Below are 57671 nucleotides of genomic sequence, written 5' to 3'. Positions count from 1 at the left end.
AAAGAACCTTAAAGCAACAATAATTTATTCCAAGCAATAAAAGTTTATCTTTTCTTCTTCTGGATAAACTTTTATTGTTGTTGTTTCGGCCATTACCTCTCCATCAATCTGAAAATCAGCCCCATCAGGATTACTAATCTCTGCTTTATCCGTAGACCATATTTTCACCATATCAGAGTCTGCCAAGGTTCCTTTAAACAACTCAATGGATAAGCGCAGAATATCTTCAAAGCCCTCGGGATTAAGCGCTACAATTTCAAAAACACCATCATCTACTTTCCCTTGTGGGTTGATCAAAGCACCTGTACCATATTTATCTCCATTGGCAATAACCAGCATTTTGGCATCAACTTCCAGCACCTTCTCATTAAATTTTATGATAAAATGGTAAGGCTTTAATTCAACAAACTGAGCCAATGAACTTCTAAAATAAGCCATCATTCCCCTTGCCCCTTCATATCTTGATCGCTTTATCAACCCAGCATTGAAACCAAAATCACTAAGATGAACAAACACCTCTCCATTGATCCTCCACAAGTCAACAGCCCTAGTATCTCCTTTCATTACAGCATGACAAGCATCTGAAATACTATGAATGCCCAAACAGGTCGCCATACCATTGGCCGACCCTAAGGGAACAATACCAAAAGGCAGATAAAAACCAATGACTGCCTCCACCACCATTTTAACGGTACCATCTCCGCCTCCAACCAAGAGTCCATCCCATTTCCCTTTGGACAAGACTTCCCGAATCCTTTTGGAATCACTCTCCTTACCTGTGGTTTCCAAAATTTCTAAATCAATACCATGAAGCTGTTGAGACAAAAACTCTATCACTTCCCCCCTATCATCTCCCTCGCCCGAAATAGGATTTAGGACAAATAAATAACGTCTGCTCATATACTATGAAGATATAAATAATTTTTCCTTGGCATGCTGCATGGCTTCTTGAGTCGACTTGACAAACACCAATTCGGGAGCATGTTCATGTCGGCTGATATCATGAATAAGTCCTTCACGACGAATATGCTCTTCATCACTTACTTCACGAATATAAACTGACTTTATCCTCCCTGGATATGCCTTAATAATTTCCGCGTACAATTCAGGATCATGTTGACCACTATCACCTATCAGGAAAAACTTCATCCCAGAATACAGGTCAAGCAACATCTCAATCTTCTCCAGTTTATGGGCATGATCCCCCCCTCCAGAGCGCCAAATATTCCTGAGATTTAGATGCAAATCCTGAAGTAATATGGGGCCTGTGGGAATATGTCTATAGGACAAAAAATCCTTGATCAAATCAAATAAATTCCAATCACTACTAGAAACATAAAACACCGGATACTTCCCATGCTGGGTCAATGCCTTGTAAAACTCACTAACTCCCGGAAAAGGGCGACGAGTATAGGCATTTTTTGAAACAGAAAGCCAAAGCTTTTTTCCAATATCCGTAGCATGGGAAATCAATATGGTATCATCAATATCTGAAATCACCCCTAACGGATGATCTTTTAGATACTGACGAACCTCTATATAAGAGTGCTTCTTTTCTGGCACAAGCCCCTCTTCCTCTACCAAACTAAATCCTACCTTATGCTTTTCAATAGAAAAATGATCTGGGCATTCAAATTCACATGAAACAATCCCCTCCTCATCACTCAACACCTCTTTATGTTGCCCCATAAAACTCACCAATACCTTGGCATCTGGCACACTACTTCCCGCATATCTTCTCAGTGCCGCCAAAATATTTTGCAAACTACTCTTCCTGGCCGAGGGCTTACTTTGTTTATAGGCCTCCAATACCCTGGCTTTAACGAAAATCCTGTCTTCATTCCCAAAAGCATATAGCGGTTCTATTTTAATCTCTTCCAATTTCCCCATTGCCTTTTTCACCTTTGAAAAAGTATAGCGGAAAGGAAATGTTAGAATTCTTAAAACCATTCCATTTTCATTTAAGCCAAAAGATTAAAAACAATATAAAAGATAAAGCAAAAATCCGCCCAGAAAAGATGGGCTTTCTAAATTTACCCTTTATTTTTATTTCTCACACCTTAAAAACAATAGTTTGGATTGAAAAACCAACTAAAAACATACTATATCCCACTGAGAAAAAGTGTATTCTGGCCTCCCTTTATTCTGATATCCCTGGCAGTCTCTTGTAGTTGGCTGGCAAGTGATTTCTTTGAAGATTCGATGAATAGCATCAATCAATTTATTCTTGACCACTTTTCTATAATCTTTTCTTACACAGCCTTTGCCATGGTCATCACCTGCTGCTTAATACTGTGTTCTCCATTGGCTAAAATCAAAATCGGCGGTAAAGACGCCAAACCAAAATTCAACAGGTTAAGCTGGTTTTCCATTATTCTTTGTACCACGGTCGCTGTTGGAATATTGTTCTGGGGAAGTGCAGAACCTCTCTTCCACTATTTGTACCCACCCGAATTTAAAGACATACCCAATAACTCCAGCATCGCCGCCAACTTCTCTATGGGCGCCGTTTTTTTGCATTGGGGCTTTACACCCTATGCCATCTACTGCATTCCCGCCTTGGGCATTGCCTTGGCTGTTTATAATGCTGAACAAAAGTTCAGTCTTAGTAGCCCACTGGCACCCTTATTAGGAAAAAATAAATTAAACCAATTCTCCAGCCCCATAGATACGATATGCTTGTTTGCTTTGGTTGCTGGCATGTCTGCTTCCTTAGGGGCAGGAATTCTGAGCATATCAGGAGGCATTCAAAACCAATGGCCCAATTGGGACAAAGCTTTTATCCGGCCTACAGTTACCTTACTCATCATCAGCACTTTTATCCTTTCCGCCTCATCAGGCATTAACCGAGGTATAAAACGCCTCAGTCAAATCAATTTTTATATCTTCATCATCTTCAGCCTTTTCATCCTCACCACTGGACCTAGTCAAAGTATTTTCCATTATGCTATAGAGGGCGCTTCCCATTTTCTTACTGATTTTATTCCCATAAGCCTTCAGTTTGGCAATATCAAACACAGCCCATGGCTTCAATCCTGGACAATCTTTAATTGGGCAAACTGGATGGCATGGGCACCTATCACCGCCCTGTTTTTAGGGAAAATAGCCTATGGCAGAACAGTAAGGGAATTCATACTTTTTAATTGGATTTTACCCGCTATATTCTGTTTGATTTGGATGTCCATATTAGGAGGAAGCACTTTATTTTATGCAGAAAACACCCCTTTAACATTCAAAAATCTCCTCGAAAACAATGGCCCAGAATCTATCATCTACCAAGTATTCGCTGAAATGGGAAACCTGGAGCTATTAACTCCTGCATTTACCTTGGCCATGTTTATCAGCTATGTCACTGCTGCCGACTCCAACACCGAGGCCATGGCATCACTTAGTATGAAAAACTATTCGATAGAAAGGTTCGATTCAGATACTAATCTAAAAGTCACTTGGGGAACCCTGGTAGGATTATTGGCTTGGGTGATGATTACCTTTGCGGGCATCGAAGGTGTCAAAATACTTTCCAGCTTAGGAGGACTACCGGCTCTTTTTTTACTGATAGGCATAACCATCAGCATGCTTCTACTGATTTGGAAGCCAAGCAAATACCTTAAGAAATAAAAACTTCTTACCTAGATTTGGGATCATATTTAAGCTTTCCTGCGGCATATAAATACAATACCTTAGAATAGCGCAACATAATCGGCAACAGCAATAAATTCGCCCCGGCCACTGAAGCGATATAAACCCAAACATCAGGATCTCCAAAAACAAAATTCAAAATAATCATCACATTAATCACCAAAGCTACTGAAAGAGCATAACTCACATACATAGCTCCATAATAAAAATCAGGCTCAGGCTCCAATACTGCCCCACAATTCGGACAATTATGATTTACTGCTGATAACCTCTTGAAACTAACAATAGATACTGGAAATATATTACCTTTTCGACACTTAGGGCATTTCCCTGCTAATATAGCTGCTCCTGCACTTTTCATGAATAATTATTTTTTGCCTGTACAAAGATAACACAAAAAGCGACCAAATAGCACAAGCCCCACTTAAAACAGAAATATTCCAAGAAACAAAATGTTTTTAAAACAAACATTAAATAGTTTACAAAACAAACATTTATATTTGTAAATAATTGCAGGCAAACCCTTTCAGCCATGTTTTTTAATTGCCATTCTCATTTTAGTTTCAAATACGGCACCATGTCCGTAAAACAATTGGTCGACCAAGCGAAGTCTAAAGGAACCAAAACATTGGCCCTCACGGATATCAATTGCACCGCAGGGATTTATTCATTTATAAAAGCAGCCACTGATGCAGGTATCCAACCGATAGTAGGTATTGATTTCAGAAATGGCATCAAACAACAATACATCGCCCTGGCCAAAAACCACCATGGCTTCTATGAAATGAACCTGCACCTCTCTTCATACAAAAGAAAAAAAACACCCTTTCCAGACAGCGCCCCCAAATGGCATAATGTAAACACCATCTACCCCTACCCTTGCACCTTACAAGGCCTTGATAAAAATGAATACCTTGGAATTCATCCTAGCCAAATCAAACAAGCACTCCAGTCCCCTTGGGCCAAACATAAGGATAAATGGGTCCTCCTTCAGCCTGTATCTTTCAACTCACAATGCTCATTCAACATCCACAGACTTTTGCGCTGTATAGAACTCAACACTTTACTCAGCAAGCTCCCTCAAGATGAACAAGGACATATTTCTGATCAATTTTACAGTATCGGAGATCTTGCTGATCGGTGTGATGAACAGTATTGGCTGCTCAAAAACACCCAAAAGCTATTGCAATCCTGTCACTTTCATCAAGATTACCAAGCCGTAAAAAACAAGCAATATATTTTCGGAAATGAAGAAAAAGACTTTCAAGTATTAAAGGAAGAAAGTTACAAAGGCGCTAAGCTTCGTTATGGACAAAACCTTGCCCAAGGCCAGATAGACCGAATTGAAAAAGAACTAAACATCATCAAAAAAAAAGAATTCGTTTCCTATTTCCTGATCAACCATGACATTGTCTCCTATGCCAGAAAACGGGGATTTTACTATGTGGGCCGGGGGAGTGGTGCAAACAGTATTGTAGCCTATTGCCTGTTTATCACCGATGTGGACCCCATTGAACTGGACCTCTATTTTGAAAGATTTATCAACCTGCACAGGACCTCGCCACCAGATTTTGATATTGATTTTTCTTGGAAGGACCGGGACGAAATCATTCAATATATTTTCGAAAAACACAATTCAGAAAAACAAGAATATGTAAGCCTATTGGCTACCCATAACACCTTCCAGATCAATTCAGCCATTCGTGAGCTGGGAAAAGTTTTCGGTTTGCCCAAAACAGATATAGAGTCCTTGATCAATTATATGGCAAAACCAGGAAACTACACCCCTGACCGTATTGGCCAATTGGTATTAAAATACAGTCAGTTAATCCATGGCATGCCCAACCACTTAAGCATTCATGCAGGAGGAATACTTATATCTCAGCACCCCATCCATTATTATACTGCGACAGACCTCCCTCCTAAAGGCTTTCCCATCACCCATTTTGACATGCACATTGCAGAGGAAATAGGCTTTGCAAAATTTGATATCCTAAGCCAAAGAGGACTGGGGCATATCAGGGACAGCCTGGATATCATTCAAGAAAATCAAGGCATCAAGGTAGATATCCATCAAGTAACTGCCTTCAAACAAGATGAAAAAATCAAAAACTTGCTACGAAAGGGAGCTACTATAGGTGCTTTTTATGTGGAATCACCGGCCATGCGCATGCTTCTGGCCAAACTAGAAGTAGATGAATACCTTGGACTGGTCGCTGCCAGCTCTATTATTCGACCCGGTGTCGCCCGATCAGGAATGATGCGGGAATATATACTGAGACACCGAAGTCCAAGCCTGAGAGAATCCCGAGCCCACCCCATCCTCTACGAACTCATGCCAGAGACCTATGGTATCATGGTCTACCAAGAAGATGTCATTAAAGTAGCCCACCATTATGCAGGACTTTCTTTTGATGAGGCAGATGTACTCCGAAGAGGAATGAGCGGAAAATTCAGATCAAAAGAAGAATTCCAGCGAGTAAAGGAAAGTTTTTTCAAAAAATCACTTGAAAAAGGACGTGATTACACCATTACCGGTGAGGTTTGGCACCAAGTAGAAAGCTTTGCAGGATATTCCTTTGCCAAAGGACATTCAGCTTCCTTTGCCGTAGAAAGCTACCAAAGCCTTTACCTAAAGGCCCATTTCCCTAAAGAATTTATGGTAGGTGTCATCAATAACTTTGGAGGATTTTATAAGACTGAATTTTATATACGTGAATTAATGGCCACAGGTGCAGATGTACAACTTCCTCATATCAATGAAAGTGATCAACTTACCTGTATCAAAGGAAACACTGTCTTTTTAGGCTTTATCCATTTGAAGTACCTCCAAAAAGAAGTCAGCCGCAACATCTTGGGAAATCGAAAACTGGAGGGGGATTTTATAGATTTAAAGGATTTTATTACCAGAGTCCCTATCAGTCTTGAGCAACTGCTTATTTTAATACGAATAGGTGCTTTTCGATTTGTCCCAAAAACCAAACAAGCCTTGCTTTGGGAAGCACACTTTTTACTCAATAAGCAAAAAAACAACACTCCCCATCAGCACTTGTTCAGACAAGTTGGGTTCAAGGAAATAAAGATTCCAAAATTGGAGACCAATGATACTAGACAGGATATTCTCGATCAGTTGGAAATTCTTGAATTCCCCTTGGAAGACCCTTTTGCTCTGCTCAAAGAAGACCACCCTCCAGGCATAAAGGCCAGGAACATTGCCTCCTATTCAGGAAAACAAGTGCAGGTGCTCGGTTATCTGGTTGCCATAAAATATACCCGGACGGTCAAAGGAGACATCATGAATTTCGGAACATTTTTGGATAGAGATGGGCACTGGATAGACACAGTTCATTTTCCGCCAATTGTAAAAAAATTTCCTTTAACGGGTAGAGGCATTTACCTACTTAAAGGCAAAGTCACGGAAGAATTTAACTTTCACACCCTCGAGGTCAGTGCTTGCAACCGGCTTCCTTATTGGAATGCTTCAGAGGGAAAATAAGGGAGGTCTTTCAAACCTCCCTATCACTTACTTTTAAAGCCTCTTGATTAGTCACCGGATTGGCATACATGGCCAAAAAATTCTTTATTGCCACTTCATCATTTTGGTCTACCCCTTTTTTGAACCGCTCTTCAAAAGCCAGTTTTTCCTCAACAGTATATTCATCTTTATATTGCTCACTATCATGCAGAAGATCATGAGCAATATAATTGGTTGGCCAAAGCTTAAAGTTTGAGATAATTTCGTGGTCTATCACATTACATAAAGCTTGAAACTGTTTGTTGGCAGATTCTACTTCTGTCATAATTTGATCAATCTCCTTATCCAAGGGCTCTCCTACATGGATATGGATGCGCTTCTTTTGACCAATAATACCGTTTAGCACAGTAACAAAATCCTCATTCTTTTCTTTCACATATACCTCCGCCCTGGATTTCGCCATTAACTCAGGCATTTTCAATAGATCAGTAGGATCATATTCATAGGAAATCGATACCGGAACAATATGGAGCTTTTTAAAATAACTCATCTCCGATTCTTCGCCCCGCGCCATAGAAATCATCTTCAATACTCCCTTATGGGTGGCATCATTACCATCCTTGGTCCTACCCTCACGCTGGGCAATCCACACAGAACGGTTTTCATGCGTTAACAATTCCTGAATATACTCTGACATTAGTTTAGAACTTTCCAGCAATTCCCGAGCAGGCAAGCCTCTTTGCACCATAAAATTCCTGGTAAGTCTTGAAAGAGCCATTAAAAAAGGCTTTTTCACTAAATTATCACCAATAGCCGATGAAGTCATCATCAACCCATTATTGTACAGGGTATAATTCAATAATGAAGTATCCAGGATAATATCCCTGTGATTCGATATAAATAAATAGGCAGTATGTTGATCCAACTGTTCAAAACCACTATAACTGAGCCCTTCAGAACTTTTTTTCAATACCATTTTAATGGCAGGATAAATAAAGTTAATCTGAAAGTCCCTAATCGAATGGGTCTTGCTTAACTGGCTTTTCCACTCTGACTCTTCCATTCCTGGAAAGGTAAATTCCATGATGGCTTTCATCATGGGATCATCCACCACGCTTAAAATAGCCTGGTTGACTTCAGTATCATAATAAGGTCTTATATGATCAAATCTCGACATAAACGCTTTCTTTGCAAACCGCAAATTACAAAAAAAATGGCGTTGATATGCCATTTACTACGCTAAGTTTGGATTATCATTGATCCACTTTAAAGCTAAGGACAAAAAAAAGGCTGTCTTGAAGACAGCCTTTTTTTATTTTTTATTTCTAAAATTCTTATCGTAAAGATCTATACTCTCTTTGATAATTCTCATGGCATCTTCCTTACCAAGGAAATCCTCCACTTTTACCTCCTTGTTTTCCAACTTCTTATAATCTTCGAAGAAACGATGTGTTTCTTTCATCAAGTATGGGGGAAGCTCATCAATATCATTGATATAATTCACTGACTGGTCATCTGCAGCTACGGCAATGATCTTATCATCGGCCTCGCCACCATCTACCATCCTCATTACTCCAATCACCTTTGCCTTAACTAAGGTCATGGATGGAATATCGATCTGAGAAATGATCAAGATGTCCAATGGATCATGATCCTCACAAAAGGTCTGTGGAATAAAGCCATAGTTGGCAGGATAATGAACCGCTGAAAACAGCACCCTATCCAGCATCAACATCCCTGTCTTTTTTTCCAATTCGTACTTTCCTTTACTTCCTTTCGGGATTTCAATGACGCCCATTACGTATTCCGGAGCTTCTTCTCCTATTTGAACATCATGCCATGGATTAATCATATTAAAAACTTTTTTTACATTCATAATGACTGAAACGGCCGGCAAATTACTGCCATTTGGCTTGTTAACAAAGTAAAAAAAAAGAATTTGACACATTTTTTTCACCCACCCTGTTATTATGGCCTATGTTTTGCCGTTTAGTAGGTGTAACCATTTTTATATATCATGAAAAAAGTACTTATAATATTCACCCTTTTACTGACGGGGTTCTCAGCCAGCAAGGCACAATCCGCAAGTAATTCCAACACTATTCAGGTTAGTGGAAAAAGTGAAATCAGCATCAAGCCCGATCAGGCAATCATTTCTATCAACTTGGAAAAAATAGCCATGTCAGCATCTGAAGCTGCCGCTGCCTTAAATAAACAAACCAAAGGAATAGAAAAACTGATCAATTCAAGTAAAATTACTGACTTAGAGTTTTCAACCAATCAATACAGAATAAGACAAAACAGAATTTATCGCCAAGGAAGTTCAAAGGACAGTGGTTATGTAGCCTCTCAAAACATCAAAATCATAGTCAAATCCCCAGAAGAGGACCTAGTCTCCCTAGTGGAAAAACTGAACAAAAGCGAAGAAATCATGTTCCATGTCTCTTTCGTGGTATCTGAAGAAATGCAGAAAAAGTACGAAAAAGACCTCCTTACCTCTGCGCTTGAAGATGCACGAGAAAAAGCTGAATTAATTGCCGCCACAATGGACCTAAAAAACATAAAGGTTTTCAAAATCGACTACAGTAGTCAGCAAAATTTTTCTCCAAGACCAGTACAAATGGAATACATGAAGGCTCAAATAAGAGGGACAGATGCAGCCCCACCTACATTCTCTCCCGAAGAGCAAAAACTCAACGACCAGGTATTGGTTATCTTTAACTTTACTGAATAAAATAAAAATGCTCCCAAATAAGTACCTAACTTTTTGGGGGCGCTTCATAAGGCCAGCTCCTTTTTCTATTTCATTATCATAAAGAGGGGATGGTAATCTTAAAAGAAGTACCTCCACCAACTGCAGAATGCAAGGCTATGTCTCCCTCCAGCTGTTCTACTGATTCCTTTACCATATATAAACCTATACCTGCCCCCACATTTTTCTGTGTAGCCCTGTGAAACAATTCAAACACCTCGTTTTGATATTTTTCATCTATACCGATGCCATTATCAGAAACCTCTATAATTGCCTTGCCCCCCCGAACTTGGACATCCACCTTGATAAATTTATCCGGATTCCCCTCCTGCTGAAACTTAAAAGCATTACTGAAAAGGTTATTGAATATCACCCGTAGCTTTGCCTCATCAGAATCAAAATTCTCTTCTTGATGAATATTGACTTCTAGCTGAATATCGCTGAGGTCCCATTTATTATTATAAGCTTCATACTGTTGTTCCAGCAACTCATTAAAATCAATGGAAGTGATTACATTGTCGATTTTAGTAGAACGATAAAAATCGAGCATTTTATAGATAAAATCATCCAGCTTAAAAGTTGCCGAATCGATCATTTCAAAATACTCCAATATTCGATTATCTGTACATTCCATCTTTGCCAATTTGGAAACTCCTGAAATACTCATCAGAGGCCCTCTAAGCTCATGAGAAAGACTGTAGACAAATTGGTTCATCTCGGAATGCATTTTCTCCAATCGCTGATTTTTTTCCTTGAGTTCCTTCCTTGTAAAATAAATATCAGCAGCTGTTTTAATAGCATTTTTAATTTGCTCAATATTCCATGGCTTGTCGATAAACCTATATACCTCACCCTTATTGATGGCATCAATGACACTGGCAATATCTGAATATCCAGTCAGCAAAATACGGATTGGATCTGGCTTTATTTCAACCAATTTCTCAAAAAATTCCACTCCTGTCATCCCGGGCATTCTCTGGTCTGCAATAACCACATGAATATCATTTTCACGAGCCTTCTTCAAACCTTCCTCAGCATTTATGGCCGTAAAAATTTTAAAATCCTTTCGGAGGCTGGCCTTGAACGAGTGTAGATTATTATCCTCGTCGTCTAAATATAAAACATGGATTTTACTGCTCATTTTTAGGTGTCTTTTGATATACAGGTAACTTAATTACAAATTTGCTTCCTTTTCCGGGCTCGGTAATTACGTCTAATGTACCTTTATGATTTTCGATAATCTTATACACAATTGATAAGCCCAAACCAGTTCCCTTCCCTACAGCCTTTGTCGTAAAAAAGGGTTCAAAAATTCTTTCTCGGACATGTTCTGGCATGCCAGGACCATTGTCTCCTATCTCCAATATGACATTCCCATTTTGGGATATTGTTTTTATTAAAATCTCAGGAGCAGGGTTTTCACTCCCTTGCTCACCTAAAGCTTGTATAGCGTTGCTAATAATATTCATGAACACTTGGTTGATCTTGCCAGCCAAACATTCTACCATTGGTATATTCCCATACTCCTTTCTAATTTCAATCTTACCCATGGTACTGTTTAGTAGCACCAAAGTACTATTGATCCCATCATGTAGATCTACTTTTTTAACATCTTGTTCGTCCACCCTAGAAAACAACCTTAGTCCCTTGACAATTTCGACGGTTCTCTTTGCTCCGTCTTCCATGCCCTTTAACAATAAACCAATCTCTTCTATCAAATAATCGAACTCAAGATCTTCCTCCAGTTCTTGAAGATCCTCAAGGGATTCCTTTGAAAACTCAGACTTGCCTTTCTCTCTATAAGCATCTACAATCTCTATAATATCCTTTATATCCCTTTTCAAAGGGGACACATTGGAACTGACAAAATTGATCGGATTATTGATCTCATGCGCAATTCCAGCAGTCAACTGCCCAAGAGAAGCCATCTTTTCCTGATTGACCAATTGGGTTTGGGTATTTTGAAGATTGTTTAGCGTTTTTTCCAATTCCTCCGTCCTCAATTTAACTTTTTCCTCCAAAATAACATTCTGTTCCTTGATCAACCTTTCATTTTCCTTCAGCGCATGGAATGTTTTTTGTTGCTCCTGCTCCTTTTCCTTTTTTAAAATATTTATCCTGTTCGCCAATGCCAGCGAAAGTAATATGGCCTCCAATGCAGTACCTATCAACATGGGGAAACTAGCTAATTCAGGAAAAACAGCTATCCCCAAATTCTTCAATACGAAAAGGACTACTCCAATCAAGAAAAATGACCAAGCTATCAAAAAGTAAATTGCCGGTCTGTAACCTTTTTTTGCAGTCAGCACACCTGACCAAAAAAAGAAAATGGCCACTAACATACCAGCCAAATCCGTTAACCTATAACTGATCTCAATGAAAGAAAATAGTCTAGATACCAATACAATCAAATAAATCCCTCCTATCAACAGCAAAACCTTATCAAGAACTGGTATTATTCTAGGAGTCTTTAAAAAGATCCGAATAAACATAACTGCAAAAAGCCCTGACATACCGGAAAAGAGGACAATGCTACTTTCATAGAGCGCATAATTTGACTTAAAAATCACCAAAGAAGAGTATCCTGCCAAAGAAAGCTGTGCCAAAGTAATAAACAAGGTATATAAACAATAAACCAGATAAACCTTGTCACTGACGGAGAAGTACAAAATCAGGTTGTATAAAAATAAAGCGAGCATAATCCCAATATAGATATTGAACAATATGCTCCTATTGGCATTATAGCTTGCAAAATCCCGCTTCTTATAAGTTGAGATATCAACAACCAATGGTTCATGTGAATATATTTTAAAAATAAAATCCCCTGATCCCAACCTATCAACCTCAAACGCAGGAGAAAAATTGCTTTCAATCAAGCTAAATTCACCGATCATGCTAGTCCCCTTCTTTCCTAAAGAAACATAATCACCATTTTCACTTTTTTGAAATAGCTCTATAAAGCGAATAGATGGAGTCTTCGCTTCCAAAACCAAAGGGTCCTCCGGTGACAAGCTCCCCCTGTTCAACTGAACCTTTACAAAAATTGTATCCTTTATGATCCCTAAATCTACGCCCCCCTGTATTTTCAATTCTTCTTTAACTGTATAGTCTGCAAAACTTTCGCCCTTTTGTTCCAGCAAGCTGAGTTTTTCAATGCTCATTTTTGAGTTTGCATCATGCTGCTCCGATCCTGAACAAGATCCAAATAGGAATACTAAGGCCGATAAACAAAATAATACGATAAACTTACTGGTTGCAGACAGTATTCTTAACAGCTTCATCTTATCAAACTAAATTTTTAAATCATAAATTATAGTAAACTCCCCTTTCTCACTACTCTCATTTGCTGAATGACAAGGATTTTCACGAAGAAAATTAATTTTTTCTCTTTCTTCACACAATGCATTTGGTAATTCATGGAGATCTTTAATATCCAAAATCGTTGCTATCAGCCCCTCTTTAGGATACAAAAAAGTACCCTTGTCTCCCAAATCTTCTATCACCTTAAAGCCTAAAGTCTGGCACCTTGCCACTGTAAAAGGGGAACAAAACCCCATTAAACACTTTAAACCAAGTAGAGAAGCTACCGCTACACCTGCTCTGATTAAAAATATGCTACCAATCCCATACCCAGCTATCTCTCTTGAATTCCATACACCACAAAGTTCTGCTACTTCCAAGTCCTCAAATTCGGACATATGTTCAATTATCCTTGTATCCTTTTCTCTGATCGCTGGTTCCAAGGGCAATTGAAATTTATCACATTTAATCTGTACTCTTCCCCCACCAAAAACCTGCGAACCATCTTCTGATTCAACTACCAATAGGTATACATTAGGATTTTCTACCCAAGACCTGTCCGCAGAAGTCACCTTAGTGACACCATAGGATTCCAATACAGAGAAATGTCCGTCAATATACTTGTCTGTTGTTGTAGTATCGCTTATGGCTCTGATTGCTTTTATCCTAACCTTCATCTAAACCACCTATTACCTCTTCCAAATCAACATAAAACCTTTTCGAAGGGACTTTTTGGTTCAGCAAGATCATTCGAGCATAATGAGCTCCCATTGCTCCTCCCATAATTACAGAGGAAGCCAATTGAGGCCATGTCGTTATTGTTTTACCTATCTGTTCCATACTCATCTTTAGCCTTTCGGACAACTGGTCAAAATCCAAAATTGACATTAAAATTTCTTTATACCTCTCTTGTAAAATTTCTGCCAATTCATTTTCTTCGCCAAATTCCTCAAGAAATCCATGGAAAATGGGTCTTTGGGGTTCATCGTCAAATCGCTCAATATCCATTAGCCCCCGATCACTTGTATCCATGATTACAGGTATTTTTAGGGATTTGGCTTTTATCCTACTCTTTATTTTTACTGGAAGACTATCACACTCCTCAACCAATAAATCTAGGCCTCCGTTGCTTTCAAAAAACTCATTTATATTGTCATCAGTAATCCCCTCCTCATAAATAACCACTTTCAAAAAAGGATCAATCTCTGCTATTTCCCTGGAAACCATCCAGGCCTTTTTCACACCAAGGTGATAAACTCCAGTCCTGATCCTATTCATATTGCTTAATTCCAGCGTGTCAAAATCAGCTATCCTCAATTCTCCAAAGGACCTTTCCATTGCCAAACTAAGAGCTACACTTTGTCCTACAGATAGACCAATCACCCCAATTTTTTTGGTTGATAATAGCTCTTGCTCTTCTTTGGTGATTTTGTACTGGTTCCTGGATGTCCTCACTTGAACAAAATCTTCCTTTGAAAGGAGACGGACCAGCTGTCTTCTCCAATGATAATAAACCCAGCAACCATACTTATCCCTGGGTTGATTAGCAAAAAATTCTTTAACCATTGGAGCCAACTCATCATCACTTAAACCATCCTGCGGATGGTTTATCTTGATCAATTCAGCCATCTGACCATCCAAATGGTCGATTTTCTCTACCACTGGATCATTTTTCAACTCCTCTAACAGCTTAACTTCTTCCTCATTGTTAGGCTCTGCGGGCAATATTATCGCCTCCCAATTTGGATTTGATCCTTTTATAAAATTCAATTTCATTTATACCTTGGTGATATTTCTTATGTCAAACGCAAGTAAAGTTATATTATTGACATTGTAATTAAATGAAAAAAGAAAAAAATCACTCGAAAAAAAACCGAAAATTCTAAATAGATTTACTTAAATTGAGTATGGATGACAGTTTTAGACATATATTTGTACTAGATTAAAAAATATTTGTTCCAATTCAAACTAAATGCCGCATATCTCACCAAGGTAAGCATTGAATTCAAAGATTAGCACATGAGTGAATCGACAAAAGAAAAAATACGAATTCTTTATGTAGATGATGAAGAAAACAACCTTCAAGCATTTAAAGCTACTTTTAGACGTGAGTACAAAGTCCACCTTGCAATTTCTGCTGAGGAAGGAAGAGAAATTTTAAAATCTAAGGAAATCGACCTCATCATTACAGACCAAAGGATGCCGGAAGAAACGGGTGTGGAATTCCTGGAATCCATTATACCTCTTTACCCCGACCCGATTAGGATTTTATTAACTGGTTATACCGATATCCAAGCTGTAATCGATGCAATCAACAAAGGGCAAGTGTACCATTACCTCACCAAACCTTGGGAAGAGGATTATATGAAAACAGTGATCAAAAACGCTTACGAGGTTTTTTCCCTTCGAAAGGAAAACAAAAAACTTACTGATGACCTCATCAAAGCCAACGAGCAATTGGAATTCCTATTACGTCAAAAGTTGCTATCCTAATACCGCGCTGCCAATAACAATTGAAGCTCCTTATGATTCATTTGGAACTTTCTCCCTAAATGAGCATTTGTTAGGCTTCCCCTATAAGTATAAACCCCCTTCATAAACCACTTATAATTAAAAATCATTTCCTCAGCACCGCCCAAATCTGCCATTTGCAAAAGTATTGGCGTAAAAATATTACTCAGAGAAACTGAAGCAGTCCTGGAAACCCTTGAAGCAATATTGGGCACACAATAATGAATAATATCGTATAAACTATAGGCTGGTTTTTCATGGGAAGTCATTCTGGAAGTCTCTATACAGCCTCCCTGATCAATACTTACATCGATCAACACACTTCCAGGCATCATCGCTGCAACCATCTCTTCTGAAACGACTACCTTTGACCGTCCTTTTTCAGCCCTTAAGGCACCAATCACCACATCGGCTTCCTTAAGCGCTTCACCCAAAGTAAAATTATCTATTGTTGAAGTATATACCTGTTGCCCAAGAAGCTGCTTGATTCGCCTAAGCTTATATAGATGATTATCAAAAATCTTGATACTTGCGCCTAGTCCAAGCCCAGTCCTTGCAGCATACTCCGCAACAGTTCCTGCACCTATAATAACCACTTGTGTCGGAGGAACTCCTGTGATCCCCCCAAGAATCAAGCCTTTCCCTCCTTTTTTCTCACTGCTCAAATATTCGGCGGCAATAAGCATTACCGTGCTTCCTGCAATCTCACTCATTGCTCGTACCACAGGCATCCCTCCTACCTTGTCCTCTAAATTCTCAAATGAAACAGCAGTAATCTTTTTCCTGTTGAGTGAATGAATATACTCGGCCTTTTGCTTCCCTAATTGCAATGCAGAAATCAAGCAGCTACCAGGGGTCATATATGCTATTTCTTCCAATGAAGGTGGTTCTACTTTCAGCACTACTTCCGCTTCAAATGCTTCTTTGGAAGAATAAACGACCTTAGCTCCTGCGTCGGCATACTCCTTATCGGAAAACTTGGAAGCACGACCAGCCCCTGACTCCACGATCACCCGCTGGTTATTGTTAACCAGCAATGCTACTGCTTCTGGAGTAAGCACCATCCTTTTTTCATGCGCCTCGTTTTCCTTCGGCAATCCTATCAAAATCGAATGATCAGAGCTTTTGACCCTGGCCAAGGCTTCTTTGGGATATATTCCTGCCTCTTTGCTTATCTCTGCCATTTTAGCTCCCATCCTGTATCTTTTTTATACTAATTTCCCTTGTTTCTTCTCCAGTGACTTCAATAGAAATCAAATAAAATTCCTCTGGGAGGTAATCCGGAATTTTTTCGGCCCACTCCAACCAACAATATCGACCACTATAGAAATACTCGTCAACTCCTATCTCCAGCACCTCTTCCTGTTCCTCTACCCTATAGAAATCAAAGTGATAAAAAACTTCTCCCTGCTCATTCTCATATTCATTGACTATGGAAAAAGATGGGCTGCTAACTAGATCTCCCACACCAAATGCCTTGGCAATGGCTTTAATCAAGGTAGTTTTTCCAGCCCCCATATTCCCCATAAACACCCAAATGGACAAATCTTCACATGTTTCAATGATCCGTTTGGCTACTTCGGGCAGTTGGCTTTTATCTTCACATTTAATCTTTTTCAATGTTTCCTTAATACTGCTTTGGTGAAAGGTGCATAATTGGTACAATTACCTCCTCCAAAGAAACCCCTCCATGTTGGAATGTATCTTTGTAGTAATTTACATAATAATTGTAATTGTTCGGATATGCAAAGAAATAATCTTCTACCGCAAAAACATAGCTCGTGGAAACATTAAATCTCGGCAATTTGGCTTCCTCAGGCCTGCTGATCTCAAAAACCTTTCCGGATTCGAAATTCAGGTTTTTCCCTTGTTTGTACCTTAAGTTAGTAGTTACCTTTCTGTCACCTATAATTTTATATGGTCTGTTCACCCTTTTCGTCCCATGATCAGTGGTCACGATCACATCACAGCCGGCTTCACTGACCTTCTTAAATAATTCGAATAGTGAACTATGCAGGAACCAGCTTTCTGTGATAGACCTATAAGCTGACTCATCAGGAGCAAGCTCCCTGATCATTTTCATATCCGTTCTGGCATGTGACATCATATCCACAAAATTATAAACCAAAACATTCAGGTCATTATTCATCAAATTTTGAAACTGCTCCAGAACTGATTTACCCTGGCTTGCCTGTAAAATTTTATGATAACTGAATTTTGACTGAAGCCTGTTTTTCTTCAAATTAACTTCCAAAAATTCTTTTTCATGGTTATTTTTCCCCTCATCAGTATCTTCTCCTTCCCACAAATCAGGATGGAATCTGGCCATATCCAATGGCATCATTCCACTGAAAAGGGCATTTCTTGCATAAGCTGTAGTCGTAGGCAAAATACTATAATAAGTATCCTCAGATTTAACGTTAAAATAATCACTTAACAGAGGTTCTATAATTTCCCACTGATCCAATCTCAGATTATCGATGACCACGAAAAACAAGGGTTTATTGCTATCTTGAAGATGGGGAAAGACTTTTTCCTTCATTACCCTATGTGACAAAATGGGCTTATCAGCATCAGCATCATTGAGCCAATCCAAATAATTATCTTTGATAAACCGGGCAAAGTTGGCATTGGCTTCGGATTTCTGTGTATCCAAAACTTCCTGCATGCTTTTATTTTCTGTCTTATCAATCTCCAATTCCCAATAAGTCAACTTCTTGTAAATATCTGCCCATTCTTCATGATCAATGGCATCATTATAGGCCATACTGATCCGAGAAAAATCCTGTTGATAGGACATATTTGTCTTCTCACTGATCAGTTGTTTGTTTTGAAGAATCTTTTTTACCGACAATAAAATCTGGCTTGGGTTAATGGGCTTAATCAGGTAATCAGCTATCTTACCCCCAATTGCATCGTCCATGATATGCTCTTCTTCACTTTTGGTAATCATTACCACTGGAGTCTGAGGCTTCAGTATTTTGACTTGCTGTAAAGTCTCCAAACCAGTCATCCCAGGCATCATTTCATCTAAAAATATCACATCATAATTGGAGTTTTCCACCATTTCAACTGCATCATTGCCACTGTTGACGGTAGTGATTTCGTATCCTTTTTGCTCCAAAAACATGATATGAGGCTTAAGTAGGTCAATCTCATCATCTGCCCAGAGAATTTTAAATTTTTGCATCTTTTCCGGTTTATTTCTTATAAATTTATAACTACTTTTGATTTCTATCAACTAATTCTTAGGCAATTGAAAAGCCATAAAATTCTTAACGATCCTGTTTACGGTTTTATCACCATTCCCAGCGAGTTGATTTTCACTATTATTGACCATCCTTATTTCCAAAGGTTAAGAAGGATCAAACAACTGGGTCTAACAGACTTTGTCTATCCTGGAGCACTGCACACCAGATTTCACCATGCCTTGGGGGCCATGCACCTGATGAGCATCACCCTGGACAATCTACGGAATAAGGGGCACGAAATAAGTGATCAAGAATATGAAGCGTCATTAATTGCCATTCTATTGCATGATATAGGACATGGACCTTTTTCACATGCCCTCGAATACACTTTATTAAAAGGTATTCCCCATGAGTCATTATCCCTTTTGCTCATGGAATCTCTCAACAAACAATTAAACGGCCAGCTCGACCTAGCGTTAAGAATATTTAAGAATAATTATGAAAGAAAGTTCTTTCATCAATTAGTTTCCAGTCAACTTGACATAGACCGCCTAGATTATTTACAGCGGGACTGTTTCTTTACAGGAGTTTCTGAAGGGACCATCGGTGCTGATAGGATCATAAAAATGATGAATATTAAAGATGATCAGATTGTCGTTGAGGAAAAAGGACTTTACAGCATTGAGAACTTCCTCAGTGCCAGAAGGTTGATGTATTGGCAGGTTTATCTTCATAAAACGACAGTTAGTGCTGAAAAAATGCTGATTAACTTGATAAAACGGGCAAAAGACCTTCAACAATCCGGCACCAATCTACAAGGTTCTGAAGCACTTAGTTATTTCCTCCAAAACAATTTCACCTTAAAGGATTTCCAGCACTCTAAAGACCTTCAGGAAATATTCGCCAGCATGGATGATTTTGATATTTGGGGGGCAGTTAAACTATGGCAAAAGAACAAAGATCTTGTTTTGAGCAATATAGCCGATATGTTTTTGACCAGAAACCTTTTTAAAATCAAATTAAGTAATCTTCCCTTGAAGAAAGATGAACTAATGGAGATGGAAAGAAAAATGATCCGTAACCTTAACATTTCTGAGGAGGAACTCCCCTATTTCTTTTCCTATGGCTCTATATCAAACAATGCCTATGTGGCCAAGGAAAGCATCCTAATTTTAACCAAAAAGGGAGAGGTCATCGACGTTGCACAAGCAGCGGACCTACCCAATATTAAAGCCATGAGCAAAATTGTCAAAAAGTATTATGCTTGTCGGGCTAAAGATTTAACTTTGCGATAACTTAATTAAAAACTCATGGAATTTACCGTTAGTCAGATTGCAGAGCTTTTAAACGGAGAAATCGAAGGTGATGGCACCAAAAAAGTTAGTAGACTGGACAAGATCCAAGATGGAACTGAAGGGGGGATAAGCTTTTTGTCCAATATGAAATATGAACCGTACCTTTACAGCACTAACTCTACAGCTGTAATTGTGGCCAAAGATTTTTCCCCTGCAAAGCCTATTAACACCATACTTATAAAAGTAAAGGACCCCTATTCTGGTTTCACCCAGTTATTGGAGGCCTATGCCCAATTCACTAAACATTCCAAAACAGGAGTGGAACAACCTTCCTTTATGGATGGCTCCAGTAAATTTGGAGAAGGAGGTTACAGGGCTGCTTTCAGTTATATAGGCAAAGATTGTAAAATAGGGAATAATGTCATCATCCATTCCCAAGCCTATATTGGTGACAAGGTAAGTATTGGTGACAACTGTATCATTCACGCAGGGGTTAAGATCTATAATGAATCTATCATTGGGAATAATTGCGAATTGCATCCTAATGTAGTCATAGGTGCTGATGGTTTTGGTTTTGCACCTCAAGAAGATAAAACGTACAAAAACATCCCTCAATTGGGCAACGTACTTATTGAAGACAATGTCAGTATAGGCTCGAACAGTACCATTGACTGTGCCACGATGGGCTCTACTATCATCAAGAAGGGAGTAAAAATTGACAACCTCGTTCAAATCGCCCATAATGTAATCATTGGGGAAAACACAGTGATCGCTGCACAATCAGGGATTTCAGGATCTACAGAAATTGGAAAAAACTGTGTTATCGCCGGCCAAGTAGGCATAATTGGCCACTTAAAAATTGCCGACAATACAACCATAGGCGCCAAAACAGGTATCTCCAAATCCATCATCAAACCAGGCCAGACAATTTTTGGGTATATTGGATATGAAATGAAGGAATTCTTAAAGTCCTACTCCATTTTTAAAAATCTGCCAAGTCTACAGAATAAAATTAAAGATCTGGAAAAAAAACAATAAATTTGTGGGCGAATACAAAAGGATGCCCCAAAAACATCATTAATGAAAGTTAAACAGCATACCATAGGAAAACAGGTAACAGTATCTGGAGTTGGTCTACACACTGGTGTAATGGCCAATATGACATTTGTACCTGCTCCTCCCAATCACGGATACAAGTTCCAAAGAATTGATCTTGAAGGTTCTCCCATCATTGATGCGGATGTAGACAATGTAGTAGATGTATCCAGAGGAACTACTATAGAACAGAGTGGCGCCAGAGTCTTTACCGTAGAGCATGTATTAGCTGCTTTGGTAGGCCTTGAAATAGACAATGTACTCATCCAATTGGATGGACCAGAGCCGCCAATCATGGATGGCAGTTCCATACAGTTCATCAACATCCTGGAAGATGCAGGCTTGCAAGAACAAAATGCCCTAAGACGCTTCTTTGAAGTTCCTGAGAGTATTCATTATAGAGATTCAGCCCGTGAAGTAGAAATGGCCGCTTTGCCATTGGATGATTACAGGGTGACTGTAATGGTGGACTATAATTCACCCGTATTGGGCAGTCAGCATGCATCCATTACTGACATCAGCCAATTTAAATCTGAAATAGCTTCTTGTAGGACCTTCTGTTTCCTTCACGAACTGGAGATGCTTTACAATCAAAACCTCATTCAAGGAGGAGACCTGAACAATGCCATAGTGGTCGTAGACCGTATTGTCACTGACCAGGAATTGGATGGCTTGGCTAAAATGTTCAATAAGCCGAAGGTAGAGGTAAGACAAGAAGGAATTCTCAATAATGTAGAGTTACGTTATAAAAACGAACCTGCTAGACATAAGCTACTTGATGTAGTGGGGGATCTTGCATTAGTAGGCAGGCCTTTAAAAGCCCAAATACTGGCAGCAAGACCCGGTCATGCAGCCAATGTTGCTTTTGCCAAAAAACTAAAAAGGGCAATGGAAAAAGCAGGACCGAGTCATATTCCACACTATGACCCGAAACTTCCTCCTGTGATGGATATTAACCAGATTGGGAATATCCTTCCACATAGATATCCTTTTCAACTTTTGGATAAAATCATTTATCTTGACGACACGGTAGTTGCTGGGGTTAAGAATGTTACCATCAACGAGCCGTTTTTTATGGGGCATTTCCCAAACAATCCTGTCATGCCAGGAGTATTACAAGTAGAAGCCATGGCACAGACTGGCGGCATTCTTGTGCTTAGCACAGTGGATGACCCGGAAAATTACTGGACTTATTTCTTAGGAATAGAAAGCTGCAAGTTCCGTAAAATGGTCTTACCTGGAGATACTTTGGTATTCAAGTGTGAACTATTGTCCCCAATAAGAAGAGGGATTGCAAAAATGAAAGGTGAAGCCTATGTGGGGAACACATTGGTCTGTGAAGCCGTAATGACTGCTAGTATTGTAAGAAAAGACGCATGATAAGTAAGCTATCACAAGTACATGAAAATGCCAAAGTCGGTGAAAATGTAAGCATTGACCCTTTTTCGGTTATTCATGAAAATGTAGAAATCGGAGATGGTACTTGGATCGGTTCCAATGTAACCATATACCCTGGAGCAAAAATCGGCAAAAACTGCAAAATATTCCCCGGAGCGGTAATTGCAGGCGTTCCGCAGGACCTGAAATTCCAAGGTGAAGATTCTACTGTCGAAATTGGAAATAACACAACTATCAGAGAATGTGTTACCGTAAGCCGTGGAACTATTGACAAACGAGTTACCAAGATTGGCAGCAACTGTCTTTTAATGGCCTATGTACACATTGCCCACGACTGTAGTGTAGGAGACAATGTGATCATTGCTAATACTGTTCAGGTAGCTGGGCATGTTTCCATCGACGACTGGGCAATTATCGGGGGCAGTAGTGCTATTCACCAATTTGTCAAAATCGGAATGCACTCCATGATTTCTGGTGGTTCATTGGTAAGAAAGGATGTACCACCGTTCACCAAGGCAGCTAGGGAACCATTGAGCTATGCAGGTGTCAATTCACTGGGACTGAGAAGAAGAGGATTCTCCAATGAATCCATTAGTCATATTCAGGAAGTATACAGGTACCTTTTCCTTAATAGCCTCAATAACAGTAGGGCGCTAGAGGAAATAGAAATCAATCTACCTGCTACCAAGGAAAGAGATGAGATTGTTAACTTTATCAGGTCCTCCGAACGAGGAGTGATGAAAGGATATATTAACTAAACAATGCTAGAGGTCAGGCTAAAGCATGCTGCAAAGCGATTCCAGTATGACTGGATATTTAGAAACCTGGATCTACATATAAGTTCCAACACAAAAATCGCCATTACTGGCAGCAATGGTTCTGGTAAGTCCACTTTATTAAAGTGTCTTGCCGGAACCACTCCTTTTACCGAGGGCAGTGTGGAATATTTTTACGAAAACACCCCTATTCAAGCACCTGAACTTTATCAAAAACTTGCCATAAGCGCTCCCTATATGGAGCTGCCTGAAGAATTCACGCTTTTCGAACTACTCCAGTTCCACTTTGAATTTAAATCCCCCATAGCTGGAATGAACATCAAGCAAATGATCGAAATCATGTACTTGACAGCAGCTAGGAACAAGCAAATCTCCTATTTTTCTTCCGGCATGAAACAGCGGCTTAAATTAGGACTTTGTTTCTTTTCCGATGTTCCCTTGCTGATCCTGGACGAACCAACCTCTAACCTCGATAAAAAAGGAGTAGAATGGTACCTCAGTCTCGTGGAAAAATATGGAAAGAACAGAACTATTTTTATAGGTTCTAACGAACCTAAGGAATATTCCTTTTGTGATCAGACCTTACACATCGAAGATTACAAGCTTCAAAAGTCCCTTTGATTTCAATTGAATATCCTTATATTTACTTGAAAATTTATTTGATAGACTATGAAAAAACTATTCGCATCATACCTCTTATTTTTTTCTTTGGTTACGTTTTTTTCTTGCGGTAGTAAAGACGATCCAACACCATCCAAAACTCCTGAACAAATAGCCACTGAAAAGCTAACTGGTGAGGGCAGTCAAACTTGGGTAGTAATAGGCGGAGGAGCTGTCACCCATAATGGTACAGACGAAACAGCTGAGTGGGCAGATTTTGAAATTACTTTTTCATCCAACGGAAGCACCAAAGCCTATACCACCAGCAATCCCAACAACCTCTATGACGGAAGTGGAAACTGGTCTTTTTCTGGAAGTAACTTTGATAAAATCACCCTCACAGGATCTCAACCCGCGGCAGGAGAAGAAATTTCCTTCTCTGGAGCAGGAAGCAATTTAGTTTTGGAATTCACCGTACCTACCCCCACCAATGGAAGGGTAAAAGCACTGGCAGGATCTTATAAATTTGAGTTGAAAGCAGAATAACCTGTACCATGAAAAGCTTAGCTCTAATATTCTCTTTTTTATGGGCTAGTTGCCATTTCAGTCAGGCACAATCTGAAACCTCTATTGAACTGGTCAATGCAGTCCAAAAACTGACAGAAACCATGATCAGCCCAGATAAAGCCAAGCTCAAAATACTGACGGACAAAAAACTTTCCTATGGACATTCCAATGGAAAAATAGAAAATCAGGAGAAATTCATTGAAAGCCTATTAAGTGGAGCTTCTGATTTTATCAGCATGGACCTGCAAAATCAAAACTATGAGGTCGTTGACAATATTGGAATTGCTAGGCATACACTTCTAGCAGAAACCAATGATGGCGGAGTACCTGGAAAGGTCAAAATCGGCATCATGATGGTCTGGAGATATGACAATGACCAATGGAAGCTTTTAGTCAGACAAGCCTATAAACTTCCACCGGCCCAGCCATAATTTATCTTAAGGTCACCAAGGTAACACCAGCTCCTCCCCTATCAGCATGCTCATCCTCAAATTTCCCTACAGCTGGCATAGTTCGCAGCAAATTACGCGTAATCTCCCTTAAAATGCCATCTCCTTTACCATGCACAATCCTTAGGTCTTTTACACCTAACATATGGCCTTCATCTACAAAATTTTGAACAATTGCTAAAACCTCCTCCCCACGCTTTCCTCTCAAATCCAAATTAGGAGAGAAGTCCCTCATTTTTGACGAAGTATCAAAGCCCATTCTTGAGGCAATGGCTTTCTTCTCTTTCTTAAGGGCAGTATTGGAGATTTTTTCCAGTCTGTTCAGTTTGACATTGGACTTAAGATCCCCAATGCTGATTTCAACATCCTTATTCCTAATAGAAAGCACCTCAGCAATTGCCCCATTATCTTTCAAGCGGACATGATCTCCTTCCTTGATTTCACCTGCTATGACTTTAATTTCTTGGGACAGTTTAGGCTTGATGCTTTTATCCGGCTTGATAGCAGTTTTTAAACTTTCCAGGTCCTTTCTTGCCTTTTGAGTAGCCGCTTTCTCTGCCTTATTTTCCTTAATGGATCGAATAGTTTCCTCTATCTTACTGTTCGCACCATCCAATATTGCTTTGGCTTCCAACTTGGCCTGTTGGATCAATTGCTTTTGGTTACCTTCAATGGTTTCCTTAAGCTCATTATATTCTTTTAACCTTTTGGTAAGTAACCTCTCCTTTCGCTGTGCTTCGTCCAAAAGCCTTTCATATTTGGATTTTTCTGACTCTAGCTTATTCAACAGCTTATCATACCTTACCCTTTCATCACCAATCTGTTCCTTCGCATAACCAATAATTTCCTTGGAAATCCCAATTTTGGTCGCTATTTCCAATGCAAAGGAACTACCTGGCTTGCCTATTTCTAGCTGGTAAAGAGGCTCCAGTTTATCCACATCAAAACGCATAGCCCCATTGGTCATTCCTTGATTTTTGGCAGCTATCTGCTTTAGGTTGCCGTAGTGAGTGGTCACTACCCCATAGGCTCCTGATTTATTCAGGGCCAATAAAATGGATTCGGCAATGGCCCCACCAAACTGGGGTTCCGTACCTGTACCAAATTCATCAATAAAGAAGATGGATTTCTTATCGGCAAACTGTGTAAAATACTTCATGCTCATCAAATGTGAGCTATAGGTACTCAGGTCATTTTCAATATTTTGCTCATCCCCAATATCAATGAAGAAATTCTGGAACACCGTACATTTTGAATGCGGGTCCATAGGGACCAACAAGCCACATTGCAGCATATACTGCACCAAGGCTACGGTTTTGAGGGTAACAGACTTTCCTCCTGCATTGGGCCCAGAAATCACCAAAAGACGGCTATTATGGTCCAAGTGAATGTTCAGGGGTACAATCTTCCTGTCTTGCTGCTTAAGCGCCTGTTCCAAAACAGGGTGGCGGGCATTGTACCATTCTATGACTTTTCCCTTTTGAAGTGTAGGCTTGCTTGCATCCATTTTCAATGCCAGCTTGGCCTTAGCACGAATAAAATCCACCATACCCAAAAAGCGGAATGCACTTTTTAGTTCTGGAATAAAGGGTCTTAAAGTATCCGTAAGCTCGGTAAGTATCTTTTGGACCTCCCTGCGCTCCATATACTCCAATTCCTTAAGCTCATTATTGATATCCAAAACCTCAGCAGGCTCCAAAAACACAGTTTGTCCGGTAGCAGATTCATCATGCACAAAACCTTTGATTTTCCTTTTATTCTCTGCTAGTACAGGCATCACCATCCTGCCTCCTCGTATGGTTATCGATGCGTCATCAGGTGTCAACCCCTTGGCCTTCGCTTCACGAAAGATCCTATCCAAAACCTTTCTGAGTCGGTTTTCCTCATAAAGGATCTGCGCCCTGATCAAACCCAGTTCGCGCGTTGCATTGTTTTTGATTTTACCTTTATCATCCAACACCTTCTCAATAGATCTCAGCAAGGTATTATCAAGATTCACCAATCCCAACAGTTGAAAAAGCTGGGGGTACTCTTCTTGAAATTTCGTAAAGAAATCTACACAGCCCTTGAGCGTAAGTAATGAAAGGCGGATTTCATGAAAATCATCCTCATACAAAAAAGTCCCTTCGATCTTGGCCTTATCCAAATAAGGATAGATATTCAGAAAGTTGGATGAAGGGAACATTTCACCGGACAATAAAATCTGACGAAACTCTTCTGTTTGGTCCAACAGTTTGTTCAGCAAATTGATATCTTTTGAAAAAGACACTTTCTGAACAATATCAGTACCCAATTTACTGGTACATTCTTCCTTGATCCACTCTTTTATTTTATCAAAATTAATCTTGGACTCAAGATTATCCGGATATAGCATACTTTATTTTCCTTCTTTTTCTTTCACATTAAGTGAATCAATCACCCGACCATATAGTTCCTCCATCTTTTCGGTATCCCTCAGATAATATTCCAAACTTTCCATATACACCGTATCTATCACTTGATGATTTTCAAAAACACGACTTTCAAATAATGGATAAAGTTTCTTGGAAGAATCATAGGAGACAGGCAAAGAACTAGCCATGCCTTCAGCCAAGTGGATATCTACCATGATTTCCACCATTTTATCTTCGGACAATAAATAATCAGGCTGCCCTTCTTTGGAGCAAGACAGCAGTCCCGAAAGGGCGATAATGAAGATTATTATTTTTTTCACAATGCAAAATTAGCCAATTCCGTTGAAATTTAGATAATATGTTATCCATTACTCGTTTTATTATTCAATCTAGTCCATTAAATTTAGGCCCTCGGAAAGAATTAGCCCATGAAGCAACTGCTTAAAAAACTTAGGAAATACGAAATCATGATCAGAAAGGTGGCCAATAACCACCTACAGGGTGATTATCAGTCCATTTTCAAAGGAGCGGGCCTTGAATTCGATGACTTGAGGCCATACCAATACGGTGATGATGTCCGTACCATTGAATGGAAAGTATCCGCAAAAGGACACGGCACCTTTGTCAAAACTTTTAAGGAAGACAAGGATCAGTCTGTCTATTTTCTTTTGGACATCAGCGGATCTCAGGATATTGGTGATGAGAGAAGAAAAAAAATCGACTTGGGAAAGGAAATCGCTGGAGTACTGACCTTAGCAGCCATTCATGAGGGCAGCCAAGTAGCCTTGGTGTCTTTTTCAGATCAAAAAGAAAAAGTTATTCTTCCTGGAAAAGGCCCTAAGCAAGGAGTAAAAGTGATTAGAGGAATTTTCAAGCATGAAAACAAATCCATCAAAACCAATCTCAATGAGATGTTCACTTTTTCCCTTAACCTGATCAAGAAAAGAAGCATCATCATAGTGATCTCAGATTTCATCGATGAGAATTATGAAAGATCATTCAAAGCCCTGGGGGAAAAACATGATGTGGTGGCCATTCAGGTAACAGATCCCCGTGAATCAGCTTTACCTTCCTTGGGAATCATCCCGGTTTTTGATAAGGAAGAAGGCAAAACGACTTGGGTCAACACGGCTTTTGGTAGTTTTTCCAAAAAGATTTCCGATACATTTACCAAAGACAGAAGCTCTTTAAAAGAATTATGCAAAAAAAATCAGATTAACTATCTCCCCATTGATACCCAGGAAGACATTGTCCTTCCATTGATCGAATTATTTAGGTACAGGAATAAAACCATGAAGCGTGGGTAAGTTCAAAGGATTCTTCATTAGCATTTTATTAGTAATATTCTCTTCTAACCTTCAGGCCCAAAAGCTGAAGTTGGATGGCTATTTCCTCCAGGATTCTGCCAAATTAGGGGAAAGAGTAGGCTATGTTCTGAAGGCGGAATATCCTTCGGAAATGAATATTGTTTTTCCAGATTCTACTTTTAACTATCAGGATTTTGCTTTCTTGGAGAAACAAACATTTACCTCCTATACCCCCGATAGTGTCACACTGGACAGTGCCATTTACTATCTTTCCAATTTCTCTTTGGATCCAGTAAAGTCCTATTCTCTTCCTGTATTTGAAATATTAAAATACGACAGCATTCAGCATTCTCCTATTGAAGACAACCTAAACTTGGAATTGACCATCAAGCCAATGCCAGAGGAGCTTACCTTCAAGGACAATGATAAGTACCAAGCCATTCCCAAGGAATTCAACTACCCTTATTTGTTGATGTTTTTGGGCATACTCCTTATCGTCATTATAGGCTCTATCCTTTTATTTGGTAATAAATTCCAAAAAGAATGGGCCATTAGAAAAATAAAGAAGAAGCATAAGAAATTTCTTGGTAAATGGACTTCAGCAGTACAAACCTTACAATCCAATCCAAGCTTACAGGTTGCTGATGAAACCCTTTGGCTTTGGAAAGATTATATGGAAGAATTGACCGGTAAACCTTACAGGGAATGGACGGCCACTGAAATTGGAGCGTTCATGGAATTACCTGACCTGGTCAATGATTTCAGAAAAATTGAGATCATCATTTATGCCAACAGGACCTCTGAAGACCTATTGGCGACTTGTGATAAATTAAAATCAGTGTGCGAAGATATGTATCACCAAAAAATCAAAGAAATCCATGAGAGCAAGTGATATAGCAGAATGGTTTTCGCTGAACTGGTTTTTCCCTGAGACCTTTCGCTCTTACGAATGGGAAAACCCTTGGGCCTTGCACCTTCTTTGGATAGTGCCTCTGATATTATTGATCAGAAAGTTCACTAAAATCCTTAAAAATCCATCGCTGGAACTTTCTCTACCGGAAAGTGTATCAAGCAGTAATCCCTGGACTTATTTGAGGTTAGTCCCCACACTCTTCTTTTCTCTGGCCATGCTGATGATTATTATTGCCTTGGCCAGACCACAGCGGTCCAATGAAAAGGTGGAGCAAAGCACAGAAGGTATTGACATCATGCTGGTATTGGATATTTCAGAATCCATGGACTTGCAGGATTTCGAGCCCAACAGGTTGGAAGCCGCCAAAGCTACTGCCATTGATTTTATCAATGGCCGGTTTGGAGACCGAATAGGCATGGTCATTTTTGCCGGTGAAGCATTTTCCCTTGCTCCTTTGACCACAGACTATGAATTACTGACTGACTTGATAGAAGACATATCATTTGATATGATGGATGTAAAAGGTACAGCCATCGGTAGTGCTGTGGCTACTGCTACCAACAGAATGCGTGAATCTGATTCCAAATCCAAAGTGATGGTTTTGCTCAGTGATGGGGACAACAATGCCGGTAATGTAGATCCTACCTTCGCTGCTGAACTGGCAGAGGCCATGGACATTAAAATATATACCATTGCGGTAGGGAAAGACGGTATGGTCCCATATGGAACGGACTTTTTTGGCAGACCTCAAATGGTAGAAACCTATTTGAACGAAACCACCTTGAGGGATTTGGCCAGAATTGGAAAAGGGCAGTTCTTCCGGGCCTCGGATGACAATGCCCTGGAGAACATATTTGAGCAGATCAACCAAATGGAGAAAGCAGAGATCCTAGAATCAAGGTATAAGGAAACACAGGATTTCTATAGACCCTATTTGTTCTTCGCCATTATCTTCTTCTTTATCTGGCTCACCTTGAAAAGCACCTTTGTCAATAACTTCCTTTTGGATTAAAAGTATGGTCAAATCGTCTATTTGTTGGATTGTAGCACTGTCTCATAATCCGTGACGACAGGTCCAAGTTGAGAGACTTGGACCCAAACCCAAAAAAGTCTCAAAAATTTCATCTCAAAAGCTATCCAATAACTTATCCACCTTCACCGTCCCTTGGTAACTTCTGACCAAACTACCCGAGCGATCATAAAGAAAAATCTCCGGAACACTGCCTATATCATAATACACAGCCACCTCCATGCCCTTATCTTGGAACCAATGTATGTTTTTACAATTATTCAATTCCATCCTTTTGGCAAATTTACAGATCACCTTAACCTGTTCGCTAGAAACCAACAATATTTGGACATCCTCAAATTCCTCCAACCTTTCCTTAATGGCCTCTATTTCCTTTTGGCACAGGTAACAAGTAGAATTAAAATAAATCAAAATGATCGGCTGATCATAAGACAGCTCTTCAGTGACAAGCTTTTCTCCATCAGCCCTGTAGAGCGTAAAATCGGGAAACTGGCGAACCCTCTCTGCCACTATTTTCTTTTTCTTTACCCGATCCATGATCAGACACCCCATCACCCCAAGAAAAACGATCACCAAAAAGAGCACAATAAGCTTAAGCCTATTTCTCATATCACGACATATTCAAGGTAATAAAGACTATAAACACCCCCCAACAAAACAGAGCCGTACCATAGGACCCCAAGACAATGTGAGAACTTTTAAGCATGCTCAGTTCCAGTTCCTCCTTTACCAAATACACCAATACAAACACATAGGCCAACTCAAACAAATTAACCAACTGTAGCGGATAGCTGAAAACTGGATGAATGTTTTCCAAATCAAAGAGATTGGTCATCGATAAGGGATAAAAAGTAACAAACTCCTGATAGCTGAGACCATAAGCCGACACGTAAACTAGCTTCACCAATCCGGCGATTACAAAAACCACTTCCGCATATACCGCAATACCAAAAAGCGTCCCCAGCCTTACCTCCTTATACCGGTCAGCAAAAAACAACCCCGCATAAAGCAATATTGCCACCAAAAAACACTTTACCACAAACATCAGAAAGGCAAACAGCACACTGAACCTGTTCCAGAACAGCACTTTGTCGATCGTTGCCTGGATTTCCTTAAATGAGAGCTCCAAAACATCATCATTTAACACTTCGTTCAGCAGCATCCCCTCAAAATCAATCAACAATAGCGTAGCAATGTATAGGGCAAAAGAATAGCCCGATAATATAAAAAATGGTTTCATGATTTTATTATGGAAAGAAGAGTCTGTATAAGAAAAATGACACAGTTTTATTTTTCAACACCTTATTCTCTTGCTATCTCTAACTATACCATTTAAAACTTCTAAGCGCCTATCATGAGGACATTCAAAAACTGACAAATGTTCAGAATACAACACAGTATGTTTTTTCAAATCCTTAATTAAATTAATCAAGCTTTCTTTTGATTTATCATCCAGGCTAGAAAAAGGTTCATCCCATAATAGTAATTGTGGCGTACCTATCAGGCTAGAAATTAACCCAAGTTTTTTTCGGTTACCTTCAGACAATTCTCGAATAAACCTGTTTTGAAAAACATCAAAGCCTAATCTATCAATTGCAGTTTTCATCACATCATTGAATAATGTTCCATTTACCATCTTTAACATACCAACATATTTTAAATGTTCTATAGGCCTTAGATGTGGTATTAAAAAATACTGATCTAAATATGCCCCTACATATTTTTGCCAGCCACTACCATCATTTGGGCATCCATTAATTAAAATAGTTCCTTTTCTACTTTTAATCATATTAAGAATTGAATAAAGAAAAACTGATTTCCCTGCTCCATTTTGTCCAGTTATAAGTACCTTCTCAAATGAGTTTATAATGATATTTTTTTCCAATCTTAATTCAAACCCTTCAATTTTTATTTCTAAATCAATTATTTCAAGCATCGACAAAAACTTTTAGATTTTTAGTAATTCTTTTTATAATAAAAGGAAACAAGACTATTAAAATAATAAAACAAATACTATAAATAATTAAGATATAATTGGTTTCATAGGAGTAATACCTACATAACTTACAAATAATAATATAAATCAAGAAATTAGTAGCGATAACCAAAATATGGACAGGAGGCTGCCTAATAAAGACAAACCGGTCATCATATAGATCAATAAATCTTTGCTGAAAAGACGTTAAAAACAGCGTTAACCAAATTCCAATAGAAACAGAATATCCCCAAGCAATTATTAAAAGCTTCACCCCCTCTCCCAATTTATAATGAAAAACAGCACCGACAACAACTAAAATCATAGAAGAAATGAAAAAGTTCAAAATAACCTTTACCCAAATAATTAACAAAAAATAGTCAGCATTATTTAGCGCAATCTTTTTAAAGGAGTTTTCCCAACTAAATGAGTAAACGCCATAAATATAGATATGACCACCTACAATAAATAATGCCAAGATATCTTGATTAACGGACATTGGTATTTGTGCTTTCCTAAGTATAAATAACAAAAAAACACTCAAGATTAGAGCAATGAATGAACCAATACTATATATTTTAGTGACTTTATTTCTTACAAACAAATAAGATTCCTGCCTCAGCATGAAGCTAACTTTATTAAATAACATAAGTTTCTTTCTTTATAAATCCTACAAAGAATCCCCACATTACCACCACACTACCTATCATTACCAAATAACTCATCAATCCATTTAGGTATAAAACACCTACCACTGAAAAAACAAACAAAAAGAGAAACTTAATTATCACAAATAACCTTTCTTTATTCACCAACAAAATAACATTCAACATAATACTATTTAAGACAGAAAATATAATTGCCTTCTCAATATATACCATTTCAATAAATAAAGATTTCTGGACAAAAGAATACCTAACAATTAAAAGCCCCCCCAGAATCATTATAGTTGTGTTAAAAACAATCATTAATCCTAAACATTTGAGAAGTCTTGATTTCACCAGACAAATCCTTATTAAGTTATTCCCGACCACAAGAGAATTAGAAGGGAAAATAAATTTTGTCAAAAAATCTAAAAATATAAAGAAAATTAGCCCTCCTATTTCAATCCTAAAATCATTAGTGAAGTATAAAAAACATATTAACGATATGTTTACTAAAACAACAAAATAACGTACTAAATACTGGACTATTTTCAGAAATTGATCACCTTTACTACCTTGATCCAAGTCATTTGTTAATAAGCACTTATTTAAATAAACAAAACTACCAATAAGTGATATAGCACTTTTTAATACATTTATATTCAAAACCCTATAAATAAATTACAAAAATAAAATCAACAAGTTGAAGGTTAAAAAAATTTAAACTTGTTGATTTTATAATATCACACTATATTATGGCATCCATAACTGTAGGCAGCACTTACTCCAACTACAAGAAAAGTACCCATACCAAAACTGGCTATTCCAATTATCGCTCCAGCCGCAGTGGTGGCTGCAAGAACTGCCATATCGGATGCAAAAGTACATTTTCCACCTTTTACTCTCTCCATTCTCTCAAAACTTAGCTCTTTCATAATCTACAAAATTTAAATTTAAAAATAGATTTATTAACAGATTCAATTTATCCCTGATCCACTGACATTTCCTGTCAGTCAGTCATTTTTTTCAAGAAAAACATAACTTTTATTCTCTTTACAATACTGGATATCCTTTTCCATAGATAACTTCAGATCTTCCAATATTCGATATACCGACCTTTCCTGGACCCCCAACTTTCTAGCGAGTTCCACCGGCCTGCCCGTTTTCCTATTTTCAATCAACTCTATCAGAAGCTTTGTCCTTTCGTAGTATTTCAGTCCTCCCATGATGTCGCTATTTAATGGTTTCCTGGATGATCTGTTGATAAGCCTCCGCATATTCGTTGGCTCCAAGGGCGAGTTCTTCATGAGCTCCTTCTCCTGCGATACTCCCCTGCTTGAGGATCATTATCCTGTCTGCTTGTTTGGCCAGACCTACCCGGTGGGTGACCAGCAATAGCCCCTGCCCGTAGGCGTACATAGTCCTTTTCAGCAACAGCAATACCTCCCGCTCTGTATCGAAATCCATGGCCGAAGTGGCCTAGTCTAACACCAAAAACATTGGCTGCTTATAGAGTGCCCGTGCAATGGCCACCAGCTGCTTCTGCCCGCCACTGAGGTTTTGGCCATTTTCCCCACATAGGGTCATCACCCCTTGGTCAAACCGCGCAAAAAAACTTTCTAACCCTATCTTCTTCAAAAACTCCCCGCACCTTTGCCATTCTTCTATATCATGGCTCATGCAGATATTGTCCAGTATCGTGGTATTGAAGATCTTTTCAGTCTGGGAGATTACCGCTATCTGCTTTCTCCAATCCGCAAGAAGCCAATTATTGATTGCTTTGTCTCCAATTTTAAGGCAACCCGTTTCTGGTATATAAAATCCCTGTAAGAGGTTAACCAGTGTCGTTTTCCCCGAGCCTACTTTCCCAAATAATGCCACCATTTCCCCTTGGTCCAAGGAAAAACTCACATTGGTCAAAACAGCAAGCTTTCCAGCAAATCGAAAAGACACGTTCTCCAAGACCATTTTCTGGGTATTCTCTTCCAAGCGAACTACTTTCTCGTCCATACCCCTTCCGGGATTTTCCTTTTTCAGAGAGGCTATCTCGTAAAGCCTGTCAAAAGCCACCTTAGCTTCCTGAATCTGGATATTGGCTACGATCAGGGAGGCCACTCCGGGAATGATTCCTCCTCCCACTGTCAGCACGGCCATCAGCTCACCGAGCAACAGGTGTCCCTCCAGGATCATCCATACACCCAATGCAAACATCAGGCTTAGGAATACCGCCGATACCAGTTGGGTAAAAAAGCCGAACCTGTTCGCCACAATGGCCAGGTCATAGCTTTTGCCTTGGTACTGTCCATAGACCATATTGATCCGTTCCTGAAACACCTCTTCCTTACCATAAGACCTCACCGTATGGATACCTGACAGTGATTCCAGATACTGCGCTTCATTTTGACTGTGTGCCTCCATCACTTCTTTTTGAAACGATAGGATAGGACTATGAAAACGGATACCCACCGCTGTAAAGAAAACCAATCCTATCATACATACTAACCCAATAGGCCAGGAGAGATAGTAAATGTAGCCGATTGAAACCAACACCACCAAGACATTAATCGCTACATTACCGGTCAGCAGAGCCACCGTCCTTCGGATTCGCATAGAGTCATTCATCCGTGCCACCAGATCGCCTGTACTGTAACTGTTCAGGACGGGGATCGGAAGGCGAATGATCTTTTCGATGAAGGACTTTACTATTCGGACATTTAGCTCCTTTCCCTGTCGTGCCATAAACATTCCTTGCAAATAGCCCAACAAAGCCCTTAACCCTAGCAACAATGCCAAAGCAACGAGTCCAATTACGATCTTCTCCTTTTCCATATTTGGCAAAAAATCGTCAATCAGCTTTTGAGAAAAAATGGCTGTGGACAACCCTGCCAATGCCATCAGTATCCCTATGGTAACAGCTACGGTAAGGATAGGAATATCCTCGCTGATCAATTCCACAAACCACATCCATCGGTTTCTTTTGTCAGCCTTACGCGTGTGAAAATTCACTCCTGGTGTGATCGTCAGCAAAGTTTTGGATTGCCAAATTGCAGCTAACTCATTTTCCGAATACATCAAGATACCCTTGGCAGGATCCCCTAACACAAAACGGCCCTCCAAAACCCCATAGCTGATTACAAAATGCTCTTGCTTACCTTCCATCACCACATGGAGGATCACAGGATCGGAAAACTCCTTGAGGTGGTCCACTTCCGCCTCAAAGCCTTTCGCTTCAAAACCAATTTTCTCTGCCGCCTGTAAAAGCCCCAGCATGGAGGTTCCATTGATTGTGGTACCACTTGATTCCCGAAGCTTCTCTTGAGAGATGCCTCCATCATAGTATGCTGAAAGGGAGCTCAGGCATGCCAGTCCACAAGAGTACTCCCCCACCTGCTGGACGTGGATTTTCTGTAGTTCTTTAATGGTTCTTTTCATTCTTTTCATGGTTAAAAAATTCACCTAATTATTTGTTAAAAAAGATCAGTAATTAAAGCACCCCGCTATTTCATCTGAAAGTCAATCTCATATCGTATTGATCAGTGCAATGCAGCTCCTCAAGAGCACAATATCCTCTCCTAGACTAATCTGAATCTCCTTCTCTGATAACACTTTGAATCATACCTATAGATGAAAACACCATCCCTACAGAGGTCAATACCACTATAGTGAGACTTACTTTACCCAAAAAATAACCACACCATCCCAAACCTATGAGCAGCAAGGCCACCACCAAAATGGTTATCCGAATAATTTGTTCCTTGTCCATAGAACTTCTGGTTATATACAGCTCAGAGCCATTTCAATTTACAAAATCAACATCTCGGGGACATTCATCACCAATCTGCGCAATCCATTAAAAAAACAGGAAAGGCATATTCCTTCTCCTACCATGCTTATCACTGTATCTTAAATATTTATACAATCAACTATATACTAATCCAAAAATCACCTATTCTAAATATGTTTCTCTTAGGATGATTTATTTGTCACAATATGACCGAAAACAAACAATATCATGCTTACCGCAATACATAGAAATGCTCAATAATCTTTTTGGAGAATCAAGGTAACCATTAATCATCACTCCGAGGCATCAGCCAATCACAACCGAAGCCAGGATAAGTATCTTTATTTTCTTATGATCGGTAATACTATTTGTTTTAATGTTTATGGCTTTTCATTTGTAACAACTAAAAAAACAGCTAAAAGAAGCGCCAAATTCGAAAAATCCCTTCAATGGCTAAAGCTGTACCTACCGGAGAAAAAGCTACTAAAATAAAAACAAACCTGCTCCCGCAGACATCCCTAAATAGTCAATAACTCCGAGATCAACCTTACGCAATTTATAAAATTTAACGTAAAACATAAATGTATAGATACTACCAACCTATCCCTGATCCACTGACATTTCCTGTCAGTCATTCATTTTTTTCAAGAAAAACATAACTTTTATTCTCCTTACAATACTGGATATCCTTTTCTATAGATAACTTCAGATCATCCAATATTCGATATACCGACCTTTCCTTGACTCCCAATTTTCTAGCGAGTTCTCCAGGCCTTCCCGTTTTCTTTTTTTCGATCAGCTCTATAAAGTGCTTAGTTCTTTCTGAAATAGTAACCCTACTTTCGACCAAGAGAATATATTTGACCACATCAGTAATCAAGTACCTTCAAGTCCCCGCACAGGTGGATATCAAAAGCATAATCTCTGCTTAAGCTTTTATTAGCTTGTTGGTGTAATAATATTTGCCCAAAGTAATTCCCCCACTTATCTTTGAATAAGAAAAAACCAAGGAATGAGCATAAAAGAAAACCTATCCGATTTAAAAAGCCAATTCAAAAAAAGTGACTGCCTTTTGGTTGCCGTAAGTAAGACCAAGCCTGTATCTGACATTCAGGAAGCTTATGATGCGGGCATCAGGGATTTCGGTGAAAATAAGGTGCAGGAACTAGTGGACAAACATCCCCAGTTGCCCGATGATATCCAATGGCATATGATTGGCCACCTGCAAAGGAACAAGGTCAAGTATATTGCCCCATTTATCCACCTGATCCATGGAGTGGATACTTTTAAATTACTCAAGGAAATCAATAAGCAGGCAAAAAAAGCAGAAAGAACCATTCCTTGTTTATTACAAGTCCACATTGCCAAAGAGGAGACCAAATTTGGCTTCAACGAAGAAGAGATTTTGGAATTACTAGAAGAAGGAGCTTTTGAGGAATTGGAAAATGTAAGGATTATCGGCCTGATGGGCATGGCCACCAATACCGATGATGAAAATCAGGTCAGGAGTGAATTTGCCTGGTTAAAAGGATTTTTAGATCAACTTAACACCAAAAACCTACCTAACAATTTTGCCTTAAAAGAGCTCTCCATGGGCATGAGCGGAGACTTCCTGATAGCCCAAGAAGAAGGTAGTACCATGGTAAGGGTGGGCAGTGCCATTTTTGGAAAAAGAAATTATCTATAAAACATGAACTATACCAATACGATCAAACTTGCCGTTGCATTGGGAGCCTTAACAGTGGCCATTGGTGCATTCGGGGCCCATGGACTGGAACCCATCCTGGAAAAATATGGCCGGGTGGACACCTTTGAAACTGCCGTAAAATATCAGTTCTACCATACCTTGGCCATCTTTTTGGTAGGCATATTGCAGGTTCAGTTCCCCCATAGCAAAGCCCTGAAAAACGCGGTCTATTCCTTTTTGGCAGGTATACTTATTTTCTCTGGATCACTTTATATTCTTTCCACCACTGGAACCAACTGGCTGGGCGCCATCACCCCACTGGGAGGCTTGGCCTTTATCCTTGGCTGGATCCTAATTTTTCTGGGTATTAAGCCAAATCCAAACAATTAAGCAATCCGATTAATGATTTTTACCACTTATTTTCAGATAATATGCTAAAGAAACATCTCCTTCTATTTTTCAGTCTTCTTATTGGCTCACCATTTATTTTTGCCCAGCATGCCAAAAAAGACATCAAGGGATTGGAGCAAAGGCTTGGCGAAAACTCCTTCTTTGCCAAGCACCAAACTGGCTTTATGCTTTATGACTTAGATGAAAAGAAAGTAATATTTGAAAAGAATAGCCAGCTGAGCTTTATCCCTGCCTCCACCACCAAACTCTTCACCTTTTATGCAGCCCTAATGACCTTGGGGGATAGCACCAAAAGGCTCCGCTACCAAACCAAGGGCAATGACATTATTATATGGGGCACAGGAGATCCTTCCTGGGAATATCCGCATTTGCCCGATTTGCAAATGAAAGCATTCTTTGAACCCTATGACAAGGTCTATTTTTCGGACCAAAACTGGAAAGACACCGCTTTTGGCTATGGCTGGCAATGGGATGATTATTATTATTCCTACTCAGCTGAAAGGTCCCCGCTGCCCATTTACGGGAATCTGATCACCGTAAAGAACCAAAACCGCAGGCCAAATATCCAGCCCCAGTATTTTGCCAGTAATATCAATATCACACAAAAGGAAATCAAAGATGTAGAAAGGGACTTCCACAGCAATAACTTCTACTATAATCCCAATACCTATTCCAAACTGGAATCCAAAGTCCCCTTTATGACTTCCACGGAAACTTTTGCTTTATTGGCAAGCCAATTCCTTGACAAAGAGGTTATCCCAAGCAAAGAACCACTTCCAGAAGAACACTATATTTTGAAAGGCATCCCCTTGGACAGCATTTATAGGGAAATGCTTTGGGAAAGTGACAACTTCTTGGCTGAGCAGTTATTATTAATGGTTTCTGATGAAATCTTGCATGAACTTAACAGTGGCGCAGCCATTGACAGCATTAAACATACCTTCCTTTTTGACCTCCCTGATGAACCACAGTGGGTAGATGGTTCCGGTTTATCCAGGCACAACTTGATTTCGCCCCGGACTTTGGTTTCCTTGACAGAAAGAATCTACCAAATCCTTCCAGACAGCACCTTGTTTCGTTTATTACCCCAAGGTGGAAAAGCGGGCACTCTAAAAAATCACTACCGAGCACCAAGCCCCTATATCTTTGCCAAAACAGGTACAATGAGCAATAACCACAGTTTGGCCGGGTATATCAAAACCAGTAGCAATAAGCTTTATGCCTTTGCCTTTATGAACAATAATTACCCCTATAAAGCCAAAGAAGTGATCAGGGAAATGGAGAAGGTCATGTTATATATCCGGGATAATTTTTAACTAAAAAACAGCGAATTATTGCCCGTTATGTAATGATATTACCATGAAGACAAAAAGAAAACAAAGATCATGAAGCATCCCTACCCAAAGCCCAAACCCAACTCTTAATGCACCTTAATTCCTTAATGGTTAAAAAATACAGAAACCAGGAAGACATAAAGAGACGAAGATCATGAAGCATCCCTTACCCAAAGTCCAAACCCAACTCTTAATGCACCTTAATTCCTTAATGGTTAATTTTTACTTTTTCATTTAAACACAGTACTTGATAAGTCATCATGAAGTGATAAATGGACATTAATTATTCCGCTTCATTTTCTTAAATCCTTAATGATTGTATATTTAACGTTTTGGATCCTTTCAAAAACCACCTAGATGAATAAAAGAACATTTATCAAAGCCCTGGGATTGGGAGCAGGCCTCTCCCCCATGATGGCTTTCAAAAACGATATAATTGCAGCCCAATCTGAAGAGGATAAAAAAACCGTGCTTCCCGAGCCCCTACAAAAGGGTGACTTGGTAGGTTTGGTGAGTCCTTCCTCAGCCAGCAATGATGAGATCTTATTCCAGTTTGCCCAAGAGACCCTGGAAGCCTTGGGCTTCAAAGTGCTCAGGGGAGAACATTTAAGCAGCCGAAGAGGGCATTTGGCCGGAACGGATGAGGAAAGAGCAGGCGATATAAACGCCATGTTCAAAAACAAAGATGTAAAGGGCATCATTTGTATCAGAGGTGGTTCGGGAGCAGCCCGCATCCTACCACTTTTGGATTATAAGATGATCAGAAAAAATCCAAAACCTATCTTGGGCTACAGTGATATCACGGCCCTTCACAATGCCATCTATGCACAAACTGGCCTGATTACCTTCCACGGCCCCAATGCCACGGGCAGTTGGAACAGCTTCAATGTGAATCAATTTGAGCAAATGTTCTTTGAGCAAAAACTGGTGAAGTTTGAAAATGAGCAGGAAAAGGGAGATGACCTGATCGTCAAAAAGAATAGGATACAGACCATCCATCCAGGTACCGCAGAAGGAATTATTGTTGGCGGTAACCTAACCGTCTTAACGGCCTTGGCAGGTTCGCCTTACCTTCCCGATTTCAAGGACAAAATCCTCTTCTTGGAGGATGTGGGAGAAGATCCTTACCGCATTGACAGGATGATGAGCACACTGATGCTGATGGGGGCTTTGGATGAAATCAAGGGATTTATCTTCGGCCAATGCTCCGATTGCGATCCTTCCGGAGGCTTTGGATCGCTGACCATCTGGCAAATCCTACAGGACTATATCCAGCCACTTAAAATCCCTGCCTATAGAGGGGCAATGATCGGCCATGTTAGCAAGCAGTTTATTGTACCCATTGGAGCAAAGGTCAGCATGGATGCCGATGCAGGCACCTTTGAGCTAAAAGAAAAAGTCTTTGCATCCTAGAACCATTTTAAACCCCTTCTTTTCATTAATATTTAAATTAATCCGCCTTGCAGGTATTGGACGTAAAGAAATTAAAGAAGTGGGTAGGCAAAGAGGCAGGCATGTTTGACGAATTACTGAACAAAATGGTGATTGGCGGCAATGCAGGAGGAGTTTGCCTGCATGAGTGCGGGCTTTAATTTTAGTCCAATAGATGCATAGCGGCGGGGTTTTTTGGTTACTTTTTTGACCTGCAGCAAAAAAGTAACAAATATGAATTGTTTTAATATTAATATTGTGCTAACACCAATAAATTCAGCATTCACCAGTGAAACTAATAGAAGTCATTTTCTTTGGTCATTCCTATTGGCATCCCTTCTATTTTCCTGTACTTCAAACCAACACATGCAACCCAATTCAAATAAGAACGACCCCGATATGAATAATAAAAAACTCAGCTACCTTGCCCTGGGAGACTCCTATACCATTGGTGAGGGCGTCAAGCCCAATGAGAATTACCCCCATCAACTGGTCTCCATTTTAAAGGAATATGAATATGACTTTGCCAGCCCAAAGATCATCGCCACCACTGGCTGGACCACCGACGAACTGCAAAACGGCATCAATTCGGCCAATATCGAAGGGAATACCTATGATTTGGTTACCCTGCTGATCGGGGTGAACAACCAATATCGCGGACGCAGCGTGGACAATTTCAAGGAGGAATTCACGGAACTTTTGGACCAGGCCATAGCCTTTGCCGGAGGGGACAAATCCAAGGTCATTATTATCTCCATTCCTGACTGGGGAGTCACCGGCTTTGCCAGCCAGCAAAATGTCGACCAACAAAAAGTGTCAGAGGAAATCACTGAATATAATACCGCCAAGCAGCAAATCAGCCATTCCAAGGGTGTACATTATATGGACATTACACAAGAATACCGACAGATCGGTTCCTACCCCGAAAACCAAGCCGAAGATGGCCTCCACCCCAGTGGCAGAATATACAGTTCTTGGGCAGAAAGACTGGCCGACCTGATCAGGAAAGAAATCAGATTTTAAGTGCTAAGCAATAATTTGAGACTGTCTCATAAGTCAATTTTTTGTGTCATTCTGACGAAAGGAAAAATCAAATTGAATAAAAAGATCCCAAACGAAACTGGAATCAGCTCAATTTGAAGAATGCTCCACTGGCCTAGATTTCCTGCTTCCTGCAGGCGAGGTTTGCCTACTTTTTCATCAAAGGAAATGCTCAGCATTCATGAAGACAATAAAGAACTCATCAATACCTGAATAAAAAGTAGGTAAGCTTAAATACAAGCCAAAACCTATATTTATTTGGTCACTTACTAAAAAGCGAATACACATAAAATATTTTAAACTATATGATGGATAAATCAGCTAGATTTTCCTTCCAGCCTATCCTTTACATATTCAATCTGATGCTTTCCATGTGCCTTGGGTTGGCCATCCTCGCCCAAGTTGACCATAATGATTTCATCGATGGTGATGATGGTCTGTCGGGTCATCTTGTTTCTTACCTCACACTTCAAGGTGAGCGAGGTTTTCCCAAATTTGACCGGCTCTATCCCGATTTCCACGATATCGTTCACACGGGCTGATGCCATAAAATTGATGGAGGAAATGTATTTGGTCACGACATGCTTGTTTTCCAACTGAATAATCGCATATAGTGCAGCCTCTTCGTCTATCCATGCCAATAGTCGCCCTCCGAATAAAGAGTCATTGGCATTGAGGTCTTCCGGCTTGATCCATTTTCTGGTATGAAATCTCATATTCTCATATGGTTTGTTTTTATGCTTCAACATCAATTATTAACTAATAATTTCATAAATCGCTAATATGTATATTCGCTAAGACACCAGTCCCTTTGAATAATAAGATATTCTGACAAAAAGCACCTAGATCTATCAAAATTGATTAATTGAATGTGTGGAAATCCGTGGAATCTCCCGATAAATCTGGACAGGCTGTGAGAAATAAGATTACTGGTATAAAAACAGATAATCACAATCATTAATATTCATCTTAAATATCAATGAAGACTTTCTGTTCCCCCGGTATTCCCTTTTGAATTTAATAAAATAATCAGGGGTTCCCCTATGGATACTCCCAGTCCTAGTATACCCCTAGTATAGGATACGTTTACTTTTGGCTAAATTCTTAGAATCCATGGTATTTTACCAAGAAGGTTTTTCCGAAATAAAAAACGCTTACTATTCCCTGTATCTTGTCCACATCAATTCCAATGAATATCTTAGTTGAAGTTTTTCCTTTCCTTGATCTGGTTCTGACTATAAAAAACAATCCCTTAATTTCACGGGAGTTTTAGCTCATTTTCTAAAGGACAAGCGCCATAAACTAATACTTACCACTTATTTTGAATAAACCTCTGTGAAAAACATAAAATACCCATACATAATATCACACAAATTCCACACTTCATCGGAAAAGACTGTATTACCAGATGACAACACTGTTTCTTTAAGCTAAAATAAAAACCAAGTCATGATGAAACAGCTGTTACTTTTTATTGTAGTCATTTTAGCAAGTCTAAACTTAAGCCAGGCGCATCCAAGTCAAAGTCCCTTTGAAGAAACTACCTGGAATGTGATTCGGGAAAGGTTGTTTAATGGTGAAAACGCTAAGGCCTATCGCTTTGAGGATGATATTCGTTTTCAGTTAATCGGGGCAAAAACCCATCAGGATTCTGCGGTCTTTGTCAAAATGATTGCTGAATTAAATGACCTGCTTGAAACCGTTCAAATTAAAATGGTGGAAACAAATCCCAACTTCAAACTAACCATTAAGCAAGAAGGAGTCCAATCGATCTCAACGGGGAGACGCACTTCTGGTTCCACAATCTTATCAGTCAATTTAGGCCTTCGAATTTCAGGAGCTATAAATGAAAAAGCATACATAAATCACATTTATTATCATACCATTCGCCAATTAACCAAGCTGTACTCGCCACAAAATGGGAGTACTGGCTACGGAGGGATTTTTGATTCACCCAAAGCCGCTGATGCTGAATTTAAGGAAATAGACAAAAACTTGCTTAGAAAACTATATTCACCTGATTTCTATGAAAATCTCAAAGAAAACACGGTAAGAAAGTTCGGCTATTATTATTATCTTAATCTAAGATTTCAAAAGTTATTAAAAATCCTCCCGAGTGCATTCAAAGCCATTTTAATCTTATTTGGCTTTATGTTTTTCCTCTCAAAAGCATCTAAAAGAAAACAAAACCCCGGACTATTTTTATATATAAAACAAAGGGCCATCATCCTTTTTATACTTCCTTTTATCTTTACCTTTTACAAAACTTCTTATACGGCAACTGATTATAATCCCCTTTTAATATTCAGTCCTGCTGACTTTGGCATCAGTTATCTCATCACTTTTTTTTATGCTACATTTATCCTTATTATTATCTATTTTACCGAGCCCATTTTTCTTAGGAAGATAGATAATTTCACTGGGAAGCAGGCATTCATTTTTTTAAGCACTATTATAGTGCCTTTTATTGTCACAGTAATATCAAGCTTTCTCTTTATTTTATTTTGGAATAAAGCGATGCTTTCAGGTTTTAGTCTTCTTTCCTTCTTTACCCAAGATCCATCTTTTTTGATGAAAATTGTTTTTGTGTCAACTTTGAGGATTTTCTATAATATAGTCAACTACCGTGTCCAAAGCATGGTCAACCAAAAAGATGTTGAAATTGCTAAAATGAAAGCACTAAAAAATCAGGCGGAATTAAATGCCCTGCATTCTCGCATCAATCCCCATTTTTTGTATAACTCATTAAACTCTATTGCCAGCTTGGCCCATATCAATGCGGATAAAACAGAAAGCATGGCTACTGGACTTTCTGAGCTTTTCAGGTACTCTATCAATCAAGAGGACAAAACCTTTGTATCGGTGGCAGAAGAACTAGAAATGGTCAAAAAATACTTGGAAATAGAAAAAAACCGTTTTGGGGATCGTATGAGCTATGAAATAAACACCGATAATAATACACTTGAAAAGCAGATCCCAAAATTCCTGATCCAACCATTGGTAGAAAATGCCATTAAGCATGGGCTTTCGAAAATAAAAGGCCCTGGCAAAGTTCGCATTGAAATAAAAAAAGAAGGGAGGAACCTAATACTTTTTGTATACGATAATGGCCCCGGTTTCCCGAAAGAACCAGTCAGCGGATATGGACTGCAAAACCTGCACGACAAACTTGACATTATCTATGGGAATAAGGCCAGTGTGAATTGGGAAAACGGAGAGCCAAAACATATTAGCATAACATTGAAAAATCAATTTGAACTATGACAATAAAGCAAGCCTACAAAACTATTATTGTGGACGACGAACCTTTGGCCCGAATGAGATTAAGGTCAATGATAGAAGAATATCCTGAAAAATTTGAAATCATTGCAGAAGCGGAAAATGGAGAACAAGCCATTGAGAAAATCAATCAGTTGAAACCGGAGCTTATTTGTCTGGATATACAGATGCCGGAAATCAATGGTTTTGATGTGCTGAAAAAGCTTGATTATTTGCCCAAAGTAATATTTTGTACTGCCTATGATGAATTTGCTTTAAAGGCTTTCGACACCAACTGTATAGATTATCTGGTAAAGCCACTCACAAAAGAAAGATTTGTCAGGACAATAGATAAAATGGAACAATTGAGTGAAAACAGATCGGATATAAACATGGATCAGCTCATTGAACAATTTAATCGACAGTTAAAGAAAACTGAAACATCATCTATCCCAGTAAAGGTGGGCGATCGTGTTATCTTTATCCGGCTCGAAGAAGTCTCCTACTTCCAAGCCGACGAAAAATATATAAGTATTATTACCAAACATGCAAAATCTTATATTTTGGACACTAGTCTCAAGAAACTGGAGGAAAAATTACCTGATTATTTTATAAGGGTACACAAATCTTATCTTATCAATAAAAAACTACTAAAGGAAATCAACAAATACTATAATAATCGTTTTGTATTAGTTCTCGACGATTATAACCAAAGTAAAATCACCAGTGGACGAAGTTATTATCAAGAAATAAAATCTTTACTTGAATATTAATTTAAATCTACCATTTATCCTTAATGACTGTCCGGCACTTTACACGTACCTTTAGAAATAAAATATTCTTCTAAATTCCAATGGAAGGCATTTGGTCTCGGTCAACCGGGGTCATTTTTAACCAACAGCAACTGGTACAGAACTTTTCACCACCTAATAAGGAATACCTGAGATCATGCCTGCAGAAAAGTGTTATTTAGGCTGGCAAGAATCCATGGATAAATTAAAACGTTTGGTAGAGCATAATATCCCGGACTAGTTAATCCAGGGAAATTCAAAGTCCAATTACCGGATAAAGGAAAGATCACAAAGTAATTTTAGGGAAACCAGAATAAAGTAGCAGCAAAATACCCCATGTGGGGTATTTTTTGTTTTAGAGGGATTCCTTAGGTTTAAGGTTTATACCTATTTTAATTTTTGGGAATAGATAAAATCTAAACATTATAAATCCCCTTGTCTAACCAAGCCCATTTAACCTCTTAAATTAAATGAAGAAGAGACCAAATTTCGCACAGCTATTATTTTTTGCATCCATTTCTGGAATTATCATGTACTTAATCTTGATGAAACCTGAAAGGAATAATAATCAAGAAAAATTCAACTGGAACTCCTCAAATGATAGCTTTTCGACCGAGTTTATTGTGGGTAAAGAAGGACGCATTTACCTAAATGCCAAAATAAATGGAAAAGCTGGTCTTTTACTTTTTGATACAGGAGCAGGAATAACCTCAGTCAATGAAAAATTGGTGTCTGACCCTGATATGAAACTGAGCTCCAATATTATTACAGATGCAAAAGGATTGACTCAAACTAAAAACCTTTACAAAACAAAATCCTTTGAGCTAGCGGCTATCAATATTGAAGGCCTAAAGGTTTACCCTCAAGACAGTTTATCCTGGACAGACCCTAAAGGCGTGCATTATAAAAAAGACAGCGTCATTGGTATAATTGGCAATAATATTATTTCAAACTATATCTGGAATTTTGACTTAAAAAACAAACGCGTCACTGTTTCCAATGACAAAAAGTATTGCCATAACCTTCCTGACTCATTGGCCATTAAATTAATCCCTAAAAATAACTATAAGGAAATTCAGGTTTTGATCAATGGAGAGCCTAAAATGCTAACACTTGACTTTGGTTGTAGCCAGCCTCTAGTCCTTAGCGATTCCATTCCTAGCCAAAACAAGTTTAAATTTAAGGGATCAAGTATTTCACAAAATAGCAGAACTTTTTTAAATCATATCACTAAAAGCAAAACTCCTTATACACCTATAAGTTTTGTAGATGTAAGTTTTGGTCCTAATCAATTTAATCGGGTAAGAGGTACTGAGAACGCTGTTTCAAACCTATTTGGAATACCTTTTATTTGGGCCTATGAAAGGGTAGTCGTAGATTATAAAAATGACAAAATCTATTTTCTGTCTGCATCCGATTCCGTTAGTACTTTTGGAGTAAAAATCAATAGCAGAAAGAGTTTGGAAGCAATACTGGGTATCATCTTGAAAACGGAGAATGGAAAAGCAGAACTAGCACTCCGGAATGAGCTAAAATTGCCCATCAAATGGATTAATAATCAAAACGACACCTCAAGGTCTGAATACAAACTGTACGGAAACATCTCCATCTATGGAGGCAAGAAAGACCCAAATGCAGGGTACTATGTAATTGATAGCATTGCCGCAGTTGATTCACTTATGCTTCCCAACGGGATTATCCAACATGGCCCTTACATGGTCGATTACACTAAGAAATATTATGTTGAATAAAATTTACCTGATTAGAAAAAGCTGATGATTTACTCGAACTTAATAAAGATTCAATAGATAAGCTCTATTTAAATACAATTCCACTCACGAAATCACACATCAATTCAAACTCACCACAACTCAAAAAACCATGAAACCATCCAATATAAAAACCCCGGGAGTGTATTTAAACGAGATTAACGCTTTTCCTAATGCTATAGTCCCGGTTGCCACTGAGGTTCCTGCCTTTATAGGATATACCCCGCAGGCCGAGTATGAAGGAAAATCCTATTTTAATAAACCTACCAAAATCACCTCTTTTGCGGAGTTCGAGTCCATCTTTTGTTATCCCAAGCCAGCACCACCTGCGGACCCGGCCAAACAATATGAACCCCAGTATTATCTGGTAGAAGAAAAAAGCCAACCAGGAAAGGGGGATTATTTGCTTATTGAAGGAAAATATTACTCCATCGTCCCCGACCCCAGTACCATTTATTATCTCTATAATAGCATCAGGCTGTTCTATGAAAATGGCGGTGGTGAGGCCTATATTGTATCGGTAGGGACTTATGGATCAGCATCAGGGCAACCCATAAAAGCAGGTGAACAAATCGTCAATCCCTATGTCCAATTAGCTGACCTGACCAAGGGTTTGGCTTTACTAAAAAATGAGCAAGAACCCACGATGTATATCTGTCCAGAAGCCACATTGCTCTCAGTTAAGGATAATGCGGCACTTATGCAGGAAATGCTTTTGCAAAGTTCCGAAATAAAAAGCGCCATTTGTATTTTCGACATTATCGGAGGTAGAAATCCTGATCCAAACCTGTTCATGGAGGATATCGAAACATTCCGTAGTCATACAGGAACAAATGGACTGGACTTTGGTGCTGCTTATTATCCCTTTATTGGAACGACCATTATGCAATCATCTGACATTGACTATACCAACTTATTTGGCGGAGATATAAAACAATTGCAGGCAATTCTTAGCCCTGCATCCAAGCCCAATACAGCGGTGGAAAAGATCATTGCCAATATCGAAAGCCCAAGCAATTCTCCCTTAACAATAAGTCAAAACAATGCTGCACTGATTGCCACAAGTAATACCTATAAAACTATTATCAAGCACATACTGGCCGATACCAATATGCTTCCCCCAAGTGCAGGCATAGCTGGAGTGATTACTGTCACGGACAATAATATGGGACCTTGGAAAGCTCCAGCCAATACCTCCATCGTATCCGCCACGACACTACCCATCAACCTTTCTGAAGCCCAGCAAGGAGAACTCAATATTGATCCCCTCACTGGTAAATCCATCAATGCTATCCGACAATTCCCTGGAATGGGCATACTGATTTGGGGTGCAAGAACCTTGGACGGGAACAGTTTGGATTGGAAATATCTGTCGGTCAGAAGAACGATGATATTTATAGAACAATCCTGTAAACTTGCTGCCCAGGCCTATGTTTTTGAGCCAAACGACAAAAACTCTTGGGAAGCAGTAAAAGCCATGATCAGTAGTTTTCTTACATCAGTTTGGAAACAGGGAGGACTGTGTGGTGCATCTCCTGCAGATGCTTTCAGTGTAGATTGTGGCTTAGGTACCACCATGACCGCTGAGGATATTCTCAACGGCTTTATGAATATTACAATAAAGGTGGCAATTACTCATCCAGCCGAATTTATGGTCATCACCATCCAACAGGAAATGGCTAAGTCATCTTGATTTTGTTGAACAAAAAGGAATCAGCTTTAATAAAGTCTTAGCCAAATAAAAAAATGTATGCCCCAATTGCAAAAAGGAGCATACAATCAAAGAGGTGCACTAATCTTTATAAAAACCTATTTCTGCTAGATGAGGTTCTAGCCTGCTTTTCTTAATTCTTAATCTGAATTTAGTCCCAGACACCTCATCAGGTTTAAAAAGTCGTTTATAACCAATTGTAGTTCCTTCTACGATAGGGTGCCATTTTTCATCTTGCAGATGCTCCAAAACAAAAGCCTCCACCCTTTGTCCACGGGTAATGTTTTCTTGTAGGGACAAGTAGTTAAATCCTACAGCATTCTTAAATTCAATCTCCACGATATATTCTCCATTTGATTCTTCAGGAACTATTGAAGTCGATAAATCATTGTCAGTCAACACCTTTAACGATTTCTTATTCCCTTTGGCATGGGACAAAATATTCTCCTCAAAAATCCCATCAATTAAACCTTTCCATTCCTTTAAATTTTTCACATCCTGCTCATGGATCAATCCTCTTTTATCAGGAGGTAAATTCAAAAGGAGCACCCCATTTTTACCTACCGAATTGAAATATATATCCAAAAGCTTTTCTGGAGATTTCACCTTATCGTCCTGTTCGGAATGATAAAACCATCCTGGACGGATGGAAACGTCTGTTTCTGCAGGATACCAAACCAGCCCTTTAGCAGAATAAAGACTTTCTCTACTTCCCAAAACCTCTTTGGACTTATCCCATGTAGGTTTGACATTTACATTTTGCTGTGAATTGGAAGCTATTTTCTCCTGATCAAGATTATTGACAGGTACTACGCTCCATTCAGTATCCTTGCCATAGCCGGTTTCTGTCCCTACCCATCTTACATCCGGACCCATGATGGCAATTACGGCTTCGGGCTGCAATTCCCTTATTTTTTCGTAATACCTATCAAAATCATATACCTGCTTTTTGCCATTTGGACCTTCACCATTTGCTCCATCAAACCAAACCTCATCCACCTTTCCATACCAGGTCAACAATTCGTTAAGTTGTTCTATAAATAAATCATTATAGTCTTCTGTTCCATAACTTGGCGCATTCATATCCCAAGGTGAAAGGTATATTCCGAATCCCATATCATGCTTCTTACAGGCTTCGGCCATTTCTTTGACCACATCACCTTTCCCCTCTTTCCAAGGACTGGAAATTATGGAGTGACCGGTAGTTTTGGTAGGCCATAGGCAAAACCCATCATGGTGCTTTGCCGTAATGATCAACTGCTTGATTCCTCCAGCCTTGGCGGCCAAAACCCATTGTTCTGCATCAAGGTCAGTAGGATTAAAAATTTCAGGATTTTCCTTCCCTGTCCCCCATTCTTTTCCAGTAAAAGTGTTTACGCCAAAATGGATAAAACCAGTGACCTCCAGCTTTTGCCATCTGAGCTGCCTGGCCGTTGGAACTACATTGGCCGCTTTCTCAATGATATCTTTATGACTATCCCCTGGGGATATAAACTGAATATGATTGCGGCTAATCTTTTGACCATGGGCATAAAATGCCAACATCTGCAAGGGCAATAAAACCTTAATAAATAATCCGAACTTTTTCATTTTCTTTTAATAAAATAGCCCACTACCGTACCGAGGACACAATAGTGGGTTATTGATCTTGTTTAATTTTAATTATAAGGCTAATATTTCTACCTCGGCCATTGCAAGGGGCGTATCTCCTTCAAGTTGTACCCTAACATATTGGCCTGTTCTACCTATTTTAATTTCCGTCTTCGGACCAGCTACTCCTGGTATGAAATAATCAGACACCCCTTCTTGGGCTTGGGTCTCCTCCAAGGAAGTCGATTCAAATGGTACATCAGAAACAAAAACATGGAAATTATTCAATCGCTCAGAACAACAGTCTTGACGATTATAAATATTGATTTGTGCAATCATAGGAGACACTTTTTCAAGGTCCACTTGCCACCAATCCTGTCCTTCTCCTGCAGTATGCGTCACTGAACCAGCTCCCCAATACCCATTGGTATTACCATCAACAGCCCTTGGACTAAGCCCTCCAGCAGTAATACTTGATTGGCTGGTGGGCTTATTTAGGGCAATATTCGGCGGTGGACCTCCCTGCAGACTATAATACTTCACATTCATGGCTTTGTTCATCTCAATGGATCCGTTCGCGCTGCTGATCTCCAGCGCCAGCATATAGGTTTTGTCCTGGTCCAATAAATCCGAATTGATCATGGCCTCTATTTCTTCAGATGATTTCTGGCCTTTTTCTATCACTGGATTTTCTGAACTAAAGCTGATGCTCTCTTCAGGAATCAATTCAAAGTCCGTCCCATACTTGGAATTATATGCAGTGACCAATTCATTATTCTGCCTTACCACGGCACTAATTTGTTCTGTTGCGGGCTCATAGAGGGCCACGGAGAACAAAATTGAAGAGGCAAAGTTTTCCACAAAAATTATGTTCTTTTGTTCTACTATATCTTTTGAATTGGGAGCTATAAATATCCCCTTAGGCATTTCACTTACTTCCTCCTCACAGCTAAAGAGAATGGCTAGCAAGAATAGGAAAGCATATTTTATATGATGTATATTCTTCATTGTTATAAAATTTAAATTTTGGAAAAATCCTAATAGCTTAATTTCAACCAAGCCTACCAGCCAGGATTCTGCACCAATCTTTCACTTTTTTGGACTTCGTTCAGTGGAATGGGATATAAATACATTCTTTTCTCCCAAACTCTATTTTCGTAAGGAGCACGATTGAAAAAATCTGCTTCAGATCCAGCATTCATATCCATACCATAAAAGTTTCCTCCCTGTCGACCCTGTGGAGAATCTGCTATCATCCAACGTCGTACATCAAAATACCGCTGCCCTTCTGTGGCCAATTCTACCCGCATCTCCTGTCTTACCGCTTTTCTTTGGGCCTCCTGATCCCCTATAATTTCTGGCTTAATCTCAGCCAACAAAGGTATTCCAGCCCTTTCCCTAACCCTATCTATATATTCAATCACCCGAGGGTCCGAAGGATTCACTTCATTAAGGGCCTCCGCATATAAAAGGTAAAATTCGGCAAGTCTAAATATTATTGAAGGTCTGTATTCCCTCCTGGGATAACTTCCTGAATTATAAATGGTCCTACTCATTCTCTTATACAACAAATAACCTGACCAAGGGTAGTTAGCAGACGAATTATCATTTCCATCTCCTTTGCTAAATTTTACTACATTATTACTGATATGCCATTTTCTACCATGGAAAAAGACGGTCTGATAAAACCGTGGCTCTCTATTGATCCACATTTTATAAGTCCCTTCATTTGTCTGACCTGTTAAATCTTCCCCTATTGTTGAGAAGCCATCCTCACTATATAAAGGAGATTCTTCTATGGACATTCCATCCATCATAAAAAAGTCATCTACTAACTCCTGAGTTACTGCTATAGAAGCTAATCCACCACGTTCAGTTCGTGGTGTAACCCTTTTATCTATACCTTCATAGGATAAGGTGCCCCAATCATCTTGAGAACTCGCCCAAATAACTTCATCGTTATAATCCATAAAAAGTTCATATAATGAGGCATCAACATCTAAATTACCATTACCATCGTAAACTTTGTATAGGCTATAATATCCTGACTCAGCAAAATCAATGAAATCTTGCATTGCCGAAAGAGCCTTATCCCATTTTTGACTACTGTATTCAGGAAAGAGTTTTTTTCCATCTTGTGGATTTTCCAAGGCCAATGCTTCCTCATAACCACCGTTAAACAAAGGACTTGCTGCATACATCCAGAGTTTTGCCTTTACAGCAAGGGCTACCCCCTTAGAAGGCAATACTAAGAAGTTTTGTTCTGTTTCCTTATCATTTAGCTGATCAGCCACTTCGGTTAATTCCTCATCTATAAAATTCACGACTTCATCCACAGTATTTCTTGAAAAGTCTAAATCGGTCGTTTCGGGGTCAACAGCGCTGTCCATAATAGGAATAGGCCCATATAATTCAAAGAGCAAGTAATGGTAATAGGCTCTTAAAAATTTAGCCTGAGCCATCATCCTAGAATATTCATCTTCATCAATAAAATCCGCAATCCCACTTTGAGGAATTACTTTAGCATTTTCTAAAAAAACATTAGCTTGTCTGATTAGAACATACAGGGTATTCCATCTGTGAAAAGGAGCATTCCCCGAATTATACCCATTAGAAGTGAGATTACGCAAAGCACCATGAGATAATTTTAATTCATCCGTGGCTCCAGCCCAAGGATTATCTAATCCATTAATTTGATAATCCGGCCCAAACAACATGTTGGATGAATTTGGGATCCCAGTAAAAATATTTCGATGAAACTGCCGAGTGGTTCCTGGATTATCAAACACTTCTTCCATAGTCAACTCTCCTGCCAACTCGTCAGACACATCTAAATAATCTGGATTACAACTCACTAAAGTGATTAATATGGCTGCCAATACAACCTTATATTTCTTATATCTTTTCATAAATTGATTTTTCATTTTAAAGTGTCAGTTCTAAACCAAAAGTAATGGTTTTAGGTAGTGGGTAATTCATTCCTGCATTAGCATTTCCTATTTCTGGATCCCACATCTTGATCTTATCCCACACATGTAAATTGTTACCCATAACATAAACTCTGCCTTTAGTGACTCCTAATTTTTTCAAAAGGCTTTTATCTATCTGATACCCAATCTCTGCACTTTTTAGACGTACAAAGCTAGCATCTCTTAACCACCAAGTACTTGATGCTCGGTTATGAAAATAGGCTCCAGATCGTATTCGCGGGAACATTACATCTTGTGATGGATTTTCTTGTGTCCATCTACTTTCAACCTCTTTTCTTATTGAACTCTGACCAACTCCCCAGGTAAATGGAAAAAATCCCTGCGGGTTTGATTCACCTAAAACTGTAGAAGTATTTCCTGCTCCTTGAAAGAACACATTAGCGTAAAAGTTTTCATACTCTACATTAAGCCCAAGTCCATAAATTAATTCCGGAACTGTTGGTTTAGCTAAACCTCTTACCTGATCGAATTGATTTATCACTCCATCTTCATTCATGTCCTTGTACTTAATATCTCCAGGCAAATTATTTGCTGCTAATGAGGAAACAGGCAAACCTTCTTTTAAGGAATAAACCTCTGTGCCATTTTCATTGGTAATATTAAAATCATCCGCAGTATAAAGCCCTTCTGCAACAAATAAATTCGGGGTATTCAAACTGGTTCCTGTAATATTCATCCATGGATATAATTGTTCCACTTCATCGTATTCCAAAATCTTATTTTTGGCATAAGTAACATTCCCTCTAATTCCCACTTTCACCTGTCCTATGTATTTACGGGCATTAAGACTAGCATCAACCCCTTTATTAGAAACTTTACCAAAGTTTTGCCAAGGAGCCTGCCTGAATCCTGCTGCTGCTGATACTGTTCTCCTTTGAAGCAAGATATTATACCTGTAATTATTGAAATAATCAGCTTGCAAAGTAATTCTGTCCTCAAACAGTCCTAGTTCCAGGCCTATATTTCGCTTATTCTCAATTTCCCAAGACAGGGATGGAGCGGCAAAACGACCTTCAACATAACCGCCTAATCCATTTAAAGATCCATTATCTCCAATTCCAATAGGGTATCCTCCTCCCCCGGAAAATGTTCCCCGGTACAAGAACCTTGACCCACCGGTATTATCATTACCTGTCCTACCAATAGACCCTCTAACTTTTAGTCCAGAAATTACATTTCTAAGGTTACTCATGAACCTTTCATTCTCTACAATCCAAGAAACCCCTACCGCAGGAAAGAATCCAAACCGATAGCCTTTGGCAAAAGTTTCACTTCCGGTAAGTCCAAAGTTCGCTTCTAAGGAATACCTTTTATCAAAGGTATAAGTACCTCTTCCAATATAGGCTTGTTTCCTAAAAGCCAAGGCCTGGTTATTTAATTGGGATTCCTTTTGGTAATACAAGATCATCCCGCCTACATCATGCTTCCCTGAAAAATTTCTTTTATAATTAAAAGAAGCTTCCAAATAGATGTTTTTGTTACCACTATTAGACTCATTGGGTTCTCCAAAAGGCACCTCATTGACTGTTTGGCTATATACCAAGTCCCCATTTATATTCCTCTCAGTTGCGACATATTGGGCAGGAATTTTTGTTCTGCTGGAATAATAATTTGAATTAGCATCGTAACTCACAACCGCCTTAAAATCAAGTCCTTTCGTCAACGATTTTAAATCTTGCTGAATAGAAACTTTCGATTGCAAACTACTTCTCCATTCTTTGGCATATCCTGACTCCATAAGCATGACATAAGGGTTTGCTGTATTCCCAGTATTACCTCCAGGGGGATTTGGATGTGACGCCAAAGTGCCATCTGAAAAAACCATTGGATATAAATAAGGCGCAGCGATTGTCATATTTTGAAAAAGATTTGTTGTGCCAACCCCCGGATAATTGGTTTCTAAATATTGACCACTTAAATCAACACTCAACATAGTTGTCTCGGTCACATCAAAATCTACATTTGACCTTAAATTGTACCGGTTTAACCCAATATTATTGTTATAATCTGCCAATGGATTTGACTCAAAAATTCCACTTTCCTTAAAATAAGCGCCCGAAACAAAAAAACGTGCTTTGTCACTACCTCCTCTAAAACTTAAAGTATGTCTAGTATTGTAAGTAGCATCTCTTAATAGGTCAAGCCAATTATTATTTGGATAAAGATCAGGGTCCTGCCCCGATTCATAACGTCCTATTAGATCATCTGAAAAAACTGGTTGCTTACCCTCATTAAATAAAGCTTCATTATATATTCTCATATAATCTGCAGCCCCCACAAATTCAGGCAATCGAGTGGGCTGCAAAGTACTATACTCCCCTCTATAACTAATTTTAGTGTCCTGATTTTTACCTCTTTTGGAGGTTATTATAACTACCCCGTTGGCCCCTTCTGCACCATAAATAGCGGTAGCTGCTGCATCTTTTAGTAAAGTAAAAGTCTCAATTTCATCTGGCTCGATATCATTCATATTACGCGGCACACCATCTACCAAAACCAAAGGACTGGTCCCTCCAGCAAATGAACTGATTCCTCTGATCCAAAATTCCGCATTATCATATCCT

At 39.1% G+C, this 57671-nt stretch carries 53 protein-coding genes (2 of these 53 cut by a window edge); 25 read left to right on the top strand and 28 right to left on the bottom strand.

The genetic code is table 11. The features are described 5' to 3' along the window. Positions 1–23, top strand: the final stretch of a protein-coding gene (locus tag H7U17_RS08440; protein WP_186756270.1) for a DinB family protein. It extends 436 nt beyond the left edge of the window; only the last 23 of its 459 coding nucleotides appear in the window; the start codon falls outside the window, past its left edge; it ends in the stop codon at positions 21–23. A 1-nt stretch (position 24) separates the two neighbouring features. On the opposite strand, the gene H7U17_RS08435 is transcribed toward H7U17_RS08440, so the two are convergent. Together H7U17_RS08435 and H7U17_RS08430 are read right to left on the bottom strand one after the other, a co-directional pair. Then, positions 25–900, bottom strand: a complete 876-nt coding sequence (locus tag H7U17_RS08435; protein ID WP_186756269.1) for a diacylglycerol/lipid kinase family protein — start codon at positions 898–900, stop codon at positions 25–27. A gap of 3 nt (positions 901–903) precedes the next feature. After that, on the bottom strand, positions 904–1950 hold the full coding sequence (locus tag H7U17_RS08430; RefSeq protein ID WP_186756268.1) for an App1 family protein: 1047 nt from the start codon (positions 1948–1950) through the stop codon (positions 904–906). Positions 1951–2079: 129 nt separating this feature from the next. Between H7U17_RS08430 and H7U17_RS08425 the strand changes: the two genes are divergently transcribed. Continuing rightward, positions 2080–3618: a BCCT family transporter gene (locus tag H7U17_RS08425; protein ID WP_186756267.1), complete on the top strand. Its 1539-nt coding sequence runs from the start codon at positions 2080–2082 to the stop codon at positions 3616–3618. Positions 3619–3625: 7 nt separating this feature from the next. Here H7U17_RS08425 and H7U17_RS08420 read toward each other — a convergent pair whose 3' ends face one another. Beyond that, entirely contained in the window at positions 3626–4000 is a 375-nt protein-coding gene (locus H7U17_RS08420; RefSeq protein ID WP_186756266.1) for a DUF983 domain-containing protein, read from the bottom strand. A 171-nt stretch (positions 4001–4171) separates the two neighbouring features. Here H7U17_RS08420 and H7U17_RS08415 point away from each other — a divergent pair, with 171 nt between their 5' ends. Continuing rightward, the gene (locus H7U17_RS08415) at positions 4172–7135 is read left to right on the top strand and encodes a DNA polymerase III subunit alpha (protein WP_186756265.1); all 2964 of its coding nucleotides are present in this window, start codon (positions 4172–4174) and stop codon (positions 7133–7135) included. A 10-nt stretch (positions 7136–7145) separates the two neighbouring features. Here H7U17_RS08415 and H7U17_RS08410 read toward each other — a convergent pair whose 3' ends face one another. Continuing rightward, positions 7146–8291: a 1-acyl-sn-glycerol-3-phosphate acyltransferase gene (locus H7U17_RS08410; protein ID WP_186756264.1), complete on the bottom strand. Its 1146-nt coding sequence runs from the start codon at positions 8289–8291 to the stop codon at positions 7146–7148. A 135-nt stretch (positions 8292–8426) separates the two neighbouring features. Then, positions 8427–8966: an inorganic diphosphatase gene (locus H7U17_RS08405; RefSeq protein ID WP_186756263.1), complete on the bottom strand. Its 540-nt coding sequence runs from the start codon at positions 8964–8966 to the stop codon at positions 8427–8429. 165 nt (positions 8967–9131) lie between these two features. Between H7U17_RS08405 and H7U17_RS08400 the strand changes: the two genes are divergently transcribed. Further along, positions 9132–9848, top strand: a complete 717-nt coding sequence (locus H7U17_RS08400; protein WP_186756262.1) for an SIMPL domain-containing protein — start codon at positions 9132–9134, stop codon at positions 9846–9848. 76 nt (positions 9849–9924) lie between these two features. Here the strand turns inward: H7U17_RS08400 and H7U17_RS08395 are convergent, their stop codons facing one another. From H7U17_RS08395 to H7U17_RS08380, 4 genes are read right to left on the bottom strand one after another with little or no spacing between them, the layout of a single operon-like run. Continuing rightward, a complete protein-coding gene (locus H7U17_RS08395) occupies positions 9925–11007 on the bottom strand; it encodes a hybrid sensor histidine kinase/response regulator (RefSeq protein ID WP_186756261.1) in 1083 nt (360 codons plus the stop codon). Then, complete coding sequence (locus tag H7U17_RS08390) at positions 10997–13147, bottom strand: 7TM diverse intracellular signaling domain-containing protein (protein WP_230981329.1); 2151 nt, start codon at positions 13145–13147, stop codon at positions 10997–10999. Before H7U17_RS08390 ends, H7U17_RS08395 begins: the two co-directional genes overlap by 11 nt. A gap of 9 nt (positions 13148–13156) precedes the next feature. Continuing rightward, complete coding sequence (locus H7U17_RS08385; RefSeq protein ID WP_186756260.1) at positions 13157–13843, bottom strand: hypothetical protein; 687 nt, start codon at positions 13841–13843, stop codon at positions 13157–13159. After that, the gene (locus tag H7U17_RS08380) at positions 13833–14942 is read right to left on the bottom strand and encodes a ThiF family adenylyltransferase (RefSeq protein ID WP_186756259.1); all 1110 of its coding nucleotides are present in this window, start codon (positions 14940–14942) and stop codon (positions 13833–13835) included. Before H7U17_RS08380 ends, H7U17_RS08385 begins: the two co-directional genes overlap by 11 nt. Positions 14943–15185: 243 nt before the next feature. Between H7U17_RS08380 and H7U17_RS08375 the strand changes: the two genes are divergently transcribed. Next, positions 15186–15659 carry a response regulator gene (locus tag H7U17_RS08375; RefSeq protein WP_186756258.1) on the top strand — a complete coding sequence of 158 codons (474 nt, stop codon included), beginning with the start codon at positions 15186–15188 and terminating at the stop codon, positions 15657–15659. Here H7U17_RS08375 and H7U17_RS08370 read toward each other — a convergent pair. The 3 genes from H7U17_RS08370 to porX are packed head-to-tail and all read right to left on the bottom strand — an operon-like array spanning position 15656 to position 18867. Then, positions 15656–16873, bottom strand: a complete 1218-nt coding sequence (locus H7U17_RS08370) for an alanine dehydrogenase (protein WP_186756257.1) — start codon at positions 16871–16873, stop codon at positions 15656–15658. The genes H7U17_RS08375 and H7U17_RS08370 overlap by 4 nt on opposite strands. Next, positions 16863–17297: a tRNA (adenosine(37)-N6)-threonylcarbamoyltransferase complex ATPase subunit type 1 TsaE gene (tsaE, locus tag H7U17_RS08365; protein ID WP_186756256.1), complete on the bottom strand. Its 435-nt coding sequence runs from the start codon at positions 17295–17297 to the stop codon at positions 16863–16865. Before tsaE ends, H7U17_RS08370 begins: the two co-directional genes overlap by 11 nt. A gap of 7 nt (positions 17298–17304) precedes the next feature. Continuing rightward, complete coding sequence (gene porX, locus H7U17_RS08360) at positions 17305–18867, bottom strand: T9SS response regulator signal transducer PorX (RefSeq protein WP_186756255.1); 1563 nt, start codon at positions 18865–18867, stop codon at positions 17305–17307. A gap of 66 nt (positions 18868–18933) precedes the next feature. Between porX and H7U17_RS08355 the strand changes: the two genes are divergently transcribed. From H7U17_RS08355 to H7U17_RS08325, 7 genes are read left to right on the top strand one after another with little or no spacing between them, the layout of a single operon-like run. After that, positions 18934–20163, top strand: a complete 1230-nt coding sequence (locus tag H7U17_RS08355; protein WP_186756254.1) for an HD domain-containing protein — start codon at positions 18934–18936, stop codon at positions 20161–20163. 15 nt (positions 20164–20178) lie between these two features. Then, entirely contained in the window at positions 20179–21201 is a 1023-nt protein-coding gene (gene lpxD / locus H7U17_RS08350) for a UDP-3-O-(3-hydroxymyristoyl)glucosamine N-acyltransferase (RefSeq protein WP_186756253.1), read from the top strand. 42 nt (positions 21202–21243) lie between these two features. Continuing rightward, positions 21244–22638 carry a bifunctional UDP-3-O-[3-hydroxymyristoyl] N-acetylglucosamine deacetylase/3-hydroxyacyl-ACP dehydratase gene (locus H7U17_RS08345; RefSeq protein WP_186756252.1) on the top strand — a complete coding sequence of 465 codons (1395 nt, stop codon included), beginning with the start codon at positions 21244–21246 and terminating at the stop codon, positions 22636–22638. Next, positions 22635–23414, top strand: a complete 780-nt coding sequence (lpxA, locus tag H7U17_RS08340) for an acyl-ACP--UDP-N-acetylglucosamine O-acyltransferase (protein ID WP_186756251.1) — start codon at positions 22635–22637, stop codon at positions 23412–23414. Before H7U17_RS08345 ends, lpxA begins: the two co-directional genes overlap by 4 nt. A 3-nt stretch (positions 23415–23417) precedes the next feature. Next, complete coding sequence (locus tag H7U17_RS08335; RefSeq protein ID WP_186756250.1) at positions 23418–24053, top strand: ABC transporter ATP-binding protein; 636 nt, start codon at positions 23418–23420, stop codon at positions 24051–24053. 48 nt (positions 24054–24101) lie between these two features. After that, positions 24102–24578, top strand: a complete 477-nt coding sequence (locus H7U17_RS08330; protein WP_186756249.1) for a hypothetical protein — start codon at positions 24102–24104, stop codon at positions 24576–24578. A gap of 8 nt (positions 24579–24586) precedes the next feature. After that, positions 24587–25030: a nuclear transport factor 2 family protein gene (locus H7U17_RS08325; protein ID WP_186756248.1), complete on the top strand. Its 444-nt coding sequence runs from the start codon at positions 24587–24589 to the stop codon at positions 25028–25030. A gap of 1 nt (position 25031) precedes the next feature. Here H7U17_RS08325 and H7U17_RS08320 read toward each other — a convergent pair whose 3' ends face one another. Further along, positions 25032–27422: an endonuclease MutS2 gene (locus tag H7U17_RS08320; protein ID WP_186756247.1), complete on the bottom strand. Its 2391-nt coding sequence runs from the start codon at positions 27420–27422 to the stop codon at positions 25032–25034. 3 nt (positions 27423–27425) lie between these two features. After that, positions 27426–27761 carry a DUF4296 domain-containing protein gene (locus H7U17_RS08315; protein ID WP_186756246.1) on the bottom strand — a complete coding sequence of 112 codons (336 nt, stop codon included), beginning with the start codon at positions 27759–27761 and terminating at the stop codon, positions 27426–27428. Between the two features lie 108 nt (positions 27762–27869). Between H7U17_RS08315 and H7U17_RS08310 the strand changes: the two genes are divergently transcribed. Genes H7U17_RS08310 through H7U17_RS08300 form a run of 3 tightly spaced genes read left to right on the top strand, consistent with a single transcriptional unit; the run spans position 27870 to position 30673 of the window. Then, positions 27870–28748 carry a DUF58 domain-containing protein gene (locus tag H7U17_RS08310; RefSeq protein WP_186756245.1) on the top strand — a complete coding sequence of 293 codons (879 nt, stop codon included), beginning with the start codon at positions 27870–27872 and terminating at the stop codon, positions 28746–28748. Then, a complete protein-coding gene (locus H7U17_RS08305) occupies positions 28741–29640 on the top strand; it encodes a hypothetical protein (RefSeq protein WP_186756244.1) in 900 nt (299 codons plus the stop codon). The genes H7U17_RS08310 and H7U17_RS08305 overlap by 8 nt, the downstream gene beginning before the upstream one ends. Continuing rightward, the gene (locus H7U17_RS08300; RefSeq protein ID WP_186756243.1) at positions 29627–30673 is read left to right on the top strand and encodes a vWA domain-containing protein; all 1047 of its coding nucleotides are present in this window, start codon (positions 29627–29629) and stop codon (positions 30671–30673) included. Before H7U17_RS08305 ends, H7U17_RS08300 begins: the two co-directional genes overlap by 14 nt. 114 nt (positions 30674–30787) lie before the next feature. On the opposite strand, the gene H7U17_RS08295 is transcribed toward H7U17_RS08300, so the two are convergent. The 9 genes from H7U17_RS08295 to H7U17_RS08255 form a co-directional block, all read right to left on the bottom strand. After that, positions 30788–31300: a peroxiredoxin family protein gene (locus tag H7U17_RS08295; protein ID WP_186756242.1), complete on the bottom strand. Its 513-nt coding sequence runs from the start codon at positions 31298–31300 to the stop codon at positions 30788–30790. A 1-nt stretch (position 31301) separates the two neighbouring features. Then, positions 31302–31931, bottom strand: a complete 630-nt coding sequence (locus tag H7U17_RS08290) for a hypothetical protein (RefSeq protein ID WP_186756241.1) — start codon at positions 31929–31931, stop codon at positions 31302–31304. Between the two features lie 54 nt (positions 31932–31985). Next, positions 31986–32627, bottom strand: a complete 642-nt coding sequence (locus H7U17_RS08285) for an ATP-binding cassette domain-containing protein (protein ID WP_186756240.1) — start codon at positions 32625–32627, stop codon at positions 31986–31988. Then, positions 32620–33315, bottom strand: coding sequence for a hypothetical protein (locus H7U17_RS08280; protein WP_186756239.1), 696 nt, complete (start codon positions 33313–33315; stop codon positions 32620–32622). The genes H7U17_RS08285 and H7U17_RS08280 overlap by 8 nt, the downstream gene beginning before the upstream one ends. A gap of 738 nt (positions 33316–34053) precedes the next feature. Beyond that, positions 34054–34245, bottom strand: coding sequence for a hypothetical protein (locus H7U17_RS08275; RefSeq protein ID WP_186756238.1), 192 nt, complete (start codon positions 34243–34245; stop codon positions 34054–34056). A gap of 298 nt (positions 34246–34543) precedes the next feature. Continuing rightward, the gene (locus tag H7U17_RS08270; protein WP_186756237.1) at positions 34544–34729 is read right to left on the bottom strand and encodes an ABC transporter ATP-binding protein; all 186 of its coding nucleotides are present in this window, start codon (positions 34727–34729) and stop codon (positions 34544–34546) included. A 60-nt stretch (positions 34730–34789) separates the two neighbouring features. After that, positions 34790–36751, bottom strand: a complete 1962-nt coding sequence (locus tag H7U17_RS08265) for a peptidase domain-containing ABC transporter (RefSeq protein ID WP_230981325.1) — start codon at positions 36749–36751, stop codon at positions 34790–34792. Positions 36752–36887: 136 nt separating this feature from the next. Next, positions 36888–37073, bottom strand: a complete 186-nt coding sequence (locus H7U17_RS08260; protein WP_186756236.1) for a hypothetical protein — start codon at positions 37071–37073, stop codon at positions 36888–36890. Between the two features lie 652 nt (positions 37074–37725). Beyond that, the gene (locus H7U17_RS08255) at positions 37726–37962 is read right to left on the bottom strand and encodes a hypothetical protein (protein ID WP_317172713.1); all 237 of its coding nucleotides are present in this window, start codon (positions 37960–37962) and stop codon (positions 37726–37728) included. Between the two features lie 144 nt (positions 37963–38106). Between H7U17_RS08255 and H7U17_RS08250 the strand changes: the two genes are divergently transcribed. The 6 genes from H7U17_RS08250 (at position 38107) to H7U17_RS08230 (ending at position 42980) form a co-directional block, all read left to right on the top strand. Then, positions 38107–38781: a YggS family pyridoxal phosphate-dependent enzyme gene (locus tag H7U17_RS08250; RefSeq protein ID WP_186756235.1), complete on the top strand. Its 675-nt coding sequence runs from the start codon at positions 38107–38109 to the stop codon at positions 38779–38781. Positions 38782–38784: 3 nt separating this feature from the next. Continuing rightward, positions 38785–39171, top strand: coding sequence for a DUF423 domain-containing protein (locus H7U17_RS08245; protein WP_186756234.1), 387 nt, complete (start codon positions 38785–38787; stop codon positions 39169–39171). A gap of 41 nt (positions 39172–39212) precedes the next feature. After that, on the top strand, positions 39213–40508 hold the full coding sequence (locus H7U17_RS08240) for a D-alanyl-D-alanine carboxypeptidase/D-alanyl-D-alanine-endopeptidase (protein ID WP_186756233.1): 1296 nt from the start codon (positions 39213–39215) through the stop codon (positions 40506–40508). A 375-nt stretch (positions 40509–40883) separates the two neighbouring features. After that, entirely contained in the window at positions 40884–41939 is a 1056-nt protein-coding gene (locus tag H7U17_RS08235) for a S66 peptidase family protein (protein WP_186756232.1), read from the top strand. Positions 41940–41986: 47 nt separating this feature from the next. Continuing rightward, positions 41987–42118 carry a hypothetical protein gene (locus tag H7U17_RS20715; RefSeq protein ID WP_262891699.1) on the top strand — a complete coding sequence of 44 codons (132 nt, stop codon included), beginning with the start codon at positions 41987–41989 and terminating at the stop codon, positions 42116–42118. A gap of 238 nt (positions 42119–42356) precedes the next feature. Then, a complete protein-coding gene (locus H7U17_RS08230) occupies positions 42357–42980 on the top strand; it encodes an SGNH/GDSL hydrolase family protein (RefSeq protein WP_230981324.1) in 624 nt (207 codons plus the stop codon). Positions 42981–43315: 335 nt separating this feature from the next. On the opposite strand, the gene H7U17_RS08225 is transcribed toward H7U17_RS08230, so the two are convergent. Beyond that, complete coding sequence (locus H7U17_RS08225; RefSeq protein WP_186756230.1) at positions 43316–43714, bottom strand: acyl-CoA thioesterase; 399 nt, start codon at positions 43712–43714, stop codon at positions 43316–43318. Between the two features lie 733 nt (positions 43715–44447). Between H7U17_RS08225 and H7U17_RS08220 the strand changes: the two genes are divergently transcribed. The 4 genes from H7U17_RS08220 (at position 44448) to H7U17_RS08205 (ending at position 50509) form a co-directional block, all read left to right on the top strand. Continuing rightward, positions 44448–46262 carry a sensor histidine kinase gene (locus tag H7U17_RS08220; RefSeq protein WP_186756229.1) on the top strand — a complete coding sequence of 605 codons (1815 nt, stop codon included), beginning with the start codon at positions 44448–44450 and terminating at the stop codon, positions 46260–46262. Further along, positions 46259–47029 carry a LytR/AlgR family response regulator transcription factor gene (locus tag H7U17_RS08215; protein WP_186756228.1) on the top strand — a complete coding sequence of 257 codons (771 nt, stop codon included), beginning with the start codon at positions 46259–46261 and terminating at the stop codon, positions 47027–47029. Before H7U17_RS08220 ends, H7U17_RS08215 begins: the two co-directional genes overlap by 4 nt. A gap of 488 nt (positions 47030–47517) precedes the next feature. Beyond that, positions 47518–48798 (top strand): aspartyl protease family protein, encoded by a 1281-nt coding sequence (locus H7U17_RS08210; protein WP_186756227.1) that lies wholly within the window; start codon positions 47518–47520, stop codon positions 48796–48798. Between the two features lie 130 nt (positions 48799–48928). Beyond that, positions 48929–50509, top strand: coding sequence for a phage tail sheath family protein (locus H7U17_RS08205; RefSeq protein WP_186756226.1), 1581 nt, complete (start codon positions 48929–48931; stop codon positions 50507–50509). A gap of 99 nt (positions 50510–50608) precedes the next feature. Here H7U17_RS08205 and H7U17_RS08200 read toward each other — a convergent pair whose 3' ends face one another. The 4 genes from H7U17_RS08200 to H7U17_RS08185 form a co-directional block, all read right to left on the bottom strand. Beyond that, on the bottom strand, positions 50609–52117 hold the full coding sequence (locus tag H7U17_RS08200) for an alpha-L-fucosidase (RefSeq protein ID WP_186756225.1): 1509 nt from the start codon (positions 52115–52117) through the stop codon (positions 50609–50611). A 72-nt stretch (positions 52118–52189) separates the two neighbouring features. Continuing rightward, positions 52190–53125, bottom strand: a complete 936-nt coding sequence (locus H7U17_RS08195) for a BT_3987 domain-containing protein (protein WP_186756224.1) — start codon at positions 53123–53125, stop codon at positions 52190–52192. Between the two features lie 53 nt (positions 53126–53178). Then, complete coding sequence (locus H7U17_RS08190; RefSeq protein ID WP_186756223.1) at positions 53179–55026, bottom strand: RagB/SusD family nutrient uptake outer membrane protein; 1848 nt, start codon at positions 55024–55026, stop codon at positions 53179–53181. Between the two features lie 16 nt (positions 55027–55042). Next, on the bottom strand, positions 55043–57671 hold the 3' portion of the coding sequence (locus tag H7U17_RS08185) for a TonB-dependent receptor (RefSeq protein WP_186756222.1). 722 nt of this gene lie beyond the right edge of the window; 2629 of the gene's 3351 nt are visible here — the last part of the coding sequence; its start codon lies off the right edge, out of view; its stop codon occupies positions 55043–55045.

The organism is Echinicola salinicaeni, from assembly GCF_014280965.1.
Taxonomy (GTDB): domain Bacteria; phylum Bacteroidota; class Bacteroidia; order Cytophagales; family Cyclobacteriaceae; genus Echinicola; species Echinicola salinicaeni.
The sequence above is the reverse complement of the archived record's forward strand: the minus strand, read 5'-3'. Positions and strand labels throughout refer to the sequence as shown.

Coding starts and splice junctions, on each gene's coding strand:
- H7U17_RS08210 (WP_186756227.1), top strand. CDS start 47,518: ATGAAGAAGAGACCAAATTTCGCACAGCTATTATTTTTTGCATCCATT.
- lpxA (WP_186756251.1), top strand. CDS start 22,635: ATGATAAGTAAGCTATCACAAGTACATGAAAATGCCAAAGTCGGTGAA.
- H7U17_RS08195 (WP_186756224.1), bottom strand. CDS start 53,125: ATGAAGAATATACATCATATAAAATATGCTTTCCTATTCTTGCTAGCC.
- H7U17_RS08220 (WP_186756229.1), top strand. CDS start 44,448: ATGATGAAACAGCTGTTACTTTTTATTGTAGTCATTTTAGCAAGTCTA.
- H7U17_RS08190 (WP_186756223.1), bottom strand. CDS start 55,026: ATGAAAAGATATAAGAAATATAAGGTTGTATTGGCAGCCATATTAATC.
- porX (WP_186756255.1), bottom strand. CDS start 18,867: ATGCAAAAATTTAAAATTCTCTGGGCAGATGATGAGATTGACCTACTT.
- H7U17_RS08420 (WP_186756266.1), bottom strand. CDS start 4,000: ATGAAAAGTGCAGGAGCAGCTATATTAGCAGGGAAATGCCCTAAGTGT.
- H7U17_RS08260 (WP_186756236.1), bottom strand. CDS start 37,073: ATGGACAAGGAACAAATTATTCGGATAACCATTTTGGTGGTGGCCTTG.
- H7U17_RS08240 (WP_186756233.1), top strand. CDS start 39,213: ATGCTAAAGAAACATCTCCTTCTATTTTTCAGTCTTCTTATTGGCTCA.
- H7U17_RS08300 (WP_186756243.1), top strand. CDS start 29,627: ATGAGAGCAAGTGATATAGCAGAATGGTTTTCGCTGAACTGGTTTTTC.
- H7U17_RS08385 (WP_186756260.1), bottom strand. CDS start 13,843: ATGAAGGTTAGGATAAAAGCAATCAGAGCCATAAGCGATACTACAACA.
- H7U17_RS08430 (WP_186756268.1), bottom strand. CDS start 1,950: ATGGTTTTAAGAATTCTAACATTTCCTTTCCGCTATACTTTTTCAAAG.
- H7U17_RS08335 (WP_186756250.1), top strand. CDS start 23,418: ATGCTAGAGGTCAGGCTAAAGCATGCTGCAAAGCGATTCCAGTATGAC.
- H7U17_RS08285 (WP_186756240.1), bottom strand. CDS start 32,627: ATGCTTGAAATAATTGATTTAGAAATAAAAATTGAAGGGTTTGAATTA.
- H7U17_RS08205 (WP_186756226.1), top strand. CDS start 48,929: ATGAAACCATCCAATATAAAAACCCCGGGAGTGTATTTAAACGAGATT.
- H7U17_RS08400 (WP_186756262.1), top strand. CDS start 9,132: ATGAAAAAAGTACTTATAATATTCACCCTTTTACTGACGGGGTTCTCA.
- H7U17_RS08290 (WP_186756241.1), bottom strand. CDS start 31,931: ATGAAACCATTTTTTATATTATCGGGCTATTCTTTTGCCCTATACATT.
- H7U17_RS08410 (WP_186756264.1), bottom strand. CDS start 8,291: ATGTCGAGATTTGATCATATAAGACCTTATTATGATACTGAAGTCAAC.
- H7U17_RS08395 (WP_186756261.1), bottom strand. CDS start 11,007: ATGAGCAGTAAAATCCATGTTTTATATTTAGACGACGAGGATAATAAT.
- H7U17_RS08200 (WP_186756225.1), bottom strand. CDS start 52,117: ATGAAAAAGTTCGGATTATTTATTAAGGTTTTATTGCCCTTGCAGATG.
- H7U17_RS08270 (WP_186756237.1), bottom strand. CDS start 34,729: ATGTACGCCTACGGGCAGGGGCTATTGCTGGTCACCCACCGGGTAGGT.
- H7U17_RS08310 (WP_186756245.1), top strand. CDS start 27,870: ATGAAGCAACTGCTTAAAAAACTTAGGAAATACGAAATCATGATCAGA.
- H7U17_RS08345 (WP_186756252.1), top strand. CDS start 21,244: ATGAAAGTTAAACAGCATACCATAGGAAAACAGGTAACAGTATCTGGA.
- H7U17_RS08245 (WP_186756234.1), top strand. CDS start 38,785: ATGAACTATACCAATACGATCAAACTTGCCGTTGCATTGGGAGCCTTA.
- H7U17_RS08215 (WP_186756228.1), top strand. CDS start 46,259: ATGACAATAAAGCAAGCCTACAAAACTATTATTGTGGACGACGAACCT.
- H7U17_RS08265 (WP_230981325.1), bottom strand. CDS start 36,751: ATGAAAAGAATGAAAAGAACCATTAAAGAACTACAGAAAATCCACGTC.
- H7U17_RS08280 (WP_186756239.1), bottom strand. CDS start 33,315: ATGTTATTTAATAAAGTTAGCTTCATGCTGAGGCAGGAATCTTATTTG.
- H7U17_RS08375 (WP_186756258.1), top strand. CDS start 15,186: ATGAGTGAATCGACAAAAGAAAAAATACGAATTCTTTATGTAGATGAT.
- H7U17_RS08320 (WP_186756247.1), bottom strand. CDS start 27,422: ATGCTATATCCGGATAATCTTGAGTCCAAGATTAATTTTGATAAAATA.
- H7U17_RS08415 (WP_186756265.1), top strand. CDS start 4,172: ATGTTTTTTAATTGCCATTCTCATTTTAGTTTCAAATACGGCACCATG.
- H7U17_RS08405 (WP_186756263.1), bottom strand. CDS start 8,966: ATGATTAATCCATGGCATGATGTTCAAATAGGAGAAGAAGCTCCGGAA.
- H7U17_RS08250 (WP_186756235.1), top strand. CDS start 38,107: ATGAGCATAAAAGAAAACCTATCCGATTTAAAAAGCCAATTCAAAAAA.
- H7U17_RS08325 (WP_186756248.1), top strand. CDS start 24,587: ATGAAAAGCTTAGCTCTAATATTCTCTTTTTTATGGGCTAGTTGCCAT.
- H7U17_RS08225 (WP_186756230.1), bottom strand. CDS start 43,714: ATGAGATTTCATACCAGAAAATGGATCAAGCCGGAAGACCTCAATGCC.
- H7U17_RS08370 (WP_186756257.1), bottom strand. CDS start 16,873: ATGGGAGCTAAAATGGCAGAGATAAGCAAAGAGGCAGGAATATATCCC.
- H7U17_RS08275 (WP_186756238.1), bottom strand. CDS start 34,245: ATGAAAGAGCTAAGTTTTGAGAGAATGGAGAGAGTAAAAGGTGGAAAA.
- H7U17_RS08390 (WP_230981329.1), bottom strand. CDS start 13,147: ATGAAGCTGTTAAGAATACTGTCTGCAACCAGTAAGTTTATCGTATTA.
- H7U17_RS08435 (WP_186756269.1), bottom strand. CDS start 900: ATGAGCAGACGTTATTTATTTGTCCTAAATCCTATTTCGGGCGAGGGA.
- H7U17_RS08380 (WP_186756259.1), bottom strand. CDS start 14,942: ATGAAATTGAATTTTATAAAAGGATCAAATCCAAATTGGGAGGCGATA.
- H7U17_RS08235 (WP_186756232.1), top strand. CDS start 40,884: ATGAATAAAAGAACATTTATCAAAGCCCTGGGATTGGGAGCAGGCCTC.
- H7U17_RS08330 (WP_186756249.1), top strand. CDS start 24,102: ATGAAAAAACTATTCGCATCATACCTCTTATTTTTTTCTTTGGTTACG.
- H7U17_RS08230 (WP_230981324.1), top strand. CDS start 42,357: ATGAATAATAAAAAACTCAGCTACCTTGCCCTGGGAGACTCCTATACC.
- lpxD (WP_186756253.1), top strand. CDS start 20,179: ATGGAATTTACCGTTAGTCAGATTGCAGAGCTTTTAAACGGAGAAATC.
- H7U17_RS08295 (WP_186756242.1), bottom strand. CDS start 31,300: ATGAGAAATAGGCTTAAGCTTATTGTGCTCTTTTTGGTGATCGTTTTT.